The organism is Pseudomonas sp. GW821-FHT09H03 (genome assembly GCF_059415945.1).
Window position 1 is genome coordinate 115,344 of sequence record NZ_JBWKOF010000002.1, and the last position, 57,671, is coordinate 173,014.

Here is a 57,671-nt window from a genome sequence, read left to right on the forward strand (position 1 = left end):
GCCGCACAACCCCAGCCCCTTCTTCACAGTCAATCCGGAACTCGATACAGCAACTTTGCTGGTATATGCATGTGAGTCACTGGCATCGGCTAGCGTGATGTCCACGGATCTGGCGGACCATCTTGCAAGGGACCCCGCGCAACGCGCTGCTGGGGATTGCGCAGGTGATCATGCTGGGTGAACTGGCGGTAAATCGAGCACTGGATCAACTTGATCCGCAGTGACTGTCTTGGCATAGCTAACACCATTGCAGCAGCTACGCAGAATGCTTTTAACAATCGTCTGATGCTATGAACGAAAACGGCCCGCATCCAAAGGAAGCGGGCCGTTTCATGTGCAGCGAAAGATCAGAGCCTCAGCTCATCCCCATCACTTGTTCAGACGGAAATCCGCCTCGGCAGCAGCAAAGCGCTGCAGCATGCCGGCAGTCGGCGCGCCCAGCTTGCTGACGATGTAGATCGCCAGGCTGGCGAAGATGAAACCAGGGATGATTTCGTACAGGCCCAGCAGTTCGAAGTGTTTCCACACGATCACGGTGATCGCACCAACCAGGATACCGGCCAGTGCGCCGTTGCGGGTCATGTCTTTCCAGATCACGGAGATCAGTACGACTGGACCGAACGCGGCACCGAAACCAGCCCAGGCGTAGCTCACCAGGCCCAGCACGCGGTTTTCCGGGTTGGCCGCCATCGCGATGGCGATCAGGGCAACCAGCAGCACCATGGCGCGGCCCACCCAGACCAGTTCAACCTGGGAAGCGGACTTGCGCAGGAAGGTCTTGTAGAAGTCTTCGGTCAGGGCGCTCGAGCACACCAGCAACTGGCAGCTCAGGGTGCTCATTACCGCCGCCAGAATGGCCGACAGCAGTACCCCGGCGATCCATGGGTTGAACAGGATCTTGGCCAGTTCGATGAACACACGCTCGTGGTTTTCGGTCACGGGACCGGCCACTTCAGGGTGCGCCGAGAAGTAAGCGATACCAAAGAAGCCTACGGCCACGGTGCCGCCCAGGCACAGGATCATCCAGGCCATGGAGATGCGACGGGCCTTGGCGATCGATTTCACCGAGTCGGCCGCCATGAAACGCGCCAGGATGTGCGGCTGGCCGAAGTAGCCCAGACCCCAGCCCATCAGCGAGATGATGCCGATGAAAGTGGTGCCCTTGAGCATGTCGAAGTTGCTTGGGTCTTGCGCTTCGATGGCCAGGAAAGTGGTGTCGACGCCGCCGGTGGCCAACAGCACGATAACCGGCGTCAGGATCAACGCGAAGATCATCAGGGTGGCTTGTACGGTATCGGTCCAGCTTACAGCCAGGAATCCGCCGATAAAGGTGTAGGCGATAGTCGCCGCAGCACCGGCCCACAGCGCTGTCTCGTAGGACATGCCGAAGGTGCTTTCGAACAGACGGGCACCGGCTACGATGCCGGAAGCGCAGTAGATGGTGAAGAACACCAGGATCACGACGGCGGAGATGATCCGCAGCAGGCCGCTTTTGTCTTCGAAACGGCTGGAGAAGTAGTCCGGCAGAGTCAGCGCATCGCCGTTGTGCTCGGTCTGCACGCGCAGACGGCCGGCGACGAACAGCCAGTTCAGGTAGGCACCGACGATCAGGCCGATAGCGATCCAGCTTTCGGACAGACCGGACATGTAGATGGCGCCCGGCAGGCCCATCAACAACCAGCCGCTCATGTCGGAAGCACCGGCGGACAACGCGGTCACGACGCTGCCCAGGCTACGGCCGCCCAGAATGTAGTCGGAAAGGTTGTTGGTGGAGCGATAGGCCATCAAGCCGATCAGCACCATTGCTGCGATGTAGATCACGAACGTGATCAGGGTTGGATTGCTTACGCTCATTTAAGTGACGCCCTGGCTTTGTTTTTATGTAGCGGCGGCTGGTGAACCGCGCGCAAACGGTGACGTTTGACAGACGATTCGGGATCCCGCGCATTTATGACCGATGTTTCCCCAGGAAAGCCATCGGCCGGAGCACCCGGATTTCGACCGGGTTGCACCTTGGGCGCGAATGCTATTCAACAAAGCAAATAAGGTGCAACCTGTTTCGTGCGAATAAGTTGCACCGAGTCTGAAATAAACTTCAAACCCGCTTTTTTGCTCCTTTTCGGAGCAAGAACCACCGCCAACCTATCTAAAAAGCACCAAGCAGAGACAACGCTGACGTAGCAGAATTTATTTCCTGACGAGCTGCGTAATATTCCGATAAAAAAAGGGTTGCACCCGGTTGCACCTCAACAGGCGCACGGCTAATCTTGCCGCCAGCTGATGCCACGCAGTCGTGGCAAACATGAGGATAAAAACATGGCTACCACCACCCTTGGGGTCAAACTTGACGACCCGACCCGCGAACGCCTCAAGGCCGCCGCGACCTCGATTGATCGCACGCCGCACTGGCTGATCAAGCAGGCAATCTTCAATTACCTGGAAAAACTCGAGGGTGGTGCAACCCTGACTGAGCTGAGCGGTTTGACCAAGGATTCCGACGACACCGTCGATGCGCCTGTGGATCATGCCCACCAGTGCTTCCTGGAATTCGCCGAAAGCATCCTGCCGCAATCGGTGCTGCGCGCTTCGATCACCGCCGCCTACCGTCGCCCTGAGCCGGAAGTGGTGCCAATGCTGATCGAGCAGGCGCGTCTGCCGGCACCGATGGCCGAAGCCACCAACAAACTTGCCGCATCCATTGCGGAAAAACTGCGCAACCAGAAGAGCGCTGGCGGCCGTGCCGGCATCGTTCAGGGCCTGTTGCAGGAATTCTCCCTGTCGTCCCAGGAAGGCGTGGCGCTGATGTGCCTGGCCGAAGCGCTGCTGCGCATCCCGGACAAAGGCACTCGCGATGCGCTGATCCGCGACAAGATCAGCACCGGCAACTGGCATCCGCACCTGGGCAACAGCCCGTCGCTGTTCGTCAACGCCGCTACCTGGGGTCTGCTGCTGACCGGCAAGCTGGTGTCCACGCACAACGAAGCCGGCCTGACTTCGTCCCTGAGCCGCATCATCGGCAAGAGTGGCGAGCCGATGATCCGCAAGGGCGTCGACATGGCCATGCGCCTGATGGGCGAGCAGTTCGTCACCGGCGAAACCATCGCCGAAGCCCTGGCCAACGCCAGCAAGTTCGAAGCCAAGGGCTTCCGCTACTCCTACGACATGCTCGGTGAAGCTGCGCTGACCGAACACGACGCGCAGAAATACCTGGCCTCGTACGAACAAGCCATCCACTCGATCGGCAAAGCGTCCCATGGCCGTGGGATTTATGAAGGCCCGGGCATCTCCATCAAACTGTCCGCCCTGCACCCGCGTTACAGCCGTGCCCAGTACGAGCGCGTGATGGATGAGCTGTACCCGCGCCTGTTGTCGCTGACCCTGTTGGCCAAGCAATACGACATCGGCCTGAACATCGACGCTGAAGAAGCCGACCGCCTCGAGCTGTCGCTGGATCTGCTCGAGCGCCTGTGCTTCGAGCCGCAACTGACCGGCTGGAACGGCATCGGTTTCGTGATCCAGGCTTACCAGAAGCGTTGCCCGTACGTGATCGATTACGTGATCGACCTGGCTCGTCGCAGCCGTCATCGCCTGATGATCCGCCTGGTAAAAGGCGCGTACTGGGACAGCGAGATCAAGCGCGCCCAGGTCGAAGGCCTGGAAGGCTACCCGGTGTACACCCGCAAGGTGTACACCGACGTTTCCTACATCGCTTGCGCACGCAAACTGCTGTCGGTACCGGAAGTCATCTACCCGCAGTTCGCCACGCACAACGCCCACACGCTGTCGGCCATTTATCACATCGCCGGTCAGAACTATTACCCTGGTCAGTACGAGTTCCAGTGCCTGCACGGCATGGGTGAACCGCTGTACGAACAAGTTGTAGGCAAAGTTTCCGAAGGCAAGCTGAACCGTCCGTGCCGCGTGTACGCTCCGGTCGGCACCCACGAAACCCTCCTGGCTTACCTGGTACGTCGTCTGTTGGAAAACGGTGCGAACACCTCGTTCGTCAACCGCATCGCCGACCAGTCGATTTCCATCCAGGAACTGGTAGCCGATCCGGTAGCCAGCATCGAGCAGATGGCGACCGTGGAAGGTGGTTTCGGCCTGCCGCACCCGCGCATTCCACTGCCGCGTGATCTGTACGGTTCGGAACGCGCCAACTCCAGCGGCATCGACATGGCCAACGAACATCGTTTGGCTTCGCTGTCCTGCGCCCTGCTGGCAACCGCTCACAACCACTGGAAAGCCGCGCCGATGCTCGGTTGCGCCTCCAGCACTGAAACTCCGGCACCGGTGTTGAACCCGTCCGATCTGCGCGACGTGGTCGGTCATGTGCAGGAAGCCACGGTAGAAGACGTCGACAACGCCATCCAGTGCGCTCTCAACGCCGCACCGATCTGGCAGGCCACACCACCAGCCGAGCGCGCCGCGATTCTGGAGCGTGCCGCCGACTTGATGGAAGCCGAAATCCAGCCGCTGATGGGCCTGTTGGCCCGCGAAGCCGGCAAGACCTTCGCCAACGCCATCGCCGAAGTGCGCGAAGCCGTAGACTTCCTGCGTTATTACGCGGTGCAGGCACGCAACGATTTCACCAACGACGCTCACCGTCCGCTGGGTCCAGTGGTGTGCATCAGCCCATGGAACTTCCCGCTGGCGATCTTCAGTGGTCAAGTGGCTGCGGCACTGGCTGCCGGTAACCCGGTACTGGCCAAACCTGCGGAGCAAACGCCGCTGGTGGCTGCTCAGGCCGTGCGCCTGCTGCTCGAAGCCGGCATCCCGGAGGGCGTACTGCAACTGCTGCCGGGCCGTGGCGAAACCGTCGGCGCAGGCCTGGTGGGTGATGATCGCGTCAAAGGCGTGATGTTCACCGGCTCCACTGAAGTGGCTCGTCTGCTGCAACGCAACATTGCCGGTCGCCTGGACAGCCAGGGTCGTCCAATCCCGCTGATCGCCGAAACCGGTGGCCAGAACGCAATGATCGTCGACTCCTCGGCCCTGACCGAACAAGTGGTGATCGACGTGGTTTCGTCGGCCTTCGACAGCGCCGGTCAGCGTTGCTCGGCATTGCGTGTCCTGTGCCTGCAGGAAGATTCCGCCGACCGAGTGATCGAAATGCTCAAGGGCGCCATGGCTGAAAGCCGTCTCGGCAACCCTGAGCGCCTGTCCGTGGACATCGGCCCGGTGATCGACGCCGAAGCCAAGGCTGGCATCGAGAAGCACATCCAGGCCATGCGCGACAAAGGTCGCAGCGTGTACCAGGTGGCTATCGCCGACGCCGAAGAAGTCAAACGTGGCACCTTCGTGATGCCAACGCTGATCGAACTGGAAAGCTTCGACGAACTGCAACGGGAGATCTTTGGCCCGGTACTGCACGTGGTTCGCTACAAGCGCAAAGACATCGATCAACTGATCGCCCAGATCAATGCTTCCGGCTACGGCCTGACCCTGGGTGTACACACCCGCATCGACGAGACCATCGCCAAGGTGATCGACACCGTCAATGCCGGTAACGTCTACGTCAACCGCAACATCGTCGGTGCCGTGGTCGGCGTGCAGCCATTCGGCGGCGAAGGCCTGTCGGGTACCGGTCCGAAAGCCGGCGGCCCGCTGTACCTGTACCGCCTGCTGTCGACCCGTCCTACCGATGCGATCGAACAATCCTTCGCTCGCGGTGACGCCATCGCAGCGCCGGACGTTCGTCTACGCGATGCCATGAGCAAGCCGCTGACCGCGCTGAAAGCCTGGGCCGACAGCAACAAGTTCGCCGACCTGAGCACCCTGTGCGTGCAGTTCGCCGCGCAATCGCAAAGCGGGATCACCCGTGTACTCGCCGGCCCTACCGGCGAGCGCAACAGCTATGCGATCCTGCCACGCGAACACGTGCTGTGCCTGACGGAAGTCGAAGGCGATCTGCTGACGCAACTGGCAGCCGTACTGGCTGTAGGTGGTTCGGCGGTATGGCCGGAATCGGACTTGACCAAGGCCTTGTTCGCACGTCTGCCGAAGGACATTCAGGTGCGCATCAAGCTGGTTTCCGACTGGAACAAGGACGAAGTGGTATTTGATGCAGTCCTGCATCACGGCCATTCCGATCAGTTGCGTGCGGTTTGCCAGCAAGTGGCCAAGCGTGCCGGTGCGATCGTCGGGGTTCAGGGCCTGGCCCAGGGCGAGAGCAACATTGCGCTGGAGCGCCTGGTGATCGAGCGGGCGTTGAGCGTTAACACCGCTGCGGCGGGCGGTAACGCCAGCCTGATGACCATCGGTTAAATCCGATAAACCGGGCAGCCGCGAATGCTGCCTGGCAACCAAAACCCTGTGGGAGCGGGCTTGCTCGCGAAAGCGGACTGTCAGTCAACTTAAATGTTGAATGGAGCCTCTTCGCGAGCAAGCCCGCTCCCACATTTGCTTTGTGGCGCCTGCAAAGTCGCCGCCCGGCCCAATTATCACGCTCATCAATCATGCTATTCAGCATAAATTCACATGACTAGACTCGGCCCATCCCAATAAAAGGTAGGCCGCCATGTCCGAGACGTTGCTCAGTTCCCGTAATCTGGCTTTCGAGCTGTATGAAGTCCTCGATGCCGAGGGCCTGACCCAGCGTGAGCGTTTCGCCGAGCACAACCGCGAAACCTTCGATGCCGCCATCGGCACCGCCCGCAGCATCGCCGAGAAGTTCTTCGCCCCGCACAATCGCAAGGGCGACGAGAACGAGCCTCGCTATGAAAACGGCCAGGCAATCCTGATTCCGGAAGTGAAACCGGCGGTGGATGCCTTCCTCGAAGCCGGCTTTCTCAACGCCGCGCGCAGTTTCGACGCTGGCGGCATGCAGCTCCCCACGCTTTTGTCCCAAGCCTGTTTTGCGCACTTCCAATCGGCCAACGCGGCATCGACCTCTTATCCGTTCCTGACCATGGGCGCGGCCAACCTGATCGAGAGCTTTGGCACCGAGGAACAGAAGCGCCGCTTCCTGCAACCGATGATCGATGGACGCTTCTTCGGCACCATGGCCCTCACCGAACCTCACGCCGGCTCATCGCTGTCGGATATTCGTACCCGTGCCGAGCCTGCGTCCGACGGCACCTATCGCCTCAAGGGCAACAAGATTTTCATCTCCGGCGGCGATCACCCGCTTTCCGAAAACATCGTGCACATGGTGCTCGCCAAGTTGCCGGATGCGCCGGCCGGAGTGAAAGGCATTTCCCTGTTCATCGTGCCCAAGTTCCTGGTGAACGATGACGGCAGCCTGGGCAAGCGCAATGATGTGTTGCTGGCTGGCCTGTTCCACAAGATGGGCTGGCGCGGCACCACGTCTACCGCGCTGAATTTCGGCGATAACGGTGAGTGCGTCGGTTATCTGGTGGGCAAGGCGCATCATGGCTTGAGCTACATGTTCCAGATGATGAACGAAGCGCGGATCGGCGTCGGCATGGGCGCGGTAATGCTCGGCTACGCCGGTTATCTGTACTCGCTGGAATACGCCCGCGAGCGCCCGCAGGGTCGCGTGCCGGACAGCAAGGACCCAAACACCGCGCCGGTGGCAATCATCCAGCACGCCGACGTCAAACGCATGCTGCTGACGCAAAAGGCTTACGTCGAAGGTTCATTTGACCTCGGGTTGTACGCGGCGCGACTGTTCGATGACACCACCACCATTGAGACCGAGGCGGAACGCAAGCAGGCCCAGGAACTGCTGGATCTGCTGACGCCGATCGTCAAATCCTGGCCGTCGGAGTTTTGCCTCAAGGCCAACGAACTGGCGATCCAGATCCTTGGTGGGCACGGTTATACCCGTGAGTATCCGGTGGAGCAGTACTACCGCGACAATCGCCTGAACCCGATCCACGAAGGCACCCACGGCATTCAGTCGCTCGACCTGCTGGGCCGCAAGCTGGCGCAGAATGGCGGTGCAGGGCTTAAGCAACTGATCCGCCTGATCGCCGATACCGCTGAGCGAGCACAGGCCCATGAATCGTTGACTGCGTTGCGCGAGCCGCTGGAAAAACTGGTGGCGCGCCTGCAGGGCGTGACCATCGGCCTGCTGATGGACCTGGCACAAGGCAAGGTCAACAGCAGCCTGGCGAACTCGGCGCTGTACTTGAAGGTATTTGGTCACGCAGTGATTGGCTGGCGTTGGCTGGAGCAGGCGATTCGTGCCGAGGAAGGCCTGGCCAAAGGCAATACGGCGGATGCGAGCTTCTATAAAGGCAAGCTGCAAGCGGCGCGCTACTTCCTGACGTGGGAAGTACCGGGTTGTCACCATGAACTGACGATTCTTGAGGCGCGAGATGATGTTTGCCTGAACATGCAGGATGAATGGTTCTAACCTTTTGCCCCTGATTGTTCCCACGCGCTGCGTGGGAATGTCTCAACGGACGCTCCGCGTTCGGCGCTTGGGGCGCAGAACGCCCCGGCTGCATTCCCACGCGGAGCGTGGGAACGATCAGTCAACCGAGCTTGAACCCACCCATCTGCCGCGCCAGGTCATCCGCCAATCGCTGCAACGTCTGACAGTCTTCGCGGCAAGCCCTGACCTCCCCCGCCGTCGCCCGCGCCAAATCCGAAATCCCTTGCACATTGCGATTGATTTCTTCGGTCACGGCCGACTGCTCTTCAGTCGCGGTCGCCACCTGGTGGTTCATGTCGCTAATGCGTTCTACCTGCCCGGTAATCGCCGTCAGCGACGCGCCGGTGCGCTGGCTCGACTCGACGCCGGTACCCGTCGCCGCCTGCCCGGCATGCATCGAGGACACCGCGTTTTCCGCACCCAGCTTGAGGCTGCCAATCATCTGCTGAATTTCATCAGTGGACGACTGGGTACGCCGCGCCAGGGTTCGCACCTCATCGGCAACCACCGCGAATCCGCGACCCATGTCTCCTGCCCGAGCGGCTTCGATGGCCGCATTCAATGCCAGCAGGTTGGTCTGCTCGGAAATCCCGCGAATCACCGCCAGCACCTGATCGATCGAGGCCACCTGATGGGCCAACTCCCCCACGGCCGTGGCCGCCACGCCGATTTCGTCGGACATGCTTTCGATATGCCGAATCGATCCGCCGACCACATCCCGCGCCAGCAGCGCTTCATCCCGGGCCGATTGCGAGGCGACTGCCGCGTTGCCCGCATTCTGGGCGATCTCCTGCACGGTCAGGCCCATTTCGTGGACAGCGGTGGCAACCATGTCGGTCATTTCCTGCTGGCGGCCGGAGCGTTCAGCGGTGTTATCCACCACTCGCGCCACTTGGCTGACGGCGGTGCGCAAGCGTTCGCTGGTGGTCAGCACTTCGCCGATCATGCCGTGCTGGCTGTCGAGGAAGCGATTGAATCCGCGTGCCAGGTCCCCCAGTTCATCAGCGCGACTGGCATCGAGCCGGTGCGTTAAATCTCCACCGCCGCTACCAATGGCAACCAATGCGGCTGTTACCTGCCGAATCGGCCTGACCAGACCACGGGCCAGCAATACCACCAGCAACAGGCACACCAGCGCCACCGCCAGACCGATGCCACTGCTCATCCACATCGCGCGACGGGATTCGGCGTAGATCTGCGATTGCGGCACTTCGGCCACCAGGGTCCAGCCGAGATCGCGCAGGGGCAGACTTAATGCGAGGAAGTCTTCACCGTCGCGCTGGAAGCTGCTGCTGGTGGCAGTTTTTTGACCCATCACCGCCTGGGCCGCCGAGCCGCCGATTTGTTCGACCAGGGTGCGCTTACCGCTGAATTGCGCCTCCGGGTGGACCTGGATCAAACCGTCAGAACGCACGAGATAGACCTTGCCGCGCTCGCCAAAGTTGAAGTTGTGGATCAGCTCAGACAGCTCTTTCATGCTCAGGCCAAGCCCGGCAACACCCACGACTTTCCCGGCCTGCTCGACTTTGAAGTCGATGAAAAGCGCCAATTCTCCGGTGGCGGTGTCATTGTCGATATTGAGAGTGCGTGGCTGGTTGCTGTCGAGGAAAGAGTAGAACCAGGCGTCTGTGGGGTTGGAACGACTGAGCGTCCGGTCCAGACCTTTTTCGGTGAAATAATGGTTGGACGCGCTGCCGATAATAATCGCGGTAAAGGCCTTGTGCTCGGCGCGGATACCTTCCAGATAGGTAGTAAAAGTGCCGGCCTGGTCACTGTCTTCGCCCCCGGCCAACCAGTCACGCACCATGCTGTTGCTGGCGATATCCCTCGCCGCGGTGAGGGGTTGGACGAGGATGCGCTCGATGTCGTTGCGCATCGCTTCGATGCTCGACGGCAGTGCCTGCTCGACCAGGTAGCTCTGGGCGAGGCGATTAACTACCAGGGTATATAGGCCAACCACAATCAGAATACTGACCAGCAGGGCACTGCCCATGCTGAGGATCAATTGCCACTGGATACTGCGTCGCCAGAACTGCATGGAGCACCCCCAAAGAATAAGAGGCTGAAACACTGCAACAGCCATGCCGAATGTATACATTTACATCGACAATTTATTCTTTGGTTGTGCGCAAAACCGATCAGGCCTGGTTGATCGTCTTGGAAATCACTTCGACCGTGGCGCTGACTTGCTCTTGGTAACGGTCGAGTTCGAGCTTGTGCTGCTTTTGCATTTCAATCTGCTGGGAACACAGATTCATCGCGGCCAGCACCAGCAGTCGGTCACCGATCAGCGTCGGGTACTTCCTTTTGGTATCGGCCAAGGCAGCCTTCAACATCAATGCGGCGTCCAGCAGGGTCTGCTCTTCCCCGGCCGGCGCCCTGATCGAATAGTCCTCTCCCAGGATCGAGACGACCTTTACCCCTGCGGCGTTGTAACTCATGCGCTGACGGGACCTGCGCTGACGCGCTCGACCAGAGCCTGGATGCGAGCCGCAGTGGCGCCTTGCTTCTCTTCCTGCTCCATCAGGCTTAATTGCAGGCTTTCGTTCTCATCCTTGGCCTGGGCCAATTCTGCGGTCAGGGTCTGGTTGGTGCCGAGCAGGGCCTGGTTCTGTTGTACCAGGTCGCTGACCAGTTGTTCCAATTGGCTTAGGGATGCTTCCAACATTTTGATTTTCCGGACTTTTTCAAAGGGCGCGTACGATAAAGAAAAGTCATCATGGATGCCAGGGTTATACGGGCGCAATGCCTTGATTTTCCTGGCGGGTGACCTTTCCCGCGAGTTTTAAAGACTGTACTACGGCGATCTGGTTCCTGCACTTCGTCGCCCGATCTCGCCAGCTGGGTCAAATGCTTGGGCGGTATAGCCTTTTGTGGCTTGAGGGGCTTGCTGTGGCGAGGGGGCTTGCCCCCGTTCGGTTGCGCAGCAACCGTAAAACCTGCAGACGGGATATTCCAGGAAATATTGCACCGGCCGACTTGGGGTCGCTTCGCGACCCAACGGGGGCAAGCGCCCTCGCCACAGTGACTGCACTCAATTTGAGATCGCAGTTAGCTCCGTCAAAAAGCTTTTTGACAGCATCGCATTTCAACAGGTTAGAATCGCTGGCACGCAGACTGCATGGTCAGTTTGTGCCCGCCTTTCAGCTTTCTGGAGTACTGCCTTTGAATGCGACGACCATCAACAGCCTGTTCTTGATCGGCGCGTTGCTGGTAGGTGCAAGCATTCTGGTGAGTTCGCTTTCATCGCGCCTCGGCATCCCGATTCTGGTGATCATCCTGGCCGTCGGCATGGCGGCCGGCGTTGACGGTGGCGGCATTATTTTCGACAACTACCCCACGGCGTACCTGGTCGGCAACCTGGCACTGGCGGTGATCCTGCTCGACGGTGGCTTGCGCACCCGGGTCTCGAGTTTCCGCGTCGCGTTATGGCCGGCGTTGTCGCTGGCCACGGTCGGGGTGTTGATTACCACAGGGCTGACCGGCATGGCCGCCGCGTGGCTGTTCAACCTGAACCTGATTCAAGGCCTGCTGATCGGCGCCATCGTCGGCTCCACCGACGCAGCGGCAGTGTTCTCGTTGCTGGGTGGCAAAGGCTTGAACGAACGGGTGACCGCCAGCCTCGAGATCGAATCCGGCAGCAACGACCCGATGGCGGTATTCCTCACCGTCACCTTGATCGACATGCTCGCCAGCGGCGAGACCGGGCTGCACTGGAGCCTGCTGACCCACCTGTTGCGCGAGTTCGGCATTGGTGGCGTCATCGGCCTCGGCGGCGGATGGCTCATGCTGCAATTGGTCAACCGCATCAACCTGGCCACCGGCCTTTATCCGATCCTGGTCATTGCCGGTGGCCTGGTGGTGTTTGCTTTGACCAACGCCCTGCACGGCAGCGGTTTCCTCGCGGTGTACCTGTGCGGACTGGTGATCGGCAACCGCCCGGTGCGCAGCCGCCACGGCATCTTGCACATGCTCGACGGCATGGCCTGGCTGGCGCAGATCGGCATGTTCCTGGTGCTGGGTTTGCTGGTGACGCCTCACGACCTGCTGCCGATCGCCCTGCCGGCGCTGGCTCTGGCGCTGTGGATGATTCTGTTTGCGCGGCCGCTGTCGGTCGTGGTCGGCCTGCTGCCGTTCAAGGCTTTCCATGGGCGCGAGAAGGCGTTCATTTCCTGGGTAGGCTTGCGTGGCGCGGTTCCGATCATTCTGGCGGTGTTCCCGCTGATGGCTGGCCTGCCTAACGCCCAGCTTTATTTCAACCTCGCATTCTTCATCGTGCTGGTATCGCTGCTGGTGCAGGGCACGAGTCTGCCCTGGGTCGCCAAACTGCTGAAAGTGACCGTGCCCCCGGACCCTGCACCAATCTCCCGCTCCGCTCTGGAGGTGCACGTCACCAGCGAATGGGAGTTGTTCGTTTATCGCCTTGGCGCAGAGAAATGGTGCATCGGCTCCCCCCTGCGGGAACTGAAAATGCCCGAGGGTACCCGCATCGCGGCCCTGTTTCGCGGCCAACAATTGCTCCATCCGTCGGGTAGTACGGTGCTCGAAGTCGATGATTTGCTGTGCGTAATCGGTCATGAGCACAACCTGCCGGCCCTGGGAAAACTCTTCAGCCAGGCCCCGCAACGGGGCCTCGATCTGCGCTTCTTCGGCGACTTCGTCCTCGAAGGAGACGCCCAGCTGGCCGCGGTTGCTGCACTCTACGGGTTGAAGGTCGAAGGCATCGATCCGGACATGTCCCTGGCCCGCTTCATTGCCCAGAAAGTCGGTGGCGCACCAGTGGTCGGCGACCAGGTGGAGTGGAACAACACCATTTGGACAGTTGCGGTCATGGACGGGAACAAGATCGGCAAAGTGGGCGTCAGATTCCCCGAAGGAAGTCGCCCGGGCCCCGGGCTCTTCCTCTAAACTGCTCCCACTATCACTTGCTTGACCGGTCTTTATGCCTAACCTGCGCTCCATTTTCGCCATTGCCCTGCTGGGCTTGAGTCTTTCTGTCGGTTCCCTTGGTTTACCGCAAGCGGCACAAGCGGCCGAACCGCCTAGCAGCGAAGCCGTGCAAGCGAGCCTGAACAAGATCGCTGATCGCAAGCTGCCCGAAGCCGATCAAAAGGCCCTGCAAACCGTCCTGCAGAACACCCTCACGCAGCTCGACAGCAAGCGCGATTACGAGCAGAAGCTGGCCGATCTCAAGCAGCAGTTGAGCAGCGCACCCCGCCAGACCATAGAGAACCAGCGCGAACTGACCCGGCTCAAAGCCACCACCGTGTCGCCGGTCGCGCAACGCTTCGCCAAAGAGCCGATTCAGCAACTGGAGCAGGTGCTCACCGAACGCTCGACGCAGCAGAGCGATCTGCAAAAAGCCCTGGCCGAAGCCAACAGCCTGATCATCACCGCCCAGACCCGGCCGGAGCGGGCCCAGGCGGAGATTTCCGCCAGCCAGACGCGCATCCAGCAGATCAACAACATCCTCAAGACAGGCAAAGACGCCGGCAAAACCCTGAGCGCCGAGCAGCGCGACCAGCTCAATGCCGAACTCGCGGCACTGAACGCCCTGATTCCACTGCGTCGCCAGGAACTGGCCGGCAATACCCAGCTGCAAGACCTGGGCAAGAGCCAGCATGACTTGCTATCGGAGCGCTCCGAGCGCCTGGATCAGGAAATCCAGGACCTGCAAAACCTGATCAACCAGAAGCGCCTGGCGCAATCCCAGGAAACCGTCACCCAGCAATCCATCGAAGCGCAAAAGTCCGGTGGCAGCAGTCTTCTGGCCACCGAGAGTTCGGCCAACCTGAAACTGTCGGACTACCTGCTCAAAAGCACCGACCGTCTCAACGAAGTCACCCAGCAAAACCTGATGACCAAGCAGCAACTGGACAGCGTGACCCAGAGCGATTCGGCCCTGGATGAACAGATCAACGTGCTCAAGGGCAGCCTGCTGCTGTCCAAGATTCTGTACAAACAGAAGCAGGCCTTGCCGCGCCTGCGGGTCGACCGCAACCTTGCCGACCAAATTGCCGACATCCGCCTGTATCAGTTCGAAGTCAGCCAGCAACGGGAGATGCTCAGCAATCCGGCGACCTACGTCGACAACCTGCTGTCGACCCAGCCGCCTGAGCAGGTCACCCCACAGCTGCGCAAAAGCCTGCTGGAACTGGCCACCACCCGTGCCGACCTGCTGGAGCGGCTCAATCGCGAACTTAGCGCGGTGCTCAACGAGTCCATCACCCTGCAGTTGAACCAGAAGCAATTGCTCAGCACCGCACAAAGCCTGCGAGCGACGCTAGATGAGCAGATGTTCTGGATTCCCAGTAACAAACCGCTGGACCTGGAATGGCTGTACAGCGTGCCGGATCGCCTGGAGCGCCAGGTCGACTCGCTGCCATTGACCTCAAGCTTCAGCGAGCTGGTCGACGGCCTGACCCAGCGCCCCCTGCTCTTCCTGCCATTGGCCCTGCTGATCGGCGCCCTGCTGTGGCGGCGCAAGCAGCTGTATGCGCGACTGAACAAGGTGCACCAGGACATCGGCCACTTCAAACGCGACAGCCAGTGGCACACGCCCCAGGCGATCCTGATCAATATCCTGCTGGCGATGCCGGTGGCACTGGCCTTGGGCTTGTGCGGCCTGGCCCTGCAAATCGATGCACGGGAGCAAAACGCCAGTGTCGGCGCAGCGTTGATGCAAATGGCCCAGGCCTGGCTGGTCTTCTATACCGCCTACCGGATTTTGTCGCCCGGTGGCGTGGCGGAGTTGCATTTCCGCTGGGAAAAACCCCAGGTCGAATTCCTCCGTGGCTGGGTCCGCCGCTTGGGCATGGTGGTGATGGCCCTGGTGACAGTGGTGGCGGTTGCCGAACTGCAACCGGCGGCATTGGCCGATGACGTACTCGGCATGCCGGTGGTACTCACCTGCTATGCCTTGATGACGCTATTGCTCAGCCGCTTGCTGATCAGCAGCCCGACCCACGAAAACGCCTCGCTGTTCCGCAAGACCCTGGGAATCATGTTCACCGCCCTGCCCGTCGCGCTGTTCGTGGCAGTGTGCTTCGGCTACTACTACACCGCGCTGAAACTTAGTGATCGCCTGATCAACACCCTGTACCTGCTGATGTTCTGGCTGGTGATCGAAGCCACCTTCGTGCGCGGCCTCAGCGTGGCGGCTCGCCGCCTGGCCTACCAGCGCGCCCTGGCCAAACGCCAGGCGGCGAAAGAGGCCGGGGACGGCGAAGCGGTGATCGAGGAACCCACGCTGGACATCGAGAAGGTCAACGAACAGTCCCTGCGCCTGATCCGCCTGGCGCTGCTCAGCGGCTTCATCGCAGCGCTGTACTGGGTCTGGTCCGACCTGATCTCGGTGTTCTCGTACCTGGACAACATCACCCTGTACGAATACACCAGCGGCACCGGCGCCAACATGAGCATGGTGCCGATCAGCATCGGCGACATGCTCGGCGCGCTGATCATCATCGGCATTACCTTCGCCCTGGCGCGAAACCTGCCGGGCCTGCTGGAAGTGTTCGTGCTGTCGAAACTCAACCTGGCCCAGGGCAGTGCCTACGCCACCACCACCCTGCTGTCCTACGTGATCGCCGGCGTTGGTTTCGTCTCGACCCTGTCGACACTCGGCGTGAGCTGGGACAAGTTGCAGTGGCTGGTGGCAGCGCTGTCGGTCGGCCTCGGCTTCGGTATGCAGGAGATCTTCGCCAACTTCATCTCCGGCATCATGATCCTGTTCGAGCGTCCGGTGCGCATCGGCGACACCATCACCATCGGTAACCTGTCGGGCACCGTGAGCAAGATCCGCATCCGCGCCACCACCATCACCGATTTCGACCGCAAGGACATCATCGTCCCGAACAAGACGTTCATTACCGGACAACTGATCAACTGGTCGCTGACCGACACCATCACCCGGGTAACCCTCAAGCTCGGCGTGGACTATGGCTCGGACCTCGATCTGGTGAAAGAATTGCTGCTCAAGGCCGCCCGCGATAATCCGCGAGTATTGAAAGATCCAGAACCCCACGTGTACTTCCTGAACTTCGGTGAAAGCACCCTGGACCACGAATTGCGCATGCACGTGCGCGACCTCGGTGACCGCAACCCGGTGCTCGACGAGGTCAACCGCTTCATCAACCGCGAGTTCAAGAAGCAGCACATCAACATCTCGTTCCGCCAGATGGAGGTTTACCTGAAGAACCTGCACGGCCAGGAATACAAGATGGTGCCGATCGAGCCGGAAGCGAAAACCATCGTGCCGATCGTCGACCGCAAGCCCGCGCAAGAACCGCCCGCCGCCAAACTCGACTAACCGGCCAATCCCCAGCAGAATGCTCGGACATTCTGCTGGAGCCGGCCCTTGAAAGCCCTCGACGAACTGACTTTCGATAATCGCTTCGACCGCTTGGGCGATGCGTTTTCCGCTCATGTGCTGCCCGAGCCCATCGACAATCCGCGCCTGGTCGTGGCCAGCCCCGCCGCCATGGCGCTGCTGGACCTCGACCCGGCCGTGGCCGAAACCCCGGAGTTCGCCGAACTGTTCAGCGGCCACAAGCTCTGGGCCGATGCCATTCCAAGGGCGATGGTCTATTCCGGTCATCAGTTCGGCTCCTACAACCCGCAGCTGGGCGACGGACGCGGCCTGCTGTTGGGCGAGGTGTATAACCAGGCCGGCGAGCATTGGGACTTGCACCTCAAGGGTGCCGGCCAGACGCCATTTTCGCGCATGGGCGACGGGCGGGCGGTGTTGCGCTCATCGATCCGCGAGTTTCTCGCCTCCGAAGCCCTGCACGCCCTGAACATCCCGAGCACCCGTGCCCTGTGCGTGATCGGCTCCGACACCCCGGTGTGGCGCGAGAAACAGGAGCGCGCCGCCATGGTCTTGCGCCTGGCGCCGAGCCACGTGCGCTTCGGGCATTTCGAGTATTTCTACTACACCAAACGCCCCGAGCAGCAGAAAGAACTCGGCGATCACGTGCTGGCTATGCACTTCCCCCATTGCCTGGAACAACCGGAGCCGTATCTGGCGATGTTCCGCGAAGTGGTCGAGCGCAATGCCGAACTGATCGCGAAGTGGCAAGCCTACGGCTTCTGCCACGGGGTGATGAACACTGACAACATGTCGATCCTCGGCATCACTTTCGACTTCGGCCCGTTCGCCTTCCTCGATGACTTCGACGCCAATTTCATCTGCAACCACTCCGATGACCAGGGTCGCTATTCATTCAGCAATCAGGTGCCGATCGGCCAGTGGAACCTTAGCGCCCTGGCCCAGGCCCTGACGCCATTCATCAGCGTCGAGGCCCTGCGCGAAACCCTTGGCCTGTATCTGCCGCTGTTCCAGGCTCACTACCTTGACCTGATGCGCCGCCGCCTCGGCCTGACCACTGCCGAAGATGATGACCAGAAATTGCTGGAGCATCTGTTGCAGCTGATGCAGAACAGCGGCGTCGACTACAGCCTGTTCTTCCGCCGCTTGGGCGAGCAGGCACCGGAACAGGCCACTGCCCGATTGCGCGATGACTTTGTCGACATCAAGGGTTTCGATGCCTGGGGCGCGCTGTATATCGCGCGGGTCGCGCGTGAAGGCGAGGCTGACCAGGAACAACGCCGCAAAAGAATGAATGCGGTAAACCCGCTGTACATCCTGCGCAACTACCTGGCGCAGAAAGCCATCGATGCGGCGCAGGACGGCGACTACTCGGAAGTCCGCCGGCTGCACGCGGTGCTGAGCAATCCATTCGAGGAGCAACCCGGGATGGATAGTTATGCAGAGCGGCCGCCGGAGTGGGGCAAGCATCTGGAGATCAGTTGTTCGTCGTGAGGCTGGCCGCAATTGAAAATCCTGGCGGGCGCCTCCAATTAAGGAGGACCCGCTTCCAACTGGACCATCCTCGATGACTGACTCACTCCTCATCCCCTGCCCACACTGCAACGGCCTCAATCGCATCCCTGCCGAGCGCCTCGGTGACCAACCGAAGTGCGGCCGCTGCAAAGCCGGCGTCTTGCTGAGCAAACCGTTCGAATTGAAGCAAGGGGACTACGCCAGCCAGATCAAGGGCGATTTGCCTTTACTGGTGGACGTATGGGCGGACTGGTGTGGGCCGTGCAAGTCGTTTGCGCCGGTGTTCGAACAGGCAGCCGGGCAACTGGCGGGCAAGTGTCGGCTGGCCAAGCTGGACAGCGAAACGAACCAGCAGTTGTCGGCGCAATTGGGCATTCGCTCGATTCCGAGCCTGATTCTGTTCAGGAACGGCCGGGAGGTTGCACGCCAGAGCGGAGCCTTCCCGTTACCCCAATTGATGAGCTGGTTGCGTAGCCAGGGGATCTGACGCACCTCGACTCAATGTACGAGCCAGCTCACGATGGGATCGCTCGGTCAACGGATAGGCTGGATTTGAGGCCGTCATCGCGAGCAGGCTCGCTCCTACAGTGTTTTGGTGTCAGCCACGAGATTCAGGCCTTTTCCAGCAGGTTGTGCAACTCGACAAACTGCTGGGTCAGCTTGTGCCGTGGATCGAGATGGATCAGCGGCGTGTTGGCCTGGTGGGATTCGCGCATGCGCACCGAGCTGGTCAAGTACACCGGCAGCACCGGCAGGCCTTCGGCGATCAACTCGTCGAGCATCTGCTGGGGCAGACTGGCGCGGGCCTGGAACTGGTTGACGACAATTCCCTCAACTTCCAGCCCTTCGTTATGGTCCTCCTTCAACTCTTCGATTTCCGCCATCAGGCCATACAGCGCCTGGCGAGAGAAACTGTCGCAGTCGAAAGGGATAAGCACGCGATCAGCGGCAATCAGCGCCGAAACTGCGTAAAAATTCAACGCCGGCGGTGTATCGAGGTAAATCCGGTCGTAGTCTTCACTCAGCTCTTCAAGCAATTTACGCAGCTTGTTGATCTTGTGCTTGGCCTCAAGCTTTGGCTGCAAATCCGCCAGCTCGGCGGTGGCCGTCACAACGTGCAGGTTTTCAAACGGGGTTTCGTAGATATCGACCTGATTCTTCTTGGAGAACGGCCCGGAGGACAGCGTCTGCTTGAAGAAATCGGCAATACCCATGGGAATGTCGCTGCCGGTGAGGCCCGTCAGGTACTGAGTGGAGTTGGCCTGGGCGTCAAGATCCACCAGCAAGGTGCGAAAGCCCTCGCTCGCGCTGACAGCCGCCAGATTGCAGGCAATGCTGGATTTGCCCACGCCACCTTTCTGATTGAACACCACGCGCCGCATGTCAAAACCCCCGTGTATCAAAGAATGACCGAGTGTAGTGGTCCACGGCATGGCTCCGCTACCTAAACGGAAAGGGACTACACAGTCACGCGAGTTCTCTTGCTGAAAAAGCGGTAAACCCATGCGTCATCCACAGTCAACGCTGACAGATCAAGTTGATGAGAATATGGATAATTGCCCCACAATTGGCTTCTGTGGGCCGTTCGACACATTTAGCTGAGCAAAATGTAACCAACATTTGCTACACGTCAGCCGCACCGGGATAATGCGGGCCACTCGGCGCCGTGCGCCACGTAGGGGTGAGCCGTAGATCACGGGTCATTCAACGCGTCAAGAAAGCCCGCAGGGGCGGGATGAATGTCTTTGATCAACTTCAACATCGCCCAATGGCGCGCGTGGGCCCCTGGGCTCGAAAGCGTGGACGATTGGCAAGCCTGGAGCCGACATCCAGTTGTGCTGCAAGGTAGCGATGCCGCTCCCGACGTCTCGTTTCTACCGGCGATGCAGCGTCGGCGACTCGGCCGACTGGCGCGGATGGCATTCAGTGTCGCCTGGCCATTAGCCGATGGTCGGCGGGACCTGCCATTGGTCTACATTTCCCGTCACGGGGAAACCCCGCGCACCTTCGACATTCTCAGCGACCTGGCGAGCGACCAACCGCTTTCGCCGACCCAATTCAGCCTGTCGGTACACAACGCCATCATCGGACTGTGGTCGATCATGCGTGGCGAAACCAGCGAAATGACGGCCCTCGCCGCAGCTGGCGACGGCCTGGAGCACGGCATGCTGGAGGCTGCGGCACTGCTGGCCGAAGGGGCACCAGCGGTGCTACTGGTCATTACCGAAGAGCAACCGCCCGAAGCCTATTCGACCTGGATCGACGACGTACCCTTCCCTTATGCCCTGGGCCTGTTGATCACCGCAGGAACCGACTGGCAGCTGTCCCTGAACAGCCCCTCTGAAGCGTTGTCAAAAACCTGCTGGCCTCACGCCCTGAATCTGCTGCCGACACTGCTGGGCCAGCAAACCACCTGCCAACATGCCTGGAAAAATCGTGTATGGACCTGGCAACGCAACCTGTAACCGAAAAAAACCGCAACGCCTACTACTGGCGCCTGCTGGCCACCGCCGCAAGCTTTGCCCTGTTCGGGTTGGGCGGCCTGTGCCTGCGCCTGGTGATTTTTCCGCTGCTCAACTGCCTGCCGGGCGATGCCCAGACCCATCGGCGGCGGGCGCGGCAAATGGTCAGCCGCTGTTTCTGGTTGTTCGTGCAGTTCATGAGCCGCAGCGGTGTGCTGACCTACGACATTCAAGGTGCGGAAAAACTGGGGCGGCCGGGGCAAATGATCATCGCCAATCATCCGTCATTGATCGACGTGGTGTTTCTGATCGGCCTGGTGCGTCATGCCAATTGCGTCGTCAAGCAAAGCCTCTTTGAAAACCCTTTCACCGGTGGGCCCCTGCGCAGCACCGAATACATCAGCAACGACGGCAGCATGGACATGCTCGACACCGCCGCCGACGCCCTGAAAAGTGGCCAGACCCTGATCATCTTTCCGGAAGGTACTCGTACCCAGCCAGGCCAGGCACCCGCCTTTCATCGGGGGGGAGCGGCAATCGCCTTGCGCGGTGCGAAAATCCTCACCCCGGTTATCATCAAGGTCAGCCCGAGCACATTGACCAAGGCCGAACCCTGGTATCGCATCCCCAAACGGCGCGTGCACTTCAGTTTCCGGGTAGGCGCCGATATAGACCCACAAACCTTCGCAGCGCTGGGGCCGCCCCCGCAGGCCTCGCGCAAGCTCAACGAATATTTGCACTCTTACTTTATCAAGGAGCTCGCCGAAGATGAGCGAACTGAACAGCCATAGCCTGCTGCAGGAAATCAAACAGTTGATCATTGACGCCCTGGGCCTCGAAGACATCAGTGCCGACGACATTGGCAACGACCAGACCCTGTTCGGCGAAGGCCTGGGCCTGGACTCGGTGGACGCCCTGGAATTGGGCCTGGCGATCCAGAAAAAATACGGCATCAAAATCGACGCCGATGCCAAAGACACCCGTAGTCACTTCAGTAACGTGGCTAGCCTTGCAGCTTTCGTTACCGCAAAACAGGCAGCTTGAGACCGGACCATGCAAACTCGTGAAGACATTTTCAACACCTTGCGCGATGCCCTGGTCGAGCTGTTCGAACTCGAGCCCGAGCGTGTGAGCCTCGAATCCAACCTGTACCAGGATCTGGAAATCGACAGCATCGACGCCGTCGACCTGATTGATCACATCAAGCGCCAGACCGGCAAGAAAATCGCCGCCGAAGAATTCAAATCGGTGCGTACCGTCAGCGACGTGGTCGAGGCGGTCTACCGTCTGGTTCAACCGGCCGCATGAGCCGATTGATCGGCCTTGGCCTGTTGCTGGCGGGCCTGCTATACCCTTTCGCCGTGTATTTCGGCATGGAGCACTTTGCTCCATGGCAGTTCGGCCTGTTGCTGGGCAGCCTGTGGCTGGCCCGGGCACTGGCGGGCAGGAGACGACCTGGCAGTTCGTGGATGGCCACCGCAGCAATCGTGTTCTGTTTGCTGCTGGCGCTGTTCGATAGCCCGGCACTGCTGCGATGGTATCCAGTACTGATCAGCGCCTTCATGTTGGGGCTGTTCGGGTTGAGCCTGAAATACGGCCCACCGATGATCGAGCGCCTGGCCCGTCTGCGTGAACCTCGGCTGCCGGCCAGGGCCATTCGCTATACCCGTCAGGTGACCATCGCCTGGTGCCTGTTTTTTCTCTGCAACGGTTTGTGCGCTGCCGCCCTGACGCTTTGGGCGCCGCTGAGCTGGTGGATGCTGTACACCGGCCTGATTTCCTACGGATTGATAGGCCTGATGTTTGCCATTGAATGGCTCATTCGACAACGGGTACGAGGCCGCCCATGACCTGGATAAAACTTGAGCAGCTGCTGTTCAAGACTCAGTCGGCGCGCGTCGTAACGACCGAACCGGAGCTGGATCACACCCGCTTGTGCGAACAGGCGCTGCAACTGGCCGCTGGCTTGCAGGCCCAAGGCGTGCAGCGCATAGCCGTGCACCTGGAAGACGCCGCCGACCTGGCGATCGCGCTGTTGGGTGCCTGGCGTGCCGGGGTCAATGTGTTGCTGCCTGCCGATCTGCAACCGCAAACGCGCCAGCGCTGGTCGAATGATGTCGATCTGTGGCTGACCGATCAGCCCGACGATGCACATCTGAACGACTTCTGTCAGTCGCCACTCGCCCCGGCAGCACTGGATCCGGATCAATGCCGGCTAACCCTGTGCACCTCCGGTTCCAGTGGCGAGCCCAAACGCATTGAGAAAACCCTGCGCCAACTGACCAATGAAATTGAAGCTCTGGAGCAGTTGTGGGGGACCGGACTGGGCCCGGCGTGCATCATCGGCAGCGTCGCCACCCAGCACATCTATGGTCTGTTGTTTCGGCTGTTGTGGCCGCTGTGCGCCGGGCGCCCATTCCTGCGTCGGCAACAGGCTTTCCCGGAAGACTTGCAGCGGGCCAGTCGCGAGCACCCGGCATTCGCCTGGGTCGCCAGCCCAGCACTGCTCAAGCGTATGGGCGACAACCTTGACTGGCCGGCGTTGAGCGCCGTGCGCCAAGTGTTTTCTTCCGGTGGCGCGCTGCCGACCGAGGCCGCGCAGCGGCTGCATGAACGCCTTGGACAATGGCCGTTGGAGATTTTCGGCAGTTCGGAAACCGGTGGCATCGCCTGGCGCCAGGGCCATGACGCCTGGCAGCCTTTCGCGGATGTCGTGCTCAGCCAGGACAGTGACGGCGCGTTGCTGATCGCTTCACCGTACCTGCCCAGCGGCCATATCGAACACACCGCCGATGCCGTGCGCATTGCCGTTGATGGCCGTTTCGAGTTGCTCGGGCGGCTGGACCGGATCGTCAAGCTGGAAGAAAAACGCATCTCGCTGCCCATGCTCGAACAGGCGCTGATGCAACATGAGTGGGTGGCCGAGGCGCGCCTGGGCGTCATCCAGGAAAACCGCGCTTCGCTAGGCGCATTGCTGGTGCTGAGTGAATCCGGCTTGCACGCCTTGCGCAACCAGGGTCGACGCACATTGACCGAGCAACTGCGCCAACATCTGGGCCAGCACTGCGAAACAGTGGCCTTGCCACGACGCTGGCGTCTGCTGCGACAAATGCCATTGAATGCCCAGGGCAAGCTGGCTCAGGCCGATGTCGAGTCTTTGCTGCTGGCTCCGCGCCCCAAGGCACCACAGGTACTGGCGCAGGTCGAAACCGATGGCGAATGGAGCCTGCAGCTGGCCGTGCCGCCGGACCTGGCCTACTTCAGCGGCCACTTCCCCACCGCGCCGGTGTTGCCTGGCGTGGTACAGGTGGACTGGGCGCTGAGTCTCGGCCAGCAATTGATGACCCTGCGGGGAAAGTTCGCCGGGATGGAAGTGTTGAAATTCCAGCAACTGATACGACCGGGCGATGAAATCCAGTTGCACCTGCGCTTTGATTCGGCTCGCAGCAAACTGTATTTCACCTATCGCGATGAGACCGCTACCTGTTCCAGTGGGCGGATTTTGCTGGAGACTTCAAGTGAGGCATAGCCTTGGTGAGTGCTGCGCACTCAATCGCGAGCATGTCCGCTCCTACAGGGGTTCGGTGTGGCAAGTGAATCATGGGGCCTGCGGCAATCCAGTGTGGGAGCGGGCTTGCTCGCGAAGCAGGCACCCCGTTCTTTCAGGTGTATGCCACCATGCATAGCCCCTGCGCCATTATTCCGGTGTACAACCACGAAGCCGCGATCACCACGGTAGTCGACGCCCTCATTGCCCGTAACCTGCCGTGCATCCTGGTGGACGATGCCAGCAGTCCGGCCTGTGCCAGGGTTCTCGACCAACTGGCGCGGCGGGACATGGTGTACCTGATCCGTCTCGCCGCCAACCAGGGCAAGGGGGGCGCGGTCATGACCGGCTTGCGCGAAGCCTCGCGCCTGGGTTTCAGCCATGCCCTGCAGGTGGATGCCGATGGACAGCACGACCTGCAGGACGTCGAACGGTTTATCCAGCAATCCAGGGCTCATCCGCAGGCGGTGATCTGTGGCTACCCGCAATTCGACGCCAGTGTGCCAAAGGGCCGGTTGTATGCCCGATACCTGACCCACGTCATGGTCTGGATCAACACCCTGTCCCTGCAGATTCGCGATTCCATGTGCGGCTTCCGGGTCTATCCATTGCCGCCGGTCCTGGCATTGATCGAGTCGGCAAAGATCGGCAAGCGCATGGACTTCGACTCGGACATCCTGGTGCGCCTGGCCTGGCGCAATCAGCCGATGCAATGGCTGCAAACCCGGGTTCGTTACCCGCTGGATGGTGTATCGCATTTCCGCCTGTTCCACGACAACGTGCTGATTTCCAGCATGCACACCCGGTTGTTCTTCGGCATGTTGCTGCGCGCGCCGGCGATCCTCTGGCGAAGGTGGCGAGCATGACCAACAGCGCCGACAAGTCGCACTGGGCCGACCGTGAAGAGCGCGGCAGTTTCTGGTTGATGAAGCTCACCGCATTCGGCGCCAAAGTACTGGGCCGTCGCCTGCTGAGCCCGCTGCTGTATGGCATCGTGTTGTATTTTTTCCTGTTCGGCCGCAGCGCCCGGCAAAGCGCCTGGCAGTACCAGCAACGCCTTGCCCAATGGAGCGGCCGCAACGAATTGCGTCCGACCCACTGGCGCGTCTTCGGACAGTTCATGGCCTTTGCCGATTCCATGCTCGACAAGCTCGACGTGTGGAACGGCAAGCTGAGCATCGAGCAAATCGAAATCATCGACCCGGCGCTGCTGCGCACTCAGTTGCGTGGTACTCGCGGGCAGCTGCTCGTGGGCGCGCATCTGGGTAACCTGGAAGTCTGCCGCGCGCTGGCGGAACTCGGCGAAAAAGTCACCATGAACGTGCTGGTGCACACCAAGCACGCCGAGCAGTTCAATCGTTTGTTGGGCGAGGCCGGGGCGAGCAATCTGCGCTTGATTCAGGTCAGCGAACTTGATCCCGCCATCATGCTGCAGCTCCACGAACGCCTGGAGCGCGGCGAGTGGCTGGCGATTGCCGGCGACCGCGTGCCATTGCATGGCGGGCGCAGCGTGACGGTGGACTTCCTCGGTTACCCGGCAAGATTTCCCCAGGGCCCGTGGCTGCTGGCCGGCCTGCTGAAATGCCCGGTCAACCTGCTGCTGTGCCTGAAAAAGCCCGACGGCGACTACCGCCTGACGCTGGAACCCTTCGCCGACGCGATCACCTGGAAACGTAGCGACCGCGAGCAGGTCATACATCAGTGGGCTTGCCGTTATGCCGAGCGTCTGGGTCACTATTGCCTCGAAGCGCCACGCCAATGGTTCAACTTTTACCCTTTCTGGAAGACCGATGACGACGCCAACGCTTGAGCCGGTAACCTTCGGCGAACTACCTTTGCGTATCGAAGACGTGCTGGCCCTGGCCAACGGCCAGGCACCAACGCAGTTGCAGGACGACCCCGGGTTCCGCCAGCGCATCGCCAAGGGCGCGCAGTTCCTCGACTCCCTGCTGGACAAGGAAGGCGTCATCTATGGCGTGACCACCGGCTACGGCGACTCCTGTGTGGTCGCGGTACCGCTGCATCATGTCGAAGCCCTGCCGCGTCATCTTTACACCTTCCACGGCTGCGGACTGGGCAAGCTGCTCGACGCCCAGGCCAGCCGCGCGGTGTTGGCGGCACGTTTGCAGTCGCTGTGCCAGGGCGTTTCCGGGGTACGCGTGGAGCTGCTGGAACGCCTGCAAGCCTTCCTCGAGCACGACATCCTGCCGCTGATTCCGGAAGAAGGCTCGGTAGGCGCCAGCGGAGACCTGACGCCGCTGTCCTACGTCGCCGCCACGTTATCCGGCGAACGCGAAGTGTTGTTCCGTGGCGAGCGCCGACAAGCCGCCGACGTCCATCGCGAACTCGGCTGGCAACCGCTGGTGTTGCGCCCGAAAGAAGCGTTGGCATTGATGAATGGCACTGCCGTCATGACCGGGCTCGCCTGCCTGGCCTATGCCCGCGCCGACTACCTGCTGCAACTGGCGACCCGGATCACCGCGCTGAACGTGGTGGCCCTGCAAGGCAACCCGGAACATTTCGACGAGCGTCTGTTCGCCGCCAAGCCGCACCCCGGGCAAATGCAGGTCGCCGCCTGGTTGCGCAAAGATCTGGCAATCGACGCACCGACCGCGCCGTTGCATCGCCTGCAAGACCGTTACTCCCTGCGTTGCGCACCCCATGTGCTCGGCGTCCTGGCCGACAGCCTGAACTGGCTGCGCTCGTTCATCGAGATCGAACTCAACAGCGCCAACGACAACCCGATCATCGACGCCGAAGCCGAGCGAGTGCTGCACGGCGGGCACTTCTACGGCGGTCACATCGCGTTCGCCATGGACAGCCTGAAGAACTTGGTGGCCAACGTCGCCGACCTGCTCGATCGCCAACTGGCATTGCTGGTGGATGAGCGCTACAACCACGGCCTGCCGAGCAACCTTTCCGGTGCCAGCGCCGACCGGGCCATGCTCAACCATGGCTTCAAGGCCGTGCAGATCGGCACCAGCGCCTGGACCGCCGAAGCGCTGAAAAACACCATGCCGGCGAGCGTCTTTTCGCGCTCCACCGAGTGCCACAACCAGGACAAGGTCAGCATGGGCACCATCGCCGCTCGCGATGCGATCCGCGTGCTGGAACTGACCGAACAAGTGGCCGCCGCCACATTGCTCGCAGCCAACCAGGGTGTCTGGCTGCGCGGCCTGGCCGAGGACGCCCGTCCATTGCCACCGGCGCTGGCAGAAATGCACGAAGCACTGGCAAAGGACTTTGCGCCGGTCATTGAAGATCGTGCCCTGGAGGGCGAATTGCGCCTGTGCCTGCAACGCATCGCCGCTCAACACTGGAGGCTGCATGCGTAGCAAGGGATTTCTGCACACTGATTCTGAAATTGTCGTGCCGTTCTTCGACGTCGACAGCATGCACGTGGTCTGGCACGGCCATTACGTCAAATACCTGGAAGTCGCCCGTTGCGCGCTGCTGGACAGGATCGGCCACAACTACAACGCCATGTCCGAGTCGGGTTACGCCTGGCCGGTGATCGACCTGCAACTGCGGTACGTGCGCGGTGCGGTGTTCGGCCAGAAGCTGAACGTACGAGCCAATCTGGTGGAATGGGAGAACCGGTTGAAGATCAATTACCTGATCAGCGACCTGCACACCGGCGAACGCCTGACCCGCGCCGTCTCCGTGCAAGTGGCCGTCGACATCGCCAGCCGCGAAATGCAACTGGCTTCGCCCAAGGTGTTCACCGACGCCGTAGAGAGGGCCCTGCCATGATTTTCTGGCGCCCCCGCCCCCCTGTAGGAGCGAGCACGCTCGCGATGGTCGTCAACGATAACGCTGGACACCTGACACTGCGCGCAACCCTAAGGTTTTTCGCGAGCATGCTCGCTCCTACAGGGCTCTGCGTACTACTGGGCATTCCAGGGCTGGCCCATGCATTCGACCTGCAGCAACTGAGTACTCAACTGGCCAAACCCGAGGTCATTCACGGCAACTTCATCCAGGAAAAACACCTGCGCGCCCTGCCCAAGCCGCTGACCAGCACCGGCACTTTCGTGCTCGCGAAAAACCACGGATTGTTGTGGCTGCTGAAAACCCCGTTGCAGCAGGATTATCGAATCAACGAAAAAGGCATTGCCCATCGTGACGCCGCAGGCTGGCAAATGGTCCCGGGCAAGGCCGCTGGCGCCGAACAGAACCGCCTGTTCCTCTCGGTGCTGCAAGGTGACAGCACTGGCTTGCAGCGCGATTTCGAGCTCTCGCTCAGTGGCGACCCCCGAGCCTGGCAGCTCACACTGGTGCCGCGCTCGATGCTGCTCAAGCAAGTGTTCAACCGGATCAATATCACCGGTGCCGAGCTGGTACAGAGCATCGAACTACTCGAAACCCAGGGCGACAGCACCTTGTTGCGCATGCAGGACAGTACCGGCGCCCAACCGTTGAGCGAAGCGGAGCAACATGACTTTGCCGAGTGAGCGCAGGCTGCCGTGGCTATTCCTGACCCTGCTGCTGGCAGTACTGGCGCTCGCCGGTTGGCAATGGCGTGACGGCGCACCGCTGTCGGCCAATCTGATGGATCTGGTGCCCGGTACAGCACCTGACGCCCTTGAGCAGCGCGCCGAACAGCGCATACAAGAACCGCTGAACCGCGAAATGCTGGTGCTGGTGGGCCACTCTGATCGCCAACAAGCCATCGCCATGGCGCAGCAACTGGGCGAACAATGGCAGGCCAGCGGCCTGTTCGAAAAGGTCCAGTGGACCCTGCAAGCCGACTTGCCAGCACTGCGCACCCAGTTGCTGCGAGGCCGATTGGCGATGCTGTCCGCCGAAGACCGCGCGCTATTGAGCGAACATCCCGACGCATTTATCCAGGAACGAGTGCAGGCGCTGTTCGACCCGTTCAACGGCTTCAGCCTGGTATCGAGCCAGGATGACTGGCTGGGGTTGACCGGGCGTATCCAGAACAGCCAGCCGAAACACGGCGCAGTGCAACTGGACATTGGCAGTGGCGCCTTGATCGCCGACGCGAACGGTAAAAGCTGGGTGCTGCTGCGCGCACGCACCACCGGCAACGCCTTCGACATGAACCTGCCACTGCAAGTGGCCGACCTGCTCGAGCATGGCCGCGAAGTAGCGGCGCAAAGCGACGTTCAACTGCTGGCCGCCAGCGGCTTGCTGTATGCGGCCGACGGCCAACGCCAGGCCGCCCGGGAAATGACCTGGGTGGGTGGCGGCGCCACGCTGGGAATTCTCTTGCTGTTGCTGCTGGCCTTCCGCCGCTGGCGCGTACTGCTGGCCTTCGTCCCGGTGCTGGTGGGCATGCTGTTCGGCGCGGTGGCCTGCGTGGCGCTGTTTGGCCACATGCATGTGATGACGCTGGTGCTGGGTTCGAGCCTGATCGGCGTCGCGGTCGATTACCCGCTGCATTACCTGTCCAAGAGCTGGAGCCTGAAACCCTGGCACAGCTGGCCGGCGCTGCGCCTGACCCTGCCAGGACTCACGCTGAGCCTGATTACCAGCGCCATCGGTTATCTGGCCCTGGCCTGGACGCCCTTCCCGGCACTCACCCAGATTGCCGTGTTCTCTGCCGCCGGCCTGCTCGGCGCCTATTTGTCTGCCGTGTGCCTGTTACCGGCCCTGCTCAAGGGTGCCGACCTGCGCCCGGCGCAATGGCCGCTGCGGGTGAGCGAATACCTGTTGGCCCGTCGCGAAGCGCTGCTCAAACGGGTGAGCACGCCAGTGTTGCTGGCGCTGCTGATCGCTTTCTGTGTCGCTGGCCTGCTGCAACTCGAAAGCAAAAACGACATTCGCCAATGGATCGCCGCGCCGCAACAATTGACCGATGAAGCCCGGACCATCGCGCAGATCACCGGTTATCAACCCACCAGCCAGTTCTTCCTGGTACGTGCCGCTAATCAGCAGCAACTGCTCGAGCGCCAGACCGCCCTGAGCGAACGCCTGGATCAGTTGCGCAACCTGGAAAAGCTCCAGGGCTACCTGTCCCTCAACCAGTTGGTCAGCCCGCAGAACCAACAGCAGCAAGTGCGCGAAGCCTTGAGCAAGCTGCCGCAGTTCTGGCAACCGCTGCTCGACATCGGCGTACCGGTCGAGGCGTTGCGCGCCGAATTGGCAACATTGCAGGCATTGCCTGGCGAAGACATCGATGCGGCATTGGCGGGCCCCCTGGCAGAGCCCTATAGAGCACTATGGCTTGGCCCCAGCGATGATGGCGTGGCGGCGATGGTCAGCCTGCAAGGTGTGAATAACCCGAACTTGCTGCGGGCCCAGACCCACGATTTACCGGGCGTGGAACTGGTCGATCGGCTGGGTGAGTTGAACCTCGTCTTCGCCGCTACCCAGGTCAGCGCCGCAGAGTTGAAACTCGCTTCCTGTGTACTGATCGTGCTGGTTTTGATCCTGCCATTCGGCTTCGGCGGGGCGCTGCGCATCGTTTTTCTGCCGCTGCTGGCAGCGCTGTGCAGCCTCGCCAGCCTCGGCTGGCTGGGGCAACCATTGACCCTGTTCAGCCTGTTCGGCCTGCTGCTGGTGACGGCGATCAGCGTCGATTACGCGATCCTGATGCGCGAGCAAGTCGGCGGCGCTGCCGTGAGCCTGCTGGGTACTTTACTGGCGGCGTTGACCACCTGGCTGTCGTTCGGTCTGCTGGCGGTATCGAGCACGCCGGCGGTGAGCAACTTCGGCTTGTCGGTCAGCCTGGGCCTGATCTTCAGCTTCCTGCTCGCCCCCTGGGCCGGTCGACAGGTACATGCCGCTGCAGTCACGGAGCCAGCAGCATGATGGTCGTGTTGTTCTGGGCGATGGCCCTGGTGTTGTTTGCCCTGGCCACCCGTGTCGGCCGTCGCTTTGGCCTGATTCCGATTGTCAGCCAGTTACTCCTGGCGACCATCGGCTTGCCGCTGCTGATGTACTTCTGGGTTGAACCTCAGTGGCAACTGAGCGGCGCCGCGCTGGTAGCACCGGTGTGGCTGAAAAACCTCTACAGCTTGAGTTTCGCCCTGCTGCTGGGCTACATCCTCAGTGACGTAATCGACCTGCAACTGGATCGCCAGAGCCTGAAAATCGCCCTGCCGAGCTTCTGCATTCCATTCGCCTGCGGTCTCGCCACGGCGATCTGGTTGTTGCCGGCGCAACCGTGGATCAGCTCGCTGGCCGTCGGTTTGCTATTCGCCATTACCGCGATTCCGGTGTTGTACCTGTACCTGCGCCACATCGATTACCCACCCGCGGCCACGCGCAGACTGGTGCAAACCGCAATCCTCATCGACCTCACCTGCTGGACGCTGTTTGGCATCGCCCAGGGCAGCCTGCACCTGAGCAGCCTGTTGCTGCCCTTGGCCGGTGCGTGCCTGCCGCTGCTGTTGCGCCTGCTCGGTCTGCGCCAGACGTGGCTCTACAGCCTGTGCTTTTTCGCGCTGCTGGTGGTCGCCGAACACTACAAGCTCAATGCACTGATCTTCGGCATCGGCTACCTGCTGATCATGGCCGCGCTGAAAGCACCGCTGGTATTACCGTTGCCAGCCCTGTGGATGAGCCGCTTGCAGACATACATCGCCATCCCGTTGATTCTCAATTTCGGCATTGTGCAGATCAACGTGCACAGCGCCATGGACAGCCTCGGCTGGGTGCAACTGAGCGCCCTGCTGCTGTTGCCGATTGCCAGCAAACTGCTGGGCAACTGGCTCGGCCTCGGCTGGGCCGCCTCGCCGTTCAAAGGCGCCAGCCGCTGGCGCGAAAGTATCCTGCTGAACATTCGTGGTTTGAGCGAGATCGTCTTCCTCAACCTGTTGCTACAACAGCAACTCATCAGCCCGGCGCTGTACTTTGCGCTGATGCTGATGGGTCTGGTCGCGACGCTGCTGCCCGCCCTGGCCGGCATGCACCGTCTTCCCTCGAAAGCCGCCGTTCCCGCAAGGAGCTCCCATGCCAACCATTGAGATGGAACATCGCCAGGTCGTAGTCATCGGAGCCGGTCCATCCGGTGCCATCGCCGCCGCGCTGCTCAAGCGCAAGGGGCACGACGTACTGGTGATCGAGCGTCAGCATTTTCCCCGGTTTTCCATCGGCGAAAGCCTGTTGTCCCACTGCCTGGATTTCGTCGAGGAAGCGGGCATGCTCGACGCCGTCAATGCCGCCGGTTTCCAGGTGAAAAACGGTGCCGCGTTTGCCTGGGGCGAGCAGTACAGCACCTTTGATTTCGGTGACACGTTCAGCGAAGGCAAGCCGACGACCTTTCAGGTGCAGCGCGCAGACTTCGACAAGTTGCTGGCTGATCAGGCCGCGCTGCAAGGCGTGGAGTTGCGCTACGGCGAGACCATCGTCAGTGTCGATACGGGCTCGTGCGGACCCCAGCTCGGCGTGCGCCGCGAAGACGGCAGCGAGTACCGCATCCAGGCCGCTTTCATGCTCGATGCCAGCGGTTATGGCCGGGTTTTGCCGCGCTTGCTCGACCTCGAGGCACCGTCGAATTTCCCGGTACGCCAGGCCGTGTTCACCCATGTCGAAGATCGTATCGACAGCCCGGGCTTCGACCGCAACAAGATCCTCATCACCACCCATCCGACCCAACGGGATGTTTGGTTCTGGACCATCCCGTTCAGCAACGGGCGCTGCTCGGTCGGCGTGGTCGCCGCAGCAGAGCACTTCGCCGGCCGCAGCGACAATCTGGACGAGTGCCTGCGCGGCTTCATCGCCGAAACGCCGAGCCTGGCCGGCGTGCTGAACAATGCCCAGTGGGATACCGAGGCTCGTGCCATCGGCGGTTACTCGGCCAACGTCAAGACCCTCCATGGCCCAGGCTTCGCTCTGCTGGGCAACGCAGCAGAATTTCTGGACCCGGTGTTTTCCTCCGGGGTGACCATCGCCATGCGTTCGGCGAGCATGGCCGCCGCGGTGCTGCACCGCCAGCTGCAAGGCGAGTCCGTTGACTGGCAGAGCGAGTTTGCCGAACCGCTCAAGCGCGGCGTCGACACATTCCGTTGCTATGTCGAAGGCTGGTACGCCGGGACCTTCCAGGATGTGATTTATCATGAAGGCAGTTCACCGGAGATCCGCCGGATGATCAGCTCCATTCTGGCCGGATATGCCTGGGATGTACGCAACCCGTTCGTCAGCGAAGCCAGGCGCCGGCTGAAGGTCATTTCCGAACTCTGTGCACGGGACGGGACATGAGTTTTTTGAGCCACAACTGCGTCGAGCGAAGCCATATCGGTTGCTGGTCGCTCCTGCGTTATCTGCTGCTCGGGTGTCTCGTACTGCTGAGCGCCTGCGCCGGCCGGGCGCCGCTGCCCGAGCAAACACCGAGCCTGGAATTGCCGCTGCAATTACACATCGAGCGCATGCAGGACGATCAGCGTCAGCATTGGGTACTGGTGATTCAGAGCGAAGGGGCCGGCATTCGCTGGTCGATGATGGACTTGCTCGGCATTCCCCAGGCACGCCAGATACTCACTGATAAAACCTGGAAGGCCGACGGCCTGCTGCCACCCAATTCAGAGGCCCGAGAGCTGTTCGCGGCGCTGCTGTTCGCACTGACACCAAGAGATCAGTTGGCGATCAATTATACCGGCGCCTGGCAACACGGTGCACAACGGTCCCTGCCCGATCGCTGGGACGTACGCTACTCACATTCGACGAGCTTTGAATTGCAGTTGCAGAAAGGTCCAGTATTTGAAATCACACCCCTGAGCGGTGATACGCCATGACCGCCTACCTGAATGCCCTGGGGGTGATCTGCGCCCTTGGCCGGGGCAAGCGCGAAGTCGCCCGCAACCTGTTTGCCGGCGATTGCTCCGGCATGCGTGACGAAGCCGGCTGGGTGCCGGAGCGTTCGTTGCCGGTCGCTGCGGTCCGTGGTGAGTTGGCGGCGATTCCACCGGGTCCGCCCTGGCAACACACTCGCAACAATCAACTGTTGCTGGAGGCGGCGCTGCAAATCCGCCCGGACATCGACGATGCGATCCAGACCTACGGCCGCGACCGCATCGGTATCGTGCTGGGCACCAGTACTTCTGGAATCGAGGAAGCCAGCCAGGGGCTGGCCCAATACCTGCGCGAACAGCAGTTCCCGGCCGCCTACGATTATCAGCAGCAGGAACTGGCGGCGCCGGCAAACTTTCTCGCCGACTGGCTGCAATTGAGCGGGCCGACCTACGTGATTTCCACGGCCTGCACCTCCAGCGCCCGCGCCTTGATCAGCGCCCAACGCCTGCTGGACCTGGGCATCTGCGACGCGGTGTTGTGCGGCGGTGTCGACAGCCTGTGCAAACTGACGCTCAACGGCTTCTCGGCGCTGGACGCAGTTAGCGCACAGCGCTGCAATCCGTTCTCGGTCAACCGTAACGGCATCAACATTGGCGAGGCGGCGGTGCTGTTCGTGATGAGCAAACAGCCGGCAGAAGGGCACTCGATTGCCCTGCTGGGCAGCGGCGCCAGCTCCGACGCGTACCATATTTCTGCCCCGGAACCCTCTGGCCGTGGCGCCCTTCAAGCGATGTGCAAGGCCCTGGGCCGTGCCAACCTGGAGCCAGGGCAGATCGCCTATCTGAACCTCCATGGCACTGCCACTGCCCATAACGACGCCATGGAAAGCCAGGCAGTGGCGACCCTGTTCCCTGCCGGCGTGCCCTGCTCGTCGAGCAAACCCATGACCGGTCACACGCTGGGGGCCGCCGGCGCGCTGGAAGCGGCATTCTGCTGGCTGAGCCTGAGCGACGACAACAGCGAGCAAGCCCTGCCACCGCACATCTGGGACGGCCAGCCCGATCCAGCGCTGCCGCCCCTGCAATGGGTGACCCCGGGCACGCGTCTGGCGTCCATTGCACCGCGCTACCTGATGAGCAACTCCTTCGCCTTCGGTGGCAACAACGTCAGCCTGATTATCGGAGACGCCCCATGATTGACTGGCCGCTCGCCGAACTGCTGCCCCACGCCGGCGACATGATCCTCATCGAGCAGATCCTGGCATTCGATGATGAGCAGATTGAAACCCGCCTGACCGTCAGGCCCGGCGGCCTGTTCAGCCAACCCGACGGCAGCCTGCCGGCCTGGGTCGGCATCGAGCTGATGGCCCAGAGTGTGGCCGCCTTTGCCGGTTGCCGTGCACGCAAGCGCGGCGATGCCGTGGAACTGGGCTTCCTGCTCGGTAGCCGCAAGTTCGAATGCAACGTCGAAAGCTTTCCAGCCGGCACCGAACTGACCCTCCATAGCCTGCGCTCACTGGAAGACGACAACGGCATGGGCGTGTTCGAATGCCATATCAACGCGCCGGGCATCCACGCCACCGCCCGGTTGAATGTTTATCGCCCGCCACAAGTGGCTCAATATCTTCATGAACCCGAAGGAGTCCAGTCATGACGCCATCCGTACTGGTCACCGGTTCCAGCCGGGGCATTGGTCGCGCTATCGCCTTGCGCCTGGCCCAGGCTGGCCATGACATCGTGCTGCATTGCCGCAGCGGCCTGGCGGACGTCGTGGCGGTACAGTCTGAAATCGAAGCCCTGGGACGCAGGGCGCGTATCCTGCAATTTGATGTATCCGACCGCGCCAGCTGCAAAGCCGTTCTCGAAGCCGACGTCGAGACCCACGGCGCCTATTACGGCGTGGTGCTCAACGCCGGCCTGACCCGCGACGGTGCTTTTCCCGCGCTGAGCGAGGATGATTGGGACGTGGTGATGCGCACCAACCTCGACGGTTTCTACAACGTGCTGCACCCGGTGATGATGCCGATGATCCGTCGTCGTGCCGCCGGGCGGATTGTCTGCATAACCTCGGTATCCGGGTTGATCGGCAACCGTGGCCAGGTCAACTACAGCGCCTCGAAGGCCGGCCTGATTGGCGCGGCAAAGGCATTGGCGATTGAACTGGGCAAGCGCAAAATCACGGTCAACTGTGTCGCACCCGGCTTGATCGACACGGCCATGCTCGACGACAACGTGCCGGTGGAAGAACTGATGAAAATGATCCCCGCACAACGCATGGGTACGCCAGAAGAAGTGGCCGGCGCAGTGAATTTCCTGATGTCGGCGGAAGCGTCGTACATCACCCGGCAGGTTCTGGCCGTCAATGGAGGCCTGTGCTGATGAAGCGCGTCGTCGTCACCGGCATGGCCGGCATCACCTCACTGGGCAGCGACTGGCAGACCATCGCCGGCAACTTCGCGGCCAACCGCAGCGGCATCCGGCGCATGGACGAATGGGATCGCTTCACCGAACTCAACACGCGCCTGGCCGGCCCCATCGACGATTTCAAGGTACCGAGCCACTGGACCCGCAAGCAGCTGCGCAGCATGGGCCGGGTTTCGCGGCTGGCGGTAGGCGCGGCGGAACTGGCCCTGGCTGATGCCGGATTGCTCGGCGACGACTCGATCAAGGACGGACGCATGGGCGTCGCCTGCGGTTCATCGACCGGCAGCACCGACGAGATCAAGGCGTTTGGCAACATGCTGCTCAATTCGGTGGCCGAAGGTCTGAACGCCAACTCATATGTACGGATGATGCCGCACACCACCGCGGCGAACATCAGCATCTTCTTTGGCCTCACCGGCCGCCTGATCCCGACTTCCAGCGCCTGCACCAGCGGCAGCCAGGGCATCGGCTATGCCTACGAGGCCATCAAGTTCGGCCGCCTGCCGCTGATGCTCGCCGGCGGCGCCGAAGAGCTGTGCCCGACCGAGGCCATGGTCTTCGACGCGCTCTACGCCACCAGCCTGAAAAACGACACCCCGCAACGCACCCCGCGCCCTTACGACACTGGGCGCGATGGCCTGGTAATCGGGGAAGGCGGCGGCATGCTGGTGCTCGAAGAACTGGAACATGCCCTGGCCCGTGGCGCGCGCATCCATGCCGAGATCGTCGGCTTCGGCAGCAACGCCGACGGCCAGCACACCACCCGGCCGGAGCAGGTCACCATGCGTCGGGCCATGGAGCTAGCGCTGGAGGATGCGGGACTTGCACCCTCCGACATCGGCTACGTCAACGGCCACGGCACCGCGACCGAACAGGGTGACATCGCCGAGACCCAGGCCACCAGCAGCCTGTTCGGCGAACACATGCCGATCAGCTCGCAGAAGAGCTTCCTCGGCCACACCCTCGGCGCCTGCGGCGCGCTGGAGTCGTGGTTCAGCATCGAAATGCTCAACCGCGACCTGTATGTGCACACCTTCAACCTCGACGAGATCGACCCGCACTGCGGCAAGCTCGACTACCTGCGCGGTGAGTTCCGGCAGATGAGTAATCAGTACGTGATGAACAACAACTTCGCGTTTGGTGGAGTGAATACTTCACTGATTTTTCGGCGTTGGTCGTAACATGTAGGAGCGAGCTGCTCGCGATGGACGTCAACGATAACGCGGGCTGCCTGATACCCCGTGTTATCCGGACGGCGACCTTTCAATTCCTCCCGCAAAGAAAAGACACACTCGGAACCCGGAGTACCTCATTTCGGAAACGTCCCACAGCCAGAATTCAGGCTACACGGAAGGGTCAATACTCACGACCTCGCACACCGATCATCAGTGAAAAACAGCGAGTCCTTCTTTCTAGATAAATCAAACGCCTCGCACGGGAAACTATTGATCGTTCCCACGCTCGGCGAATGGGCACGATCTTTTGGGCCGATCAGTGTGGATCTAGATTATCCAGCACTCGATTCACCGCCATTTCCCCCAGCATGATCGACTGCTGAATTCCCAGCAGCGTGTTGCCCTGCACCCCGTTGAGACTCCTCGCGAAATCACTGACCATGACATTAGCCGATGCCAGTGACACACAGGCGTATTCCAACAGTGTGTGGTTATCGATATCGGGGGCGACGAGGAAAAGGGGGCTGGGCTGGTGTGGCGCGTCCGGATCGGAATGCGCAGGGTTTGGCGTATCGCTCATGATTCAGCATCCTGAAAAAGGCGGCCACACCCAATCGCTTGTGATCAAAAGGGTGGCAGCTGTACGCAGGTTAGCAGACCGGGTTACGTGAACCGGCGCACCCGAAGGCGCCCTGCGCACAGCGACCATCAAGAGCAGGTATGAAAATACCTGCCTTTCAGGAGCGCTAATACGCTTCACGAAACTACGGGCTGCTAAACCCGATCACTGACCATCAGTGACGCGGATCAAGCTACCGACAGCCCCTAAAGCGCACAAGCCGGCGGATTCTGGATCTGTTGTAGGCAAGACCGCAAGGTGTCGTAGCCTTGTCGATGGATTTCGGAAATGTCCCACAGCGGTTGGTAAAGGCTTCCGACAGGGTTGTTGCATCCTCGTTTCAGTTCACTGTTTTTTTATTCTTGCGGACGCCTTCGCGGGCAAGCCTGCTCCCACAGGTTTTTGTGGTGTGGCGAAAATTGTGCTCGCTCGCTGAACACTGTGGGAGCGGGCTTGCCCGCGATTAACGGCAAAGCCGTCATGGCTGCAGCGGCTCAACCTTCCTGGTCAGCAACTCCACAAAAGCCTTGGCCATCGGCGACTTCTGATCCTTGCGCTGCACCAGCCACACCGCCGAAACCGCCGCTGGATCAAGCAACGGCCGATAGACCACACCATCAATGCGCATGCGTTGATAAGACGCCGGCAACACCGATACGCCGAGGCCTGCGGCGACCAGGCCGATGATGGTCATCGCCTCGCCCGCCTCCTGGGCAAAGTGCGGACTGAAGCCGGCATCACGAGCCAGGCTGAGCAGTTGCGCGTACAGGCCACTGCCATAGCTGCGGGGGAAAAATACGAAGGGTTCGAGCGCCAGGGCCGAGAGGAATAGACCCTCTTCACTGCCACTCACCAGCGGATGCTTGGAACTGAGTACAGCCACCAAGGGCTCGCGCATCAACTCGACCACACTGAGGCTATCCGGCAGCCCAAGCGGACGCATGATCCCGACCTCGATCGACTCATCCACCAACGCATCGGCCACCTGGGTGCTGCTCATTTCCCGCAGGTTCAGGTGCACCGCCGGGAAACGCTGGCGAAAGGAAAAAATCGCCTGGGGAATGGTCGAGTTGAACGGAGCCGAAGAGGTGAAGCCGATCTTCAGCTCGCCCAGTTCACCCAGCTGCGCCCGCCGTGCAACATCCGCCGCTTTGTCGACCTGGGCCAATGCCAGGCGCGCCTCTTCCAGGAACAGACGACCGGCCTCGCTCAACTCGACCCGACGATTGGTACGCTCGAACAGGCGCGCGCCCACTTCCTGTTCCAGCGCCTGGATCTGCTGGCTCAGCGGCGGCTGGGAAATGCCCAGCACTTGTGCGGCGCGGCCAAAGTGCAGTTCTTCGGCGACCGCAATGAAGTAGCGCAGGTGACGCAGTTCCATGGAAACCTCATTAGGTCGTAAAAGCTCTCAAACAGGTCGAACAATATATTGGATTGAATCAATAGCCAGCTATATGCTTTTTTCATTGCCTGACCGGCTGCGCCATCCCGAGGTCCAACGTGAAAACCGCTATCGCCCCACTCACCCATGAAGTAGCGCCCGATATGCCTGCCCAGTTGCAGGAAATCTACATCGAAAAAGGCACCCCGGCGTTCATGCGCACAGTGCTGGCACTGTTCTGTGGCGGCTTTGCGACCTTCGCCCTGCTGTATTGCGTGCAGCCAATGATGCCGCTGCTGTCTCACGAATATTCCATCAACGCGGCACAGAGCAGCCTGATCCTCTCGGTAGCCACCGGCATGCTGGCTTTCGGCTTGCTGATCACCGGCCCCATCTCCGACCGTGTCGGGCGCAAGCCGGTGATGGTTACCGCGCTGTTCGCCGCCGCACTCTGCACCATGGCCAGCGCCATGATGCCGAGCTGGCATGGCGTGCTCTTGATGCGTGCGCTGATCGGCCTGTCCCTGAGCGGTCTGGCGGCGGTTGCCATGACCTACCTGAGCGAAGAGATTCACCCGCACCACATCGGCCTGGCGATGGGTCTGTACATCGCCGGTAACGCAATTGGCGGGATGAGCGGACGCCTGATTACCGGGGTACTGATCGACTTCGTCAGCTGGCACACGGCGATGCTGGTGATCGGTGGCCTGGCGTTGATCGCGGCGGCGGTGTTCTGGAAAATCCTTCCCGAGTCGCGCAACTTCCGCTCGCGCTCCTTGCACCCGCGCAGCCTGCTCGACGGCTTCACCATGCATTTTCGCGATGCCGGGCTGCCGCTGCTGTTTCTCGAAGCCTTTGTGTTGATGGGCGCGTTCGTCACGCTGTTCAACTACATCGGTTATCGCCTGCTGGCCGAGCCGTACCATATGGATCAGGTGTTTGTCGGTCTGCTCTCGATCGTGTACCTGTCGGGCATCTACAGTTCGGCAAAAATCGGTGCCCTGGCCGACAAGCTCGGCCGGCGCAAGGTGCTGTGGAGCACCATCGTGCTGATGATCGCCGGCCTTGCCCTGACAATGTTCACGCCGCTGGTGCTGGTGATCATCGGCATGCTCATCTTCACCTTCGGCTTCTTCGGCGCCCATTCGGTTGCCAGCAGCTGGATCGGCCGCCGGGCCCTGAAGGCCAAGGGGCAGGCTTCATCGCTGTACCTGTTCAGCTACTACGCCGGGTCGAGCATTGCAGGCACGGCCGGCGGAGTGTTCTGGCACCTGGGCGGCTGGAACGGAATCGGCCTGTTCATTGGCACGCTGCTGCTGATTGCGCTGCTGGTCGCGTTGAAGCTGGCGAAATTGCCGCTACTGCCTCAGAACGGCTCGGCTACCTGAGCACCATCTGCGCCTGCAGAACCCCTTCACGGTTTTCCAGCGTCAGCGATTGCAGCGCGACGGCGTCGCGCTCGACGTCATCGATCCACTTCATCAAGGTTTGCGCATCACCATCAAGCGTGAGGCGCAACAGCTCGCCTTCGCTCTCCATCTGCCGTATTTCCAGGCCCGCCAAAGTGACGCTTTCGCTGATGCGCAGCGAGAGCGGCTGATCAGTGGCGACAGCTGTTTGGCTGCGCGGTTGCGCCCTTTGCAGCTGCGCGGCCAGCCCCATCTGTTGCTGATATTGCCGTTCGACGGTTTCCAGACGTTGGCGCGTCGGCTGAAAGATCAGAGTGAACGCCAACACCATGAGTAAAAACCCGCCAAGTACCTGCAGCAAACGTTGTTCGCGGGCAGATATGCGTTGCCATGCCTGCTTCATGCTCCGTCCTCCACGGTGAGGGTGGCGCGCACGCGATCGAGCGCCTTGCTTGCACTGTCGACACTGACGGGAAGGCCCTGTTGGCGCCCCCGCTCGCGCAACTGTTCCAGCTCGGCAAAACTGTTGGCAGTCAGCTGGATTTTCCAGCCATCACCTGCACGAAATTCGATGCGCTGGACTTCTACATGGCTAGCACCAATCACCTGCTCGATCAGCTTGACCAGCCCTGCGACTCGCGTGTTCTGCCGGTCCGCCGGCTGGCTTTGCAGCGCCTTGAGTTGCGCCGCCATGTCGACGATGCGGCTCTGCTGCGGATAGAGCGTCTTGAACTGCTGCTCATTCTGAACCGCCAGACGGCTGGTTTCACCCGCGAGAAAATCGATGCGCGCTTCACCGGCCACCCATGCAAGCAGGATTAGCGTCAGCAACACCAGCGCACCGCTACGCCAGGGCAGACGTCTGTGCTGCAAGGCGAACCTGCCTTGCAGCAAATTGATGGCATGCGCTGGGCGGGCGCTCAGCCATTGATCGGTTCTCGTCGGGTCCTCACGATCATCCAGCCACTGGGTGTCCTCGGGCAGTGACGGCGTGAGCATCGTCAGACTCTCTTGGGACAACGCCATGCGTGCCGACAACCCTGCGCCCAACAGCCAGCGACCGAACCACCAGACGCCAAGCGGCTGTCCAGCGGGCAGCAGATCGGCATCGACGAAGACCGCGCGCACCTCTATGCCCACCTCAGCCAGCAACGCTAGCACGGCGGTCAACCGCTCCCGGCCGATCACCATCACCGGGAAGCAGCCCTCATGATCGCGCGCGCCAATACTCAAATGCACCTCCTCCAGCGCTTGGCTCAGTTGATCTTCCACGGCATAAGCAATGGCCTGAGCCTCGGGCCTGCGTCTTGTCGGCCAAGGATCGCTGCGCAACCAGCTGCACATTTCCATGGGCAACAGTACGTCGACCCGTTGCCCCTTGAGCATCGGGGCCGCTTGCGTCAACGGCAGGTGCTGACGTTGCCCGGCCTCGGACCACAGGCAGCAGGGCCAATCGCTCGAATGCGAGTCCAGGCCTTCGGCAGTCAGGTAAAGCCAGGTAGTCATTGCGCCATCTCATAGGTACTCGAAGGTAGAAAACGTCGTTGCAGCACATTCAGTTGAGCGGTATCCGGGTCGAATTCGACATCAGTGGCCAGGCGCATGCCGCGCCCGTCCCGGTTCACTTGCACGGTGATCCGATACCAGCGGCTCTGGATGCCCAGTCCGTGGCCGCTCAAGTCCGCTGTGGATAGCAGCGGGTCCAGGGTGAAGGCCTGAACACTTGTCCATGGTGTCGTCGAACCCTGCTCGACCAATGCCTCCGCGGTCGAGGCATCAACCTCGCCGAGCGTGCGTAACACCAGCGCTGGCGCGGTATTGATATTCAACACAGCGTCGTTGGGCAGCATCGACACCCAAGGTTCCAGCTGTCGCAACATCTGCGCGTCAATTCCCGGCAACAGGCGCAATTGACTGAGTTCGCGCAATGGCCCGACCTGGTCCAACTGCAACGACGGTAAACCCAGCAGATCAAGCAAACGCGCCCAACGATTGAGGGTGACCTGGTCAATCTGGCCTGAGCGCAACAACGAGTTGAGGTTGAAGCGCCCGGCCAGATCTTCGATGCTCACCCGCACCTGCTCGTCTTCGAGATCCGGCTCGGGAGTCATTCGGGCCCACGCCTGAGTGCGGTCGACGGTTTTTGCAGGCGTCTGCAGCGCGCCCTGCAACAGCAACAGCGCTTGGGTTTCCACGCCAGTGGCGAGTTGATGCAAATGCATCTGTTGCAGTTGTTGCCCGCTGCTTTGCAATGCCAGTCGATGACTGCGCAACAAGCCGCTGGTGATCAGCAACGCCAGGGTCATGATCAGCAATACGCTGATCAACGCTATTCCCCGTTGGCGCCCACTCACGGTAGTGCCCCCGGCATCAGGAACACCCTGCGAATCGCCTCGAAACGTCCGGTCGACACTTCCATTTCTACGGCCAGGGGTGCCTTGCCAGCGGGGCCGACCGGCCAGGCACTGACCCAGCCGGACTGCCTGTCGAACAGACGCCAGCGCAATCCACTGACATCCCCGAGGAGTTTTTGCCGCGACATCACTGGCGTGCCGTCCACCAGGCTTTCACGCCATAACGCGCCGTCATCGAGGCGATAGATCAGGGTTTGTCGCTCACTGCGGGGCTGATCCATGGGGTTGCGCCAATTGCTGCGCTGCAACTGCAAAAATGTCGGTGTGAGCACCAGGGGCTGCTCGGTAACGTGCAGCAGGTCCCGCTCGATCACTGCCAAGGCGCGCTGCAGGTTTCTGAACTCTCGCTCGTGGGCCGCGGTGCCCTGTTGCACCCGTACCACGCTGTCGAACAATCCCCAACTGGCCAATCCCAGCACGGCAAAAATGGCCATGGCGATCACCAGTTCGAGCAAGGTGAACCCGCGCTGCTTATTCATGGCGAGCGTGTATCCAGCCAGTGGCGCGGTGCAGCGGGTGCTCGCTGCCCGGATGGCTGACGTGAATGTCGATCTTCAGCAGGCGCGGATCGTTCGAGGCGCTGATGGACTGGTGGATCAGCCATTCCCTGCGGTCCATGAGCACGACCATCTGTTGTTGACCGACCGCCAGCCCGGGTTGCACACGTAATTCGTTCAACTGGTTGTCCGCAAGCCAGGCGGCAAAGAGTCGCTGTTCAACGGCGCCGGTCTGCTTCAAAACGTATTGGCTGGCCGACAACACAGCGGCCGCCAGCGTCGCAAAAATCGCCAGGGCGACCATGATCTCCAGCAAGGTGAAGCCGTCCATACGCGATATGGATCGCCGACTAGCCATCGATCACCACCTCGCCAATGCCGTCACTGGACAGGCTCAGCCAGGTCCGGTTTCCGGAACCGAGTGTCAGCGTGAAGGCGCTGGTTTCATCGCTGCTGTAGATCAACAACTGCGGCGCCCCTTCGTCAGCCCCCAGGCTCAATGCATAACCGTCTTGCAACAAACGCGGTCGCACGTTTTCGGGCCAGCGATACAACATCGCCATGGGCTCCCAGCCGCGATCGCCCTGACGCATCACCCGGTAGCCATCAACGCTCAACCGCAAGCCGTACTCCCGGCCCTCAAGCACGGCGCGTTCACGCAGCTGCCCCATGACGTGCACCATCGCATTCGCCTCCTGCAGGGCCTGACGCGCCGGATTCACACTCGTCGCCAGGCTCACCATTCCCAGCAAAACGCCAATAACGACGATCACGATCATCAGCTCCAATAAGGTGAAACCCCGGCAGCGGTAAACCATGGATCAGTCGCTCCGCAGACCGATATCGGCCGCATGCCCTTCACCACCGGTGATGCCATCAGCGCCTAGGGAATACAGGTCGTAACTGCCGTCGACTGACTGAACACCCGGGTTGAGGTATTGATAGGGCGTATTCCACGGGTCGACCGGCATGCTCTTGAGATAACCCTGAGGATTCCAGTTGCGCGGCACCGGTACCCCGGACGGACGTTTGACCAAGGCTTCCAGACCTTGCTGTGTCGAAGGGTAATGAGCGTTATCCAGGCGATACATTTCCAGGGCCGTAGAAATGGCCTGGATGTCGATTTTGGCGGCAGTGACTTTGGCCTGATCGGGACGGCTCATGAACTGCGGCACCACAATGGCCCCCAGTACACCGATGATGACGACCACCACCATGATTTCAATCAGGGTAAAACCTCGCTGCGCGCGGGCTATGTTGTGTTTGCGGAAACGTTGCATGGGTCAATTCACCAATTGGTTGAGGCTGAGTATTGGAAGCAGAATGGCCATGACGATCAGCAGCACGACGCCGCCCATCAACACCAGCATGGCCGGCTCGAACAGGCTCACCACCAATGCAATGCGCGCGGCAAGACTGCTTTCCTGTTGTTCGGCGGCACGGGCCAGCATGCGATCGAGCTCGCCGGCCCGTTCGCCACTGGCGATCATGTGCAGCATCATCGGCGGGATGTCGCCGCTCAGTTCCAGGCCGCGGGTCAGGGTTCCACCTTCTCGAACCGAACGGGCAACATCGACCATCCGCGCGCGAATGGTCAGGTTGCCGATGACAGCGGCGGAAATTTCCAGTGCATCCACCAGTGGCACCGCACTTTTGCCGAGGATCGCCAGGGTGCTGGCAAAACGTGCGGCTTCCATGGCGCGCAACACCTCGCCGATGACAGGCGTGTTCAGCACCCATCGATGCCAGCGCAGGCGCCACGGCGGCTGACGCAGGCTCCAGCGCCACAGGCTGAACAGCGTTGTCAGCACCCCCATCACCAGCAGGAAATGGTCGCGCAGCCCGTTGCTCAGCCCGATCAAAGCCTGGGTCAGCCAAGGCAACGGCTGGCCACTGTCGACAAAGATCTTCACCACATCCGGTACTACATAACCGAGCAGAAAACCGATGATCGCCACGCTGGCCAGCATCAGGATCAGCGGGTACACCAGGGCCATCTGGATCTTCTGTCGCGAGGCCTGACGCGCCTGGGTATAAGCCGCCAACTGTTCCAGGACATGGCCGAGATGCCCCGACCGTTCACCGGCGGCGACGGTGGCGCGAAACAATTCTGGAAACGCCTTGGGAAACTGCCCTAGTGCCGATGCCAGCGCATGGCCCTCCATCACCCGGCTCCGGACGGCTGACAACAGGCCCGCGACCTTGCGCTTGGCACTCTGCTTCGCCACTGCATCGAGGGCTTCTTCCAGGGGCAGGCCGGCCTGGACCAGCGTTGACAACTGCAAGGTCAGTAACGCCAGGTCAGCAGCGCTCAGACGCCCGCCTCGGGCCTGCCGTCCCGTACTGGCGTCGACTCTGACCTCGGTCAACGTGCGAGGCCACAAACCGCGTTCACGCAACAGTTGTCGCGCATGGCGCGGCCCGTCGGCTTCCAGCCGCCCTTTGCAGCCTTTGCCCTGTGCATCGTGAGCGCGATAGTCGAACGTCGGCACCGGCTAGTTCTCCTGGGTCACGCGCAGCAGTTCGTCGAGGCTGGTCATGCCATCCAGCACCCGCTGGCGACCATCCTGAAACAAACTGCGCGAGACCTGACGCGTCGCATCGACCAGCGCCTGCTCACTCGCGCCCTGGTGAATCAATGCGGCAACGGCAGGCGTCACGCTGATCAATTCGTAGATGCCGATACGCCCGCGATAACCGTGCTGGCACTGCTCGCATCCCGCGGCCCTGAACAGCTGCGCCGGCGCGGCCGGATCGAGTCCAAGGCGCTGACAGGCCGCCGCGTCCGCCGGGTACGAAACCTTGCAGTGGGAACACAATGTGCGCAGCAGACGCTGGGCCAGAATGCCCACCAGTGACGAGGCCAGCAGGTAGGCATCGACGCCCATGTCCACCAGACGCGTAACGGCACCAACCGCGCTGTTGGTGTGCAGGGTCGATAGCACCAGGTGCCCGGTCAGGGACGCCTGCACAGCGATCTCGGCCGTCTCGCCATCGCGGATTTCGCCGACCATCACCACGTCCGGGTCCTGGCGCAGAATTGCCCGCAGGCCTCGGGCAAACGTCATGTCCACCTTCGGATTGACCGGCATCTGTCCGACACCCGGCAGGTGATACTCGATAGGGTCCTCGACCGTCAGAATGTTGCGGGTCTGGTCATTCAGGCTGCTCAGCGCAGCGTACAGGCTGGTGGTCTTGCCGGAGCCGGTCGGCCCCGTCACCAACAGGATTCCGTGGGGTTTCCCCAGCAGATGACGCAACACTGCAAGGGTGTCGTCAGGCATGCCCAGCCGATGCAGATCAAGGCGGCCGGCCTGCTTGTCGAGCAGGCGCAGCACCACCCGCTCGCCGTGGGCTGAGGGCAGCGTCGAGACTCGCACATCGACTTCATGCCCGGCCAGGCGCAACGCCATTCGCCCATCCTGGGGCACGCGTTTTTCTGCAATGTCCAGGCGCGCCATGACCTTGATTCGCGACACCAACAGTGTCGCCAGTTCGCGCCGGGGCCTGAGCATTTCGCGCAGCTGCCCATCAACCCGCATGCGTACCGAGAGATACTGCTCGAACGTTTCCAGGTGCACGTCCGAGGCGTGCTCGCGCACCGCTTCACCGAGCAGCGCGTTGATCAGCCGGATGATCGGCGCGTCGCCCTGTTGCTCCAGCAGGTCAGCGGTTTGCGGGACCTGATCGACCAGACTGAGCAGGTCCAGCTCGTCGTCCAGCCCTTGGGCGACCTGCTCGACCGCGCTATGCCCCTCGCGATAGGCCGACGCCAGCCGCGCTGCATATTCATCGGCTGCGACAATCTGCATCGGCAGCTCACGGCCACACAGCCGGCGCGCTTCGGCCAACGCCGTCAGCGGCGCATCGCTACGCAGAACCAGGCGCAGGTCATCACCATCACGCTCCAGCAGCACGCCAAAACGTCGGGCGAACCCAAAGGGCAATTGCTCGCAGATTGCACTCATGACTTCACCGCGTCTTGCTGCGCAAGTCGAACGTCGGTGCGTCGGGATCCGGGTCGAACAACCCCCGCGCTTCTGCCGGCAGCAGCAGTGAATTGTTTTCCCCCGCCCCCGACTTGCTCAAGTCACGCAGCGCGTTGTAGCGCTGCTGACTGACCTGGGAAAGGTCTTCCTTGCTGCGCACGATGGTGGGGCGCAGGAACACCATCAGGTTGCTTTTGGTCTGGGTGTCGCGGTTCCAGCGGAACATCGCGCCCAGATAAGGAATGTCACGCAGCAGCGGCACGCCGCTTTTTTGAGTGCGCACGCTGTCGCGGATCAGGCCGCCAATCACGATGATTTCGCCATCGTCGGCGAGAATGGTGCTTTTGAGCGCGCGCTTGTTGGTGATCAAGTCAGAGGAATCAATGCCCGAAACCGACGGCGCAATATCCGACACTTCCTGCTCGACCTCCAGGCGCAGGGTCGAGCCCTCGTTGATGTAAGGCTTGATCTTCAGGCTGATGCCGACGTCTTTGCGCTCGACCGTGGTGAACGGGTTATCCGCGCCGTTGCTATTGGTGGCGTAGGAACCGGTCTTGAACGGCACGTTCTGGCCGACGATGATTTCCGCCTCCTGGTTGTCCAGGGTCAGCAGGCTCGGCGTCGACAGCAGGTTGCTGTGGGTATTGCTGGCCAGGGCCGAGATCAACGCGCCAAAGCGGTCGCTGCCCAGCCGCAACATCGCCCCTTCCGGCGCCGATTTTTTCTCGTCGAATTTCAACCCACCGACAATCGGGATGTCGGTTCCGGGAAAGTTGATAAAGCCTGACGCATCGCCGGTATTGAGGTTCCACTGGACGCCGACGGCTTCGGCGATATCTCCGGAGATTTCCACGATGGCGGCGTGGATCAAAACCTGGGCCCGGGGCTGGTCCAGCTGTCGGACGATGTTTTCTATGGTCCGCACCTGCGCTGGTTCTGCAATCAACACCAGCGCGTTCTGGCTTTCATCAGCCTTGATCATGAAATTTGAAACAGTCGATGTGTCCTTGGCATTGCCTAGGGTGGTTGCCTGCTTTCTGCCTTGGGTCATCGACTCGAGGATCTCGGCCAACTGCTTTGCATCGCTATGACGCAGGCGAATCACCCGCGCATTGTCCAGGGTCTCGCTGGCAGGTGTATCAAGCCTGCGGGCCAGATCGGTCAGGCGTTGGCGAACGGCTGGTGGACCGATGAGGATCAAACGGTTGGTTCGGCCGTCGGCCAGGACCTGTATGACTGCTTCGGTATTGCGCTTGCCCAGCGAGGCCTCCATCACGGGAGCAATGTCTGTCGCCTGAGCGTGACGCAGTTGAACGACCGCATGCAGATTGTTCTGGCCGGCATCCAATTGAGCGACAACCCTGGCGACACGCTTCACATTGGCGGCCGTATCAGTGACGACCACAGCGTTGGCTGATACCGATGGACCCACATAGCCGTTGGCCGATATCAGTGGTCTCACCAGCCCGGCAATGTCGGATGCGCTGCTGGTACTCAACTCGATGACCTGCGTGACATATTGCGAAGCCGTGGCATTTTTTGCAGTGCCGCTGCCGGCCCTGGTCTTGGCTTCAGCGACAGGGGTAATCAGGACGCGGTCACCTTCGTCGATCACGGTGAAATTGTGCGCATCGAGAACCGAATAGAACAGGCGACGCACGCCTTCGCGATCCAGGGCTTTGGGGGACATGACCGTGATGCGTCCGGAGACTCTGGGGTCCAGCACTACGGTGGTACCGAGAATGCCGGACATTTCTTCGACGATGTCCCGCAACTCGGCATTGTTCATCGCCAACTGCCATTGTTTTTCCTCGGCGCAAAGTACGCCCGGCAAGACTGCCATCGCCAAAACGAGGAAAAGCAGCGTGGTGCGCAGGGAATGCGCGCCGGTGTAGCTATTCATGGGTTAGATCACTCTGTCTGCCCGGAACTCGGGCGAAGGAAACGCGCGGCAGTGGTCACTGGTTGCGCAGCGACAGAAGGGTCGAGTCGCTGCAAAAAACGCGCGGTAGAAGGTGCAAGCGTTAAAAGCTCTTCGCGCCCCTTGTTCCACAACACGACTTGATTGAACTCCACGCGGCGAAGAACACTGCCACCGGGCAAGCGCTCACCCACTTGATAAAGGCGCGAGCCTTGCGCATTGCTTAGCAATGCCTTGGACAAACCATTGCTGACGACAAAACTGCCCTGCAAAGTCAGCGGCTCGGCACTGGGCTGCAGCGTGGTACCGGTCGACAGACCGAATACGCTGGATACCGCTGTCGCGTCCAATGGCTGTCGTGCCGGCAGTGCCGACGGAGCAGCAATGGCAGGCGGTGGTTTAGCCAGTTGCTCGCGAAAGTTGCGCTCTTGCCATACCAGGAATACTGCGCAGGTCACTGGCAATACGTACAAAAAAAGGCGGCCCAGGCGAACGCGAATGCGTTGGCTGATGAAATTTGAAAGTGCCATGTTTAACTCGATGCTCCACAGCAACACCGTCTTCAGACGACCCTGTTCAGGTCGCCTGAAGTACTGCGCTGTGAGTTACAGCTTGTTCCACGCCATGTGCCAGTGAGCACCGACACCTGGTTCGTACCCGTTCGCGGTGGGGCTGTACTGTTTGCAGTAGCCCGACTCAGGGAATGGCTTGCACTCAAAGACTTCATTGGTCTTTGGCTGCAGCACTTTGGTGCCGGCGGTGTAGCCGCTGATACCCTCAGGGAATACGAAGTCGTATTCGACGCCTGCGCCTTCACCGACGAGTTCTGCGGGTTGGCTGTCCTGAAGGGTCGTACGACCATCCAGAGTTGTGCCGGTCAATACCAGGGTGTGTGCGCCGGGATTGCTGCGAACATCCATCGAAAGAATATAGTTCTGCGCGCCAATCTCTTGTTTGAGGGAACCCACCGATTTCTGGTTTTCGTCGTACAGGTTGACTTCGATGTTCATTTTGCGCGTGGAGACAATGCCGAAATCGACTTTGGCCTGGCCTTTTTCAAGCTGATATTTTTCTGGCTTCGAACCGATGGCCAACCTGGCGCCAGGGTCTGGCAGGATGTCAGCCTTCACGATGTAACTGGTCACACCGCTTTCTTTTTGGGCGTACAGGCTGTTATTGCCTTTGATCGGCTCGATATTGCCGTTTTCGTCACGAACGCCGGCGCGGATGAGCTTGTGAGTCTGGTTGATTTTTTCAGCCAGCTTGAACGACCATTCGTTCGGTGAACCTTCCTCAGGGTTGTCGATACTGATTTCGACGCTGTACTGCGGGCTCTCACCGTTGGCGGTGAATGCGCGAGCCTTGACCTTGTCCCCGACCAGCAACGTATCCGAGGAAGCAATGCTGCCTACCCCCGACCAGCCACCCGGCAACTCAGGTTCTGCAAGGATGTTCACGTCCGCCACGTTATAAAACGCCGCGTCGGTATCACCCACGGTCCAGATCCCCAGAATCACGTGCTGACCGGATTTGTCAGCCGGGATTTGGCAATTTTGTTTGGCGCCGGCTACCGGAAGCTTATGACCGCCATCGACTGTGCAGAATGCCGCAGGTTCGAAAGTGGCCCGCGTGAGCGGTTCATTCGGGTTCCAGCCATTGCGGCTGATGAAGTACTCGTGCTTTGTGGCCGGGTGAGGAGCCGGATACTGCCATTGGAAATCAATGTTGCGATCCTTGATTTCCGTGAGGTGCCAGCGGTTCGCAGACTGAGCGTCCACGGCAGAGAACAGCGAGTGACCGCCACTCGCTATTTTGCCATCGACTGGCCCCTGCATCGGAGCACCGCCGATACCTGCCGGAAAGCCTTTGAAGGTTTCACCGACACTTTGCGGCTCGTATTGGGCTCCGCCACAGTTAACGTTTTTGCCTTGCTGGCAAAGCAGTGCACGCGAAGGCGGCACTTCAAGATATCCGTGGGCGGAAGCACTTTGCGACGCCAACATTGCCGACAACAACAGTACCGACGATGTGCCCGCAGTTAACGTAGCTCTCTTAACAAAAGTAACGCTCATAAATTCCCAACTTATCGAAATTAAGGCGCATAAATTGCGCCAGTGCTTGCGATATCGCCCTTTGCTTTCGCCTAGAGCAATCCATCAGGAATATTACGGAGCTTAAGGTAACCTCTATGTAGGATTAATCTTCAATAGCAGCTGGAAAACTCCACAGATGGAATTGTCTGACATCAAATTCCTGCAAACTCAGAAAATTTGTTTAATCGGTAATTAAACAGCACAAAAAAACCTGTCCGGCGCTAGTCCGGACAGGTTTTAGATTTGTTGCGTGTTAGTTACTGGTGATATTGCGCCGACAAATCATGCACAGCGCGCAGGAAGGCACCTGCGTGCTCCGGATCGACTTCCGGGGTAATGCCGTGACCGAGGTTGAACACATGACCACTGCCTTTGCCATAGCTGGCAAGAATGCGGCCTACCTCAGTGCGAATTGCTTCCGGCTTGGCATAGAGCACGGTCGGGTCCATGTTGCCTTGCAGGGCTACCTTGCTACCGACGCGGTCACGGGCGCTGCCGATGTCGCAGGTCCAGTCCAGGCCCAATGCATCAGCGCCAGCGTCAGCGATGCTTTCCAGCCACAGGCCGCCGCTCTTGGTGAACAGGATCACCGGCACCTTGCGACCTTCGTGCTCGCGAATCAGGCCGCTGACGATCTTGCGCATGTAGGCCAGGGAGAATTCCTGGTACGCCGCCGCCGAGAGGGCGCCGCCCCAACTGTCGAAGATCTGCACCGCTTGCGCGCCGGCCATGATCTGGCCGTTGAGGTAGCTGGTGACCGTCTGCGCGAGCTTGTCCAGCAGCAGGTGCAAGGCTTGCGGGTTGTCGTAGAGCATGGTTTTGGTCTTGCGGTAGTCTTTCGACGAGCCGCCTTCGACCATGTAGGTGGCCAGGGTCCATGGGCTGCCGGCAAAGCCGATCAGCGGCACGCGACCGTTCAGTTCGCGGCGGATGGTGCTGACCGCGTCCATGACGTAGCCGAGGTCTTTGTGCGGATCAGGGATCGGCAGGGCTTCGATGTCGGCCATTGTGCTGACGACTTTCTTGAAGCGCGGACCTTCACCGGTTTCGAAGTACAGGCCTTGGCCCATGGCATCGGGGATGGTGAGGATGTCGGAGAAGAGGATCGCCGCGTCCAGTTGTGGATAGCGGTCGAGCGGCTGCATGGTGACTTCGCAAGCGAACTCCGGGTTCATGCACAGGCTCATGAAGTCGCCGGCCTTGGCACGGCTGGCGCGGTATTCAGGCAGGTAGCGACCGGCCTGACGCATCATCCACACAGGAGTGACGTCTACGGGTTGCTTGAGCAGGGCGCGCAGGAAACGGTCGTTCTTCAGGGCAGTCATGTCGGCATCCGGAAAAAAAGTGCGGGCATTTTCTCAGAGCCGGGCGCAAAAGGCACGGTTGCAGGTCAGCCTTTTGTCTATCGGGTCAATTTGTCGCGGGGGAATGCTGACGTTGCAGCATCACAAAACACTGTGGGAGCTGGCCTGCCGGCGATGCAGACACCTCGGTTGGTCTGGTAGACCGAGGTGCCTGCATCGCCGGCAGGCCAGCTCCCACAGGTATTTCATTCCAGGATTGGAAGTTGGTTACACGCCCAGGTAATCCAGGATCCCTTCGGCGGCATTGCGGCCTTCGAAGATCGCCGTCACCACCAGGTCAGAACCGCGCACCATGTCGCCACCGGCGAAGATTTTCGGATTGCTGGTCTGGTGCTTGTACTGACCTTGTTCCGGAGCCACAACGCGGCCTTGGCTGTCGGTCTGGATTTCGAACTGCTCAAACCACGGCGCCGGACTTGGACGGAAACCGAAAGCGATGACCACGGCGTCGGCCGGGATGATCTCTTCGGAGCCCGGGATCGGCTCAGGGCTGCGACGACCACGGGCGTCCGGTTCGCCGAGACGGGTCTCGACCACTTTCACGCCTTCGACCTTGTCTTCACCAACGATGGCGATTGGCTGGCGGTTGTAGAGGAATTTCACGCCTTCTTCCTTGGCGTTCTTCACCTCTTTGCGCGAGCCGGGCATGTTCGCTTCGTCACGACGATAAGCACAGGTCACCGACTTGGCGCCCTGGCGGATCGAAGTACGGTTGCAGTCCATCGCCGTGTCGCCGCCGCCCAGGACCACGACCTTCTTGCCTTTCATGTCGACGAAATCTTCCGGCGACTTTTCAAAGCCCAGGTTGCGGTTGACGTTGGCGATCAGGAAGTCCAGCGCGTCGTACACGCCCGGCAGATCCTCACCGGCAAAACCGCCCTTCATGTAGGTGTAGGTGCCCATGCCCATGAACACGGCATCGTATTCTTCGAGCAGTTGCTCCATGGTCACGTCTTTGCCGACTTCGGTATTGAGACGGAACTCGATGCCCATGCCGGTGAAGACTTCGCGGCGATTGCTCAGCACGGTCTTTTCCAGCTTGAACTCGGGGATACCGAAGGTCAGCAGACCGCCGATTTCCGGGTTCTTGTCGAACACCACCGGAGTCACGCCACCGCGCACCAGCACGTCGGCACAGCCCAGGCCCGCCGGGCCCGCGCCGATAATCGCGACACGCTTGCCGGTCGGCTTGACCTTGGACATGTCCGGGCGCCAGCCCATGGCGAACGCGGTGTCGGTGATGTACTTCTCCACCGAACCGATGGTTACCGCGCCGAAGCCGTCGTTGAGGGTGCAGGCACCCTCGCACAGGCGGTCCTGGGGGCACACCCGGCCACACACTTCCGGCAGGGTGTTGGTCTGGTGCGACAGCTCCGCGGCCTGGAGGATGTTGCCCTCGGCCACCAGTTTCAGCCAGTTGGGAATGAAGTTGTGCACCGGGCACTTCCATTCGCAATACGGGTTACCGCAACCCAGGCAGCGGTGGGCCTGGTCGGCCGACTGCTGGGGTTTGAAGGGTTCGTAGATTTCCACGAACTCTTTCTTGCGTTGACGCAACAGTTTCTTCTTCGGATCCTTGCGCCCGACCTCGATGAACTGGAAGTCATTATTCAGACGTTCAGCCATTTTAAAACCTCATCAAACTCTTCAGGCGCATATCACTGCGGGTTGGCACGGGTGCTGGAAAGCAACGATTTCAGGTTGGCAGCCTTAGGCTTGACCAGCCAGAAACGGCGCAAGTAGTCATCGAGGTTTTCGGCGAGTTCACGACCCCACTCGCTGTCGGTTTCCGTGACGTACTCGTTCAGCACGTTTTGCAGGTGGCTGCGATAGGCTTCCATCGCCTCGCCGCTGATCCGCTGGATTTCCACCAGTTCGTGGTTTACCCGGTCAACGAAGGTGTTGTCCTGGTCGAGCACGTAGGCGAAACCGCCGGTCATGCCTGAGCCGAAGTTGTAACCGGTCTTGCCCAGGACGCAGACGAAACCACCGGTCATGTACTCGCAGCAGTGATCGCCAGTGCCTTCCACGACGGTATGGGCACCGGAGTTACGCACGGCGAAACGCTCGCCTGCGGTACCGGCGGCGAACAGCTTGCCACCGGTAGCGCCGTACAGGCAGGTGTTGCCGATGATGGCACTGTCCTGGGTCTTGTAGATGCTGCCTTTCGGCGGAACGATGACCAGCTTGCCGCCAGTCATGCCCTTGCCGACGTAGTCGTTGGCGTCGCCTTCCAGGTACATGTTCAGGCCGCCGGCATTCCACACACCGAAGCTCTGCCCGGCAGTGCCCTTGAAGCGGAAGGTGATTGGCGCGCTGGCCATCCCTTGGTTGCCGTGCTTGCGGGCGATATCACCGGAGATCCGCGCGCCGATGGAACGGTCGCAGTTGCAGATATCCAGGGCGAATTCGGCGCCGCTCTTGTCGTTGATTGCCGAGGTGGCCATGTCGACCATTTTCTCGGCCAGCAGGCCTTTGTCGAACGGCGGGTTGCGTTCCACGCCGCAGAACTGTGGCTTGTCCGCCGGCACGTGATCGCTGCCCAGCAACGGGGTCAGGTCCAGGTGATGCTGCTTGGCGGTCTGGCCTTCGAGGACTTCCAGCAGATCGGTACGGCCGATCAGCTCTTCGAGGGAACGAACGCCCAGCTTGGCCAGCCACTCACGGGTTTCTTCGGCGACGTAGGTGAAGAAGTTCACCACCATGTCGACGGTGCCGATGTAGTGATCCTTGCGCAGCTTCTCGTTCTGAGTCGCGACGCCGGTGGCACAGTTGTTCAGGTGGCAGATGCGCAGGTATTTGCAGCCCAGGGCGATCATTGGCGCGGTGCCAAAGCCGAAGCTTTCAGCGCCGAGGATGGCTGCCTTGATCACGTCGAGGCCGGTTTTCAAGCCGCCGTCGGTCTGTACCCGGACTTTGCCGCGCAGGTCGTTGCCGCGCAGGGTCTGGTGGGTTTCGGCCAGGCCGAGTTCCCACGGCGCGCCCGCGTATTTGATCGAGGTCAGCGGCGATGCGCCGGTGCCGCCGTCGTAGCCGGAGATGGTGATCAGGTCCGCATAGGCCTTGGCCACACCGGCGGCGATGGTGCCGACGCCCGCTTCTGCTACCAGCTTCACCGAGACCAGTGCCTTCGGGTTGACTTGTTTGAGGTCGAAAATCAGCTGCGACAAGTCTTCAATCGAGTAGATGTCGTGGTGCGGCGGTGGCGAAATCAGGGTCACGCCCGGCACTGCGTAACGCAGCTTGGCGATCAGACCGTTGACCTTGCCACCTGGCAGTTGACCGCCCTCGCCCGGCTTGGCGCCCTGGGCGACCTTGATCTGCAGCACTTCAGCGTTGACCAGGTATTCCGGAGTAACACCGAAACGGCCAGTCGCCACTTGTTTGATTTTCGAGCTCTTGATGGTGCCGTAGCGCGCCGGGTCTTCGCCGCCTTCACCGGAGTTGGAACGCGCACCGAGGCGGTTCATGGCTTCGGCCAGGGCTTCGTGAGCTTCCGGCGACAAGGCGCCCAGGGAGATACCAGCGGAGTCGAAGCGCTTGAGCACCGATTCCAGCGGTTCGATCTCGCTGATGTCCAATGGAGTGTCGAGGGTTTTGACTTTCAGCAGGTCGCGGATCATCGACACCGGGCGGTTGTCCACCAGCGACGTGTATTCCTTGAACTTGCTGTAGTCGCCCTGCTGCACAGCGGCTTGCAGGGTGTTGACCACGTCCGGGTTGTAGGCGTGATATTCGCCGCCGTGGACGAATTTCAGCAGGCCGCCTTGCTGGATCGGCTTGCGCGGGCTCCAGGCTTCGGTGGCCAGGGCTTTCTGCTCGGCTTCGATGTCGACGAAACGCGCGCCCTTGATACGGCTTGGCACACCACGGAAGCTCAGATTGCAGACTTCCTCGGACAGGCCGATTGCTTCGAACAGTTGTGCTCCGCGATAGGAGGTGATGGTCGAGATGCCCATCTTCGACAGGATCTTCAGCAGGCCCTTGGTGATGCCTTTACGGTAGTTCTTGAACACCTCGTAGAGGTCACCCAGTACTTCACCGGTACGGATCAGGTCGCCCAGCACTTCGTAGGCCAGGAACGGATAGACGGCAGAGGCGCCGAAACCGATCAACACGGCGAAGTGATGCGGATCGCGAGCGGTAGCGGTTTCCACCAGGATGTTGGAGTCGCAACGCAGGCCTTTTTCGGTCAGGCGGTGGTGCACCGCGCCGGTGGCCAGGGATGCGTGAATCGGCAACTTGCCCGGGGCAATGTGACGATCGCTCAGCACAACCTGGGTACGACCGGCGCGCACAGCTTCTTCAGCCTGATCGGCAACGTTGCGGATCGCCGCTTCAAGGCCGACGCTTTCGTCGTAGTTCAGATCGATGATCGCGCGCTCGAAGCCCGGACGATCGAGGTTCATCAGCGAGCGCCACTTGGCCGGGGAAATGACCGGCGAGCTGAGGATCACGCGCGAAGCGTGTTCCGGCGACTCCTGGAAGAT

48 protein-coding genes and 2 pseudogenes (2 of these 50 cut by a window edge) are annotated in these 57,671 nt (G+C 60.9%); 27 read left to right on the plus strand and 23 right to left on the minus strand.

What is annotated here, in order from left to right:
* Window positions 1-224: pseudogene (locus tag AC07OG_RS03195) on the plus strand (DUF6124 family protein) (it extends 98 nt beyond the left edge of the window).
* A 145-nt stretch (window positions 225-369) separates the two neighbouring features.
* Here AC07OG_RS03195 and putP read toward each other — a convergent pair.
* Window positions 370-1,854 (minus strand): sodium/proline symporter PutP, encoded by a 1,485-nt coding sequence (putP, locus tag AC07OG_RS03200; RefSeq protein WP_060542676.1) that lies wholly within the window; start codon window positions 1,852-1,854, stop codon window positions 370-372.
* 462 nt (window positions 1,855-2,316) lie between these two features.
* Here putP and putA point away from each other — a divergent pair, with 462 nt between their 5' ends.
* Together putA and AC07OG_RS03210 are read left to right on the plus strand one after the other, a co-directional pair.
* Window positions 2,317-6,267, plus strand: coding sequence for a trifunctional transcriptional regulator/proline dehydrogenase/L-glutamate gamma-semialdehyde dehydrogenase (putA, locus tag AC07OG_RS03205; RefSeq protein ID WP_495066196.1), 3,951 nt, complete (start codon window positions 2,317-2,319; stop codon window positions 6,265-6,267).
* A 253-nt stretch (window positions 6,268-6,520) separates the two neighbouring features.
* Window positions 6,521-8,323, plus strand: coding sequence for an acyl-CoA dehydrogenase (locus AC07OG_RS03210; RefSeq protein ID WP_495066197.1), 1,803 nt, complete (start codon window positions 6,521-6,523; stop codon window positions 8,321-8,323).
* Window positions 8,324-8,444: 121 nt separating this feature from the next.
* Here the strand turns inward: AC07OG_RS03210 and AC07OG_RS03215 are convergent, their stop codons facing one another.
* The 4 genes and pseudogenes from AC07OG_RS03215 to AC07OG_RS03230 form a co-directional block, all read right to left on the minus strand.
* Window positions 8,445-9,290, minus strand: coding sequence for a methyl-accepting chemotaxis protein (locus tag AC07OG_RS03215; protein ID WP_495066357.1), 846 nt, complete (start codon window positions 9,288-9,290; stop codon window positions 8,445-8,447).
* A gap of 21 nt (window positions 9,291-9,311) precedes the next feature.
* Window positions 9,312-10,442: pseudogene (locus tag AC07OG_RS03220) on the minus strand (HAMP domain-containing protein); the annotation flags it as partial.
* Between the two features lie 40 nt (window positions 10,443-10,482).
* On the minus strand, window positions 10,483-10,785 hold the full coding sequence (locus tag AC07OG_RS03225; protein WP_060542672.1) for a cell division protein ZapA: 303 nt from the start codon (window positions 10,783-10,785) through the stop codon (window positions 10,483-10,485).
* Window positions 10,782-11,012, minus strand: coding sequence for a hypothetical protein (locus tag AC07OG_RS03230; RefSeq protein WP_053153499.1), 231 nt, complete (start codon window positions 11,010-11,012; stop codon window positions 10,782-10,784). The genes AC07OG_RS03225 and AC07OG_RS03230 overlap by 4 nt, the downstream gene beginning before the upstream one ends.
* A gap of 497 nt (window positions 11,013-11,509) precedes the next feature.
* Here AC07OG_RS03230 and AC07OG_RS03235 point away from each other — a divergent pair, with 497 nt between their 5' ends.
* From AC07OG_RS03235 to trxC, 4 genes are all read left to right on the plus strand, one after another.
* A complete protein-coding gene (locus tag AC07OG_RS03235; protein WP_060542671.1) occupies window positions 11,510-13,252 on the plus strand; it encodes a potassium/proton antiporter in 1,743 nt (580 codons plus the stop codon).
* Window positions 13,253-13,286: 34 nt separating this feature from the next.
* Window positions 13,287-16,655 (plus strand): mechanosensitive channel MscK, encoded by a 3,369-nt coding sequence (gene mscK, locus AC07OG_RS03240; protein WP_060542670.1) that lies wholly within the window; start codon window positions 13,287-13,289, stop codon window positions 16,653-16,655.
* Between the two features lie 48 nt (window positions 16,656-16,703).
* Window positions 16,704-18,167 (plus strand): protein adenylyltransferase SelO, encoded by a 1,464-nt coding sequence (gene selO / locus AC07OG_RS03245; protein ID WP_495066198.1) that lies wholly within the window; start codon window positions 16,704-16,706, stop codon window positions 18,165-18,167.
* A gap of 73 nt (window positions 18,168-18,240) precedes the next feature.
* Window positions 18,241-18,675 carry a thioredoxin TrxC gene (gene trxC, locus AC07OG_RS03250; RefSeq protein ID WP_495066199.1) on the plus strand — a complete coding sequence of 145 codons (435 nt, stop codon included), beginning with the start codon at window positions 18,241-18,243 and terminating at the stop codon, window positions 18,673-18,675.
* A 124-nt stretch (window positions 18,676-18,799) separates the two neighbouring features.
* Here the strand turns inward: trxC and AC07OG_RS03255 are convergent, their stop codons facing one another.
* Window positions 18,800-19,570: a ParA family protein gene (locus AC07OG_RS03255; protein ID WP_060542667.1), complete on the minus strand. Its 771-nt coding sequence runs from the start codon at window positions 19,568-19,570 to the stop codon at window positions 18,800-18,802.
* Between the two features lie 357 nt (window positions 19,571-19,927).
* On the opposite strand from AC07OG_RS03255, the gene AC07OG_RS03260 reads away from it, so the two are divergent.
* The 19 genes from AC07OG_RS03260 (at window position 19,928) to AC07OG_RS03350 (ending at window position 37,500) form a co-directional block, all read left to right on the plus strand.
* Window positions 19,928-20,653, plus strand: a complete 726-nt coding sequence (locus tag AC07OG_RS03260; protein WP_495066200.1) for a beta-ketoacyl synthase chain length factor — start codon at window positions 19,928-19,930, stop codon at window positions 20,651-20,653.
* Window positions 20,629-21,441 (plus strand): lysophospholipid acyltransferase family protein, encoded by an 813-nt coding sequence (locus tag AC07OG_RS03265; RefSeq protein WP_060542665.1) that lies wholly within the window; start codon window positions 20,629-20,631, stop codon window positions 21,439-21,441. The genes AC07OG_RS03260 and AC07OG_RS03265 overlap by 25 nt, the downstream gene beginning before the upstream one ends.
* Window positions 21,419-21,694 carry a phosphopantetheine-binding protein gene (locus AC07OG_RS03270; protein ID WP_060542664.1) on the plus strand — a complete coding sequence of 92 codons (276 nt, stop codon included), beginning with the start codon at window positions 21,419-21,421 and terminating at the stop codon, window positions 21,692-21,694. Before AC07OG_RS03265 ends, AC07OG_RS03270 begins: the two co-directional genes overlap by 23 nt.
* Before the next feature lie 9 nt (window positions 21,695-21,703).
* A complete protein-coding gene (locus tag AC07OG_RS03275) occupies window positions 21,704-21,958 on the plus strand; it encodes an acyl carrier protein (RefSeq protein WP_060542663.1) in 255 nt (84 codons plus the stop codon).
* Window positions 21,955-22,500, plus strand: coding sequence for a COG4648 family protein (locus tag AC07OG_RS03280; protein WP_218424268.1), 546 nt, complete (start codon window positions 21,955-21,957; stop codon window positions 22,498-22,500). Before AC07OG_RS03275 ends, AC07OG_RS03280 begins: the two co-directional genes overlap by 4 nt.
* Window positions 22,497-24,179, plus strand: coding sequence for an ApeI family dehydratase (locus AC07OG_RS03285; RefSeq protein WP_495066201.1), 1,683 nt, complete (start codon window positions 22,497-22,499; stop codon window positions 24,177-24,179). The genes AC07OG_RS03280 and AC07OG_RS03285 overlap by 4 nt, the downstream gene beginning before the upstream one ends.
* A gap of 149 nt (window positions 24,180-24,328) precedes the next feature.
* Window positions 24,329-25,063, plus strand: a complete 735-nt coding sequence (locus AC07OG_RS03290; protein WP_495066202.1) for a glycosyltransferase family 2 protein — start codon at window positions 24,329-24,331, stop codon at window positions 25,061-25,063.
* Window positions 25,060-26,007, plus strand: a complete 948-nt coding sequence (locus AC07OG_RS03295; protein WP_495066203.1) for a lysophospholipid acyltransferase family protein — start codon at window positions 25,060-25,062, stop codon at window positions 26,005-26,007. Before AC07OG_RS03290 ends, AC07OG_RS03295 begins: the two co-directional genes overlap by 4 nt.
* Entirely contained in the window at window positions 25,988-27,532 is a 1,545-nt protein-coding gene (locus tag AC07OG_RS03300; protein ID WP_495066204.1) for an HAL/PAL/TAL family ammonia-lyase, read from the plus strand. The genes AC07OG_RS03295 and AC07OG_RS03300 overlap by 20 nt, the downstream gene beginning before the upstream one ends.
* Window positions 27,525-27,950, plus strand: a complete 426-nt coding sequence (locus tag AC07OG_RS03305) for an acyl-CoA thioesterase (protein ID WP_495066205.1) — start codon at window positions 27,525-27,527, stop codon at window positions 27,948-27,950. The genes AC07OG_RS03300 and AC07OG_RS03305 overlap by 8 nt, the downstream gene beginning before the upstream one ends.
* Complete coding sequence (locus AC07OG_RS03310) at window positions 27,947-28,651, plus strand: outer membrane lipoprotein carrier protein LolA (protein ID WP_495066206.1); 705 nt, start codon at window positions 27,947-27,949, stop codon at window positions 28,649-28,651. Before AC07OG_RS03305 ends, AC07OG_RS03310 begins: the two co-directional genes overlap by 4 nt.
* Window positions 28,635-30,974, plus strand: a complete 2,340-nt coding sequence (locus tag AC07OG_RS03315; RefSeq protein WP_495066207.1) for an MMPL family transporter — start codon at window positions 28,635-28,637, stop codon at window positions 30,972-30,974. The genes AC07OG_RS03310 and AC07OG_RS03315 overlap by 17 nt, the downstream gene beginning before the upstream one ends.
* A complete protein-coding gene (locus AC07OG_RS03320; RefSeq protein ID WP_495066208.1) occupies window positions 30,971-32,131 on the plus strand; it encodes a sodium:proton antiporter in 1,161 nt (386 codons plus the stop codon). Before AC07OG_RS03315 ends, AC07OG_RS03320 begins: the two co-directional genes overlap by 4 nt.
* Window positions 32,118-33,365: an NAD(P)/FAD-dependent oxidoreductase gene (locus tag AC07OG_RS03325; RefSeq protein ID WP_495066209.1), complete on the plus strand. Its 1,248-nt coding sequence runs from the start codon at window positions 32,118-32,120 to the stop codon at window positions 33,363-33,365. Before AC07OG_RS03320 ends, AC07OG_RS03325 begins: the two co-directional genes overlap by 14 nt.
* Window positions 33,362-33,898, plus strand: coding sequence for a hypothetical protein (locus AC07OG_RS03330; protein ID WP_495066210.1), 537 nt, complete (start codon window positions 33,362-33,364; stop codon window positions 33,896-33,898). Before AC07OG_RS03325 ends, AC07OG_RS03330 begins: the two co-directional genes overlap by 4 nt.
* Entirely contained in the window at window positions 33,895-35,091 is a 1,197-nt protein-coding gene (locus AC07OG_RS03335) for a beta-ketoacyl-[acyl-carrier-protein] synthase family protein (protein ID WP_495066211.1), read from the plus strand. Before AC07OG_RS03330 ends, AC07OG_RS03335 begins: the two co-directional genes overlap by 4 nt.
* Entirely contained in the window at window positions 35,088-35,549 is a 462-nt protein-coding gene (locus tag AC07OG_RS03340) for a hotdog family protein (protein ID WP_495066212.1), read from the plus strand. Before AC07OG_RS03335 ends, AC07OG_RS03340 begins: the two co-directional genes overlap by 4 nt.
* Window positions 35,546-36,274, plus strand: a complete 729-nt coding sequence (gene fabG / locus AC07OG_RS03345) for a 3-oxoacyl-ACP reductase FabG (protein WP_218424257.1) — start codon at window positions 35,546-35,548, stop codon at window positions 36,272-36,274. Before AC07OG_RS03340 ends, fabG begins: the two co-directional genes overlap by 4 nt.
* Window positions 36,274-37,500, plus strand: a complete 1,227-nt coding sequence (locus tag AC07OG_RS03350; RefSeq protein ID WP_495066213.1) for a beta-ketoacyl-ACP synthase — start codon at window positions 36,274-36,276, stop codon at window positions 37,498-37,500. The genes fabG and AC07OG_RS03350 overlap by 1 nt, the downstream gene beginning before the upstream one ends.
* Window positions 37,501-37,810: 310 nt before the next feature.
* Here the strand turns inward: AC07OG_RS03350 and AC07OG_RS03355 are convergent, their stop codons facing one another.
* The gene (locus AC07OG_RS03355; protein WP_495066214.1) at window positions 37,811-38,074 is read right to left on the minus strand and encodes a DUF6124 family protein; all 264 of its coding nucleotides are present in this window, start codon (window positions 38,072-38,074) and stop codon (window positions 37,811-37,813) included.
* A 517-nt stretch (window positions 38,075-38,591) separates the two neighbouring features.
* Window positions 38,592-39,494, minus strand: coding sequence for a LysR family transcriptional regulator (locus AC07OG_RS03360; protein ID WP_495066215.1), 903 nt, complete (start codon window positions 39,492-39,494; stop codon window positions 38,592-38,594).
* Between the two features lie 164 nt (window positions 39,495-39,658).
* Here AC07OG_RS03360 and AC07OG_RS03365 point away from each other — a divergent pair, with 164 nt between their 5' ends.
* Entirely contained in the window at window positions 39,659-40,882 is a 1,224-nt protein-coding gene (locus AC07OG_RS03365; protein ID WP_256352617.1) for an MFS transporter, read from the plus strand.
* Here the strand turns inward: AC07OG_RS03365 and AC07OG_RS03370 are convergent.
* From AC07OG_RS03370 to gltB, 15 genes are all read right to left on the minus strand, one after another.
* Entirely contained in the window at window positions 40,875-41,306 is a 432-nt protein-coding gene (locus tag AC07OG_RS03370) for a type II secretion system protein M (RefSeq protein WP_495066216.1), read from the minus strand. The genes AC07OG_RS03365 and AC07OG_RS03370 overlap by 8 nt on opposite strands.
* On the minus strand, window positions 41,303-42,409 hold the full coding sequence (gene gspL / locus AC07OG_RS03375) for a type II secretion system protein GspL (RefSeq protein WP_495066217.1): 1,107 nt from the start codon (window positions 42,407-42,409) through the stop codon (window positions 41,303-41,305). The genes AC07OG_RS03370 and gspL overlap by 4 nt, the downstream gene beginning before the upstream one ends.
* Window positions 42,406-43,257: a type II secretion system protein GspK gene (locus tag AC07OG_RS03380; RefSeq protein WP_495066218.1), complete on the minus strand. Its 852-nt coding sequence runs from the start codon at window positions 43,255-43,257 to the stop codon at window positions 42,406-42,408. Before AC07OG_RS03380 ends, gspL begins: the two co-directional genes overlap by 4 nt.
* Window positions 43,254-43,796, minus strand: coding sequence for a type II secretion system protein GspJ (locus AC07OG_RS03385; RefSeq protein ID WP_495066219.1), 543 nt, complete (start codon window positions 43,794-43,796; stop codon window positions 43,254-43,256). Before AC07OG_RS03385 ends, AC07OG_RS03380 begins: the two co-directional genes overlap by 4 nt.
* A complete protein-coding gene (gene gspI / locus AC07OG_RS03390; RefSeq protein WP_060542637.1) occupies window positions 43,789-44,172 on the minus strand; it encodes a type II secretion system minor pseudopilin GspI in 384 nt (127 codons plus the stop codon). The genes AC07OG_RS03385 and gspI overlap by 8 nt, the downstream gene beginning before the upstream one ends.
* Entirely contained in the window at window positions 44,165-44,632 is a 468-nt protein-coding gene (gene gspH / locus AC07OG_RS03395) for a type II secretion system minor pseudopilin GspH (RefSeq protein ID WP_495066220.1), read from the minus strand. Before gspH ends, gspI begins: the two co-directional genes overlap by 8 nt.
* Window positions 44,633-44,635: 3 nt before the next feature.
* Window positions 44,636-45,094: a type II secretion system major pseudopilin GspG gene (gene gspG, locus AC07OG_RS03400; protein ID WP_060542635.1), complete on the minus strand. Its 459-nt coding sequence runs from the start codon at window positions 45,092-45,094 to the stop codon at window positions 44,636-44,638.
* A 3-nt stretch (window positions 45,095-45,097) separates the two neighbouring features.
* Complete coding sequence (gene gspF, locus AC07OG_RS03405) at window positions 45,098-46,306, minus strand: type II secretion system inner membrane protein GspF (RefSeq protein ID WP_060542634.1); 1,209 nt, start codon at window positions 46,304-46,306, stop codon at window positions 45,098-45,100.
* Window positions 46,307-46,309: 3 nt separating this feature from the next.
* Complete coding sequence (gene gspE, locus AC07OG_RS03410) at window positions 46,310-47,782, minus strand: type II secretion system ATPase GspE (protein WP_495066221.1); 1,473 nt, start codon at window positions 47,780-47,782, stop codon at window positions 46,310-46,312.
* A gap of 4 nt (window positions 47,783-47,786) precedes the next feature.
* Window positions 47,787-49,706, minus strand: coding sequence for a type II secretion system secretin GspD (gspD, locus tag AC07OG_RS03415; protein WP_495066222.1), 1,920 nt, complete (start codon window positions 49,704-49,706; stop codon window positions 47,787-47,789).
* An 8-nt stretch (window positions 49,707-49,714) separates the two neighbouring features.
* Window positions 49,715-50,254, minus strand: a complete 540-nt coding sequence (locus AC07OG_RS03420; RefSeq protein WP_060542631.1) for a type II secretion system protein N — start codon at window positions 50,252-50,254, stop codon at window positions 49,715-49,717.
* Between the two features lie 75 nt (window positions 50,255-50,329).
* Window positions 50,330-51,796 (minus strand): N-acetylglucosamine-binding protein GbpA, encoded by a 1,467-nt coding sequence (gene gbpA, locus AC07OG_RS03425; RefSeq protein ID WP_495066223.1) that lies wholly within the window; start codon window positions 51,794-51,796, stop codon window positions 50,330-50,332.
* 278 nt (window positions 51,797-52,074) lie between these two features.
* On the minus strand, window positions 52,075-53,142 hold the full coding sequence (gene hemE / locus AC07OG_RS03430; RefSeq protein ID WP_060542629.1) for a uroporphyrinogen decarboxylase: 1,068 nt from the start codon (window positions 53,140-53,142) through the stop codon (window positions 52,075-52,077).
* A gap of 246 nt (window positions 53,143-53,388) precedes the next feature.
* A complete protein-coding gene (locus AC07OG_RS03435; protein WP_007975602.1) occupies window positions 53,389-54,807 on the minus strand; it encodes an FAD-dependent oxidoreductase in 1,419 nt (472 codons plus the stop codon).
* 32 nt (window positions 54,808-54,839) lie between these two features.
* A protein-coding gene (gltB, locus tag AC07OG_RS03440) for a glutamate synthase large subunit (protein WP_495066224.1) crosses the window boundary here: on the minus strand, window positions 54,840-57,671 show its 3' portion. 1,614 nt of this gene lie beyond the right edge of the window; the window shows 2,832 of its 4,446 coding nt (coding positions 1,615-4,446); the start codon falls outside the window, past its right edge; its stop codon occupies window positions 54,840-54,842.

Coding starts and splice junctions, on each gene's coding strand:
- putP (WP_060542676.1), bottom strand. CDS start 1,854: ATGAGCGTAAGCAATCCAACCCTGATCACGTTCGTGATCTACATCGCA.
- putA (WP_495066196.1), top strand. CDS start 2,317: ATGGCTACCACCACCCTTGGGGTCAAACTTGACGACCCGACCCGCGAA.
- AC07OG_RS03210 (WP_495066197.1), top strand. CDS start 6,521: ATGTCCGAGACGTTGCTCAGTTCCCGTAATCTGGCTTTCGAGCTGTAT.
- AC07OG_RS03215 (WP_495066357.1), bottom strand. CDS start 9,290: ATGATCGGCGAAGTGCTGACCACCAGCGAACGCTTGCGCACCGCCGTC.
- AC07OG_RS03225 (WP_060542672.1), bottom strand. CDS start 10,785: ATGAGTTACAACGCCGCAGGGGTAAAGGTCGTCTCGATCCTGGGAGAG.
- AC07OG_RS03230 (WP_053153499.1), bottom strand. CDS start 11,012: ATGTTGGAAGCATCCCTAAGCCAATTGGAACAACTGGTCAGCGACCTG.
- mscK (WP_060542670.1), top strand. CDS start 13,287: ATGCCTAACCTGCGCTCCATTTTCGCCATTGCCCTGCTGGGCTTGAGT.
- trxC (WP_495066199.1), top strand. CDS start 18,241: ATGACTGACTCACTCCTCATCCCCTGCCCACACTGCAACGGCCTCAAT.
- AC07OG_RS03255 (WP_060542667.1), bottom strand. CDS start 19,570: ATGCGGCGCGTGGTGTTCAATCAGAAAGGTGGCGTGGGCAAATCCAGC.
- AC07OG_RS03260 (WP_495066200.1), top strand. CDS start 19,928: ATGTCTTTGATCAACTTCAACATCGCCCAATGGCGCGCGTGGGCCCCT.
- AC07OG_RS03265 (WP_060542665.1), top strand. CDS start 20,629: ATGGACCTGGCAACGCAACCTGTAACCGAAAAAAACCGCAACGCCTAC.
- AC07OG_RS03270 (WP_060542664.1), top strand. CDS start 21,419: ATGAGCGAACTGAACAGCCATAGCCTGCTGCAGGAAATCAAACAGTTG.
- AC07OG_RS03275 (WP_060542663.1), top strand. CDS start 21,704: ATGCAAACTCGTGAAGACATTTTCAACACCTTGCGCGATGCCCTGGTC.
- AC07OG_RS03280 (WP_218424268.1), top strand. CDS start 21,955: ATGAGCCGATTGATCGGCCTTGGCCTGTTGCTGGCGGGCCTGCTATAC.
- AC07OG_RS03285 (WP_495066201.1), top strand. CDS start 22,497: ATGACCTGGATAAAACTTGAGCAGCTGCTGTTCAAGACTCAGTCGGCG.
- AC07OG_RS03290 (WP_495066202.1), top strand. CDS start 24,329: ATGCATAGCCCCTGCGCCATTATTCCGGTGTACAACCACGAAGCCGCG.
- AC07OG_RS03295 (WP_495066203.1), top strand. CDS start 25,060: ATGACCAACAGCGCCGACAAGTCGCACTGGGCCGACCGTGAAGAGCGC.
- AC07OG_RS03300 (WP_495066204.1), top strand. CDS start 25,988: ATGACGACGCCAACGCTTGAGCCGGTAACCTTCGGCGAACTACCTTTG.
- AC07OG_RS03305 (WP_495066205.1), top strand. CDS start 27,525: ATGCGTAGCAAGGGATTTCTGCACACTGATTCTGAAATTGTCGTGCCG.
- AC07OG_RS03310 (WP_495066206.1), top strand. CDS start 27,947: ATGATTTTCTGGCGCCCCCGCCCCCCTGTAGGAGCGAGCACGCTCGCG.
- AC07OG_RS03315 (WP_495066207.1), top strand. CDS start 28,635: ATGACTTTGCCGAGTGAGCGCAGGCTGCCGTGGCTATTCCTGACCCTG.
- AC07OG_RS03320 (WP_495066208.1), top strand. CDS start 30,971: ATGATGGTCGTGTTGTTCTGGGCGATGGCCCTGGTGTTGTTTGCCCTG.
- AC07OG_RS03325 (WP_495066209.1), top strand. CDS start 32,118: ATGCCAACCATTGAGATGGAACATCGCCAGGTCGTAGTCATCGGAGCC.
- AC07OG_RS03330 (WP_495066210.1), top strand. CDS start 33,362: ATGAGTTTTTTGAGCCACAACTGCGTCGAGCGAAGCCATATCGGTTGC.
- AC07OG_RS03335 (WP_495066211.1), top strand. CDS start 33,895: ATGACCGCCTACCTGAATGCCCTGGGGGTGATCTGCGCCCTTGGCCGG.
- AC07OG_RS03340 (WP_495066212.1), top strand. CDS start 35,088: ATGATTGACTGGCCGCTCGCCGAACTGCTGCCCCACGCCGGCGACATG.
- fabG (WP_218424257.1), top strand. CDS start 35,546: ATGACGCCATCCGTACTGGTCACCGGTTCCAGCCGGGGCATTGGTCGC.
- AC07OG_RS03350 (WP_495066213.1), top strand. CDS start 36,274: ATGAAGCGCGTCGTCGTCACCGGCATGGCCGGCATCACCTCACTGGGC.
- AC07OG_RS03355 (WP_495066214.1), bottom strand. CDS start 38,074: ATGAGCGATACGCCAAACCCTGCGCATTCCGATCCGGACGCGCCACAC.
- AC07OG_RS03360 (WP_495066215.1), bottom strand. CDS start 39,494: ATGGAACTGCGTCACCTGCGCTACTTCATTGCGGTCGCCGAAGAACTG.
- AC07OG_RS03365 (WP_256352617.1), top strand. CDS start 39,659: ATGCCTGCCCAGTTGCAGGAAATCTACATCGAAAAAGGCACCCCGGCG.
- AC07OG_RS03370 (WP_495066216.1), bottom strand. CDS start 41,306: ATGAAGCAGGCATGGCAACGCATATCTGCCCGCGAACAACGTTTGCTG.
- gspL (WP_495066217.1), bottom strand. CDS start 42,409: ATGACTACCTGGCTTTACCTGACTGCCGAAGGCCTGGACTCGCATTCG.
- AC07OG_RS03385 (WP_495066219.1), bottom strand. CDS start 43,796: ATGAATAAGCAGCGCGGGTTCACCTTGCTCGAACTGGTGATCGCCATG.
- gspI (WP_060542637.1), bottom strand. CDS start 44,172: ATGGCTAGTCGGCGATCCATATCGCGTATGGACGGCTTCACCTTGCTG.
- gspH (WP_495066220.1), bottom strand. CDS start 44,632: ATGGTTTACCGCTGCCGGGGTTTCACCTTATTGGAGCTGATGATCGTG.
- gspG (WP_060542635.1), bottom strand. CDS start 45,094: ATGCAACGTTTCCGCAAACACAACATAGCCCGCGCGCAGCGAGGTTTT.
- gspE (WP_495066221.1), bottom strand. CDS start 47,782: ATGAGTGCAATCTGCGAGCAATTGCCCTTTGGGTTCGCCCGACGTTTT.
- gspD (WP_495066222.1), bottom strand. CDS start 49,706: ATGAATAGCTACACCGGCGCGCATTCCCTGCGCACCACGCTGCTTTTC.
- AC07OG_RS03420 (WP_060542631.1), bottom strand. CDS start 50,254: ATGGCACTTTCAAATTTCATCAGCCAACGCATTCGCGTTCGCCTGGGC.
- gbpA (WP_495066223.1), bottom strand. CDS start 51,796: ATGAGCGTTACTTTTGTTAAGAGAGCTACGTTAACTGCGGGCACATCG.
- hemE (WP_060542629.1), bottom strand. CDS start 53,142: ATGACTGCCCTGAAGAACGACCGTTTCCTGCGCGCCCTGCTCAAGCAA.
- AC07OG_RS03435 (WP_007975602.1), bottom strand. CDS start 54,807: ATGGCTGAACGTCTGAATAATGACTTCCAGTTCATCGAGGTCGGGCGC.